Here is a 57671-nt window from a genome sequence, read left to right as displayed (position 1 = left end):
ACGTTGAATAAAGGTATTGAAAGACAAGTTGAATTGGTAACCGCCACCACAGATGCATTTTGTCAGGTGAAATCGAGAAATGATCCTAATGAGCTGTATCGCTACCCAAGCTTGATTGACCATATTATCATCAGCAAACCGGGGCGCGCCTCGCAAGGTAAACAGGTATTGTTTAGCCGAGAAGAAGCGCTATATCATCATTTAAGTGATCACTGCCCTGTTGCGAGCACGGTCGATATCCGTCAAATCGATTAGATACGGCACAGTATGTTGACTAATCATCTCGATTGACACCACCAATATCGGCTAATGCGGTTGGGTAATGCCTTTGCTGTGCTAATTGGAATGCTTTGCTTAATACTTGGCGAAGCTCTAATCGTGCGGACACGGGATCACGCGCAATTGAATCTGAAGCACTCAAATAGCCTTTATTATATAACTCTGCTTCAACTTGTTTCGCCGCTTCAATCGCCGATGACGCTTTTACTATCTCTAAACGTGCATAGTTATCTCCCACAAACGACACACTTGCCGCGCGTAAGGAAATATCACTTCCCGGAACTTGTTGTGCGCCAAATAGTGGTTTTCCGCCGACAGTGGCGCTCGCAAAGCTTGGAATAAACTGCGCCATGTGAGCTATGGCTTTATTGGTACGCTCAATTTGTTGGCTCTCATCCCAACCACGGATCATTTTATTGATCAAATAGGCCGGTAGTTTAGGTTGAGAACTTTCTGCGGTCGATTTAGCCACCCCATCACTAAACAAGGTGATGTCTTCCGTCATCCCGTGCAGTTGAAAATAGCCGTCGGGATACGGTGTTAATTGCGCCATACCTTGCGGGGTTCCACGCTCACCATGAAAAATCACCTCTGGCCACATGCCATCATGCTCTAACCAACGAGACACATAGGCCGCTTTAAATTCAACTAAGCGTGAACGTGGTGCTTTGATCCAATCATCGACCGTGCCAGTTTGATAGCCGGAAGCATTAATCAAATAATCAACTTCAACACTGCGGCTGTGATCCCCCATCCCACTGGTTGGTGAAACGGACGGTTGAAAATGGATATTCCACTTGGTTTTATTGTCTGCATTCCCTTTACCGTCTACATTCGCTTTAACGTCTGCATCGGTTTTAATGTCTGAATTGGTTTTACCATCTGAATAGCAGGATTCATTAACCCCAGTGACGGTGGTATCGGTGTAAACATGACAATTGGGCAGTTGTTGCAGCGAAATGTTCACCGTGGCAGATAAACGAAACACACTTAAGCCATATTCTTGCACCAGCACTACCGGAAACTTCAGGGTATTTAAATCCACTTGTTTGGCAAACGGGATCATCCATTCATCTAAACTTGCTTCACTGATATCATCAGGTTTTGGCACCGCTTGTTTCGCTAACCTTTCAAGATCGTGTTTGGAATATAATTGATAGTAATGATCAGGGTCTCCCAACACTTGATTAGACCGATCGCTCGCCACTAATTGATGGTAAGCCTGTTTGATCACTTCTAAACGCGGCAGTAAATCTTCTGGTTGGCCTTTATCTTGTTTAGGCACGGCAATTACGGTCGGACGTACATTTAAGGTATGACGATATAACTTGACCGTTTCAATTGATTCTTGCAGTAATTGGACACACTGCTGTTGGGAGATCTCTCGATATAAGTTGCCACCCGCATGCAAGTGACAAATCGGTGGACCATCAACCAAGCTTGGTCCACGCTCAAAAATAGAAACGTCTAATCCCAATTCAGCAAAATGCAAGGCGGCGGTTGCCCCTGCAATTCCACCACCAATAATACCAATATGAGGTGCTGACATAGTGTGTTTGATAATCCTAAAGTCATACCTATTTAACTAGGTATATAATCCATAACGAGGACGAGATATTGGTTAAAAGCATAATGGCTGGGATGTCAGCCTAAAAGATTTTTTAGCAAAACGAATAAACAAAAATATCATGCTATTTTTAAGCTAGAAACCACGATTTTTTGCAAAAACCGCCCTTAAAACAACCAGCATAATGCAATATTACAGCAGGTTGTAAACTCCTGTGATTACCCTATCATTTTGGTCAGTTTTTTCGAGGAAAATTTGAAAACTTGTCTACTTTTTTTATGAAAAATAACGCAAATATAGCTTGACTCAATCTATTCACTTTTTTGATTTTTAATAAATGTGTATAACCAAATTTCTCTAACAATGACAGCACGTGGCTTTCAAGCCGACCCCCTCAAAAGTACCTGTGAGTTATCCCAATATTTATCCACCGTTTTTGTGGATAACTCACAAACTATTCCACAAAGCAGTTAATCGTTTACTTTATTCATAGGCACCAACAATTGGCTGATCAGTGTTTTCAGCACCAAAGCTAAAGTAACAAAAGCCAATGCTGGCAGACTGAACCACAACCCCCAATGCCAAGTAGGTTCTAACTCAAATCCCCATTTCATGATGCTGGCGACACTTGCTTCTGCCCCAACACAGGCCACTAAACCGGCAATCAATGCCATGATGCCGTATTCATACCACACAGTGCGGTTAATACGTTTACGACTGGCACCTAAAGTTCGATATAAGCGGATTTCTTGCTGACGTTGCGACAAGCTCAACCGCAACAAAGTAAAGATCAGCAACAATCCTGCGACTACCCCTAACCCCGCCAATACGGTGATCGACCAAACAATTTGAGTCAGTAGCACTTGGATTTTCCCCGCCATGGTTCGAATGTCCATCAAACTCACAGTTGGGTAATCGCGCGATAATGTATTTAAGAATAAATTGCCATCGAGCTGCTCAGTTTCAACCTCCATGTTTTTGCTTTGAGGCGCTTTAAAACTCACAAGCCAAGTACCAGCAATATCTTTTAAAACATCAGGGGTGAAAATAAAGTAAAAATTGGGCTTCATTTCACGCCAATGCACTTTTCGAATCGTATTCACCTTAGCGCTAACGGTTTGACTGCTGATCACAAATGACACGGTATCGCCAATTTTTAAGCCCAAGTCATCAGCAACACCGGACTCAACTGACACACTGCCTGATTCACCCCATGTGCCTTCGAGCAAATCATTACTTTGCGGCAATGAATCGGCCCAAGTAAAGTTTAACTCGCGGCGCAGAGAATCACTCTTATCTTCACCATGGGCATATTCTTTCGCGTCAACGCCATTGATCTGACTAATGCGGCCTCGAATGATCGGATAGGCTTGCGAGCGGATCAACTTCGCCTGATCTAACTGTTGTAGATAGGCGTCTTTTTCATGATCGGCAATATTAAGAGCAAACACATTCGGCGCATCGGGCGGCAGAGTTTGTTGCCAGTCACTGAGTAAATCATTGCGTACCAACCAAATCATAGCAATCAACATTAATGATAAGGCTAATGCCCCAAATTGAATGCCACTGGCAAGCGAGGAGCGATTAATCCGACTTAATGCCAACTTTAACGCCGGTGTGGCGGGTAATCGTTGTAATAAGCGAGCTACCCCAAGGCTAATGATCGCCAGCAATACAAACAGTACCATAATACTGGCAAGCACCATCCACACTAAAACATTACTGCCATACGCAAGAATTAATAACACGAATGGCAGTAATACTAAGCTCCATGCTTTTTTCGATATTTTGGCCGCTGAGTCTTGCATAACAGACGCGGCAGAGGTGTTAAGTAAACCTAATAACGGGATCCCTAATGCTGGAATACCAATGGCAAGACAAGTACCGATAGAGAAAACCAACGGCATCCAGCCATAGCTTGGTAGCGGATCTGGCAATACGTCGGTTAATGGAATGCGTAATAAAACTTCTAATATCACGCCAATCACCATACCAATCACAAACAAACTGCCAATTTGCAATGACAGCCAACGGATCAGCCACTGTTTTTGTGCACCTAAACTTTTTAACATCACAATGGTTTGACGACGACTGGCAACATAATGCTGACAGGTTAACACTAAGGTGATCGCCGCCATAACAATCACAATCGCCACCGTTAATGATAAATATTGTTTTGTCCGCTCAAAAACTTCCGAGGTACGGCTCTGTGAATCTTGATCGATCCAGCGATCGCTTGGGGTCAGTTCAATCTGCTTCTTAAGTGCGTCTATTTGGTTTTGTGAGGCGTTAATAAATAAGCGAAAGCTGACGCGACTCCCGACTTGCACCGCGCCCGTTTTGGCTACATCCGATTGATGAATATACACACTGGGCATTTGCTGGAACGGATTAAAGGCTAAACCAGGCTCTTGTAACACCTGCCCTGACACCTTGAAATCGGCATCGCCAATCGTGACATTGTCACCAATTTTAACTTGCAGTTGATCCATTACCCGAGGTTCAAGCCACAATTGATTGTTATTAACATGATTTGAAATCGAGTTATCGCCTTGTGAGACTGATTTTGGTTGTGATGCTTGTTTCTTTTGTGCTCTTTTTTTTCCTTGCAATAACATTTCACCACGTAATGGATAAGCCGAATCCACCGCTTTCACCGTCACTAATTGCATACTGTTGTCGCTAAATGCCATGGTGGCAAAACGGGTTAAAGTCGCGGTTTGAACCGATTTTTTCGCAACATCATCTAGTAACGTTTGCGGCAAAGGATTGGATGAACGAAAAACAGTGTCAGCAGTTAAAGCATTTTTACCTTGGTTCATCACCACTTGATCGAGCCTATCGGCTAAGGCTGCAAGTCCAAACACACAAGCAATGATCAAAGTAAGCGCCATCGCCACTGGCCATAATTGACCATGCTTGATTTCGCGCCAACTCCACTTTAATAAGGCCTTATTAGGCAGAGACCCCGTGTTCGCGGAGTGATGAGAATTACCCATTATTCGCCTCCAGTGGTTTTTTCTTCTAAATATCCCGCTTGCATCTGGAAAATACGATCGCAACGTTGCGCCAGTTCATTATCATGCGTCACCAACACTAATGTGGTGCCATGCGCCTGATTCAATTCAAATAGTTGCTCAATAATTTTAGTGGCAGTGATCTGATCTAAATTACCGGTCGGTTCATCGGCAAACAAAATTTGAGGTTTGATCATAAATGCACGAGCCAATGCAACCCGTTGCTGCTCACCACCCGATAATTGGCTTGGAGTATGATGTATACGAGCCTCAGCCCGACTTCAGTTAACAATGCAGTCGCACGTTGAATGTCTTCTTTCTCACCTTTTAACAAACAAGGAAGCGTGACATTTTCTAATGCCGATAATGTGGGAATAAGCAAAAAACTTTGAAACACAAAACCAATTGCATCACTTCGAAGCGCCGCTCTGGCTTCATCATCTAAACTCGATAACGGTTTCCCCAGTAAACTGATCTCGCCGCTGGTGGCGGTATCTAGCCCTGCCAGCAAGGTCATTAAGGTCGATTTTCCTGCGCCAGAAGTCCCCACTAATGCCACACTTTCCCCTGCATTAATGCTCAGCGTTACATGGTGTAAAATCGTGAGTTGCTCTTGTTTGGTGCTGACAACTTTTGCAACGTTTTGCGCCGTGATCACCGCTACCTTTTTAGGATCTGACGCGGTAGACTCAGAGTTAAGAGTCGATGTTGTTGCAGATGAATGAACGATAGGTGATTGAGACATGATGAGAATATTCTCCTTAATGATAATGCTGTGTGTAACATCCTTAACACAGATAAATATGGCGCAAGCAAGCCAACAAAATCCAACGATTTTAATCTTGGGCGATAGCTTAAGTGCTGGCTATCAAATGGCAATCGAGCAAAGTTGGCCGTCATTATTACCGAAAGAATTAAAAACCAAAGGCATTAACGCCACGGTGATAAATGGCAGTATCTCTGGTGATACATCGGGTAACGGATTAGCTCGCCTGCCGGCATTATTATCACAACATAACCCAGATTGGGTGGTGATCGAATTAGGCGCTAATGATGGGTTAAGAGGCTTTCCCCCCGCGACCATCAGCCAAAACCTCACTCAAATAATCAAATTAAGCCAAGGTTCCGGTAGCCAAGTAGCATTAATGCAAATTATGGTTCCGCCGAACTATGGTAAACGTTATACCCAAGCTTTCTCTAATTTATACCCTGAATTGGCCAAACAACAAAACATCCCTTTGTTACTATTTTTCTTACAAGATGTGATCGTCAAACCTGAGTTAATGAAAAAAGATGGACTGCACCCAAAAGCCGAAGCACAACCGTGGATCGCCCAGTTTATGGCGACTCAGCTGCAACCTATTCTATAAGTTCAGGTTAAAATGATCCAAGTTCACACAAATTTATAACAGTTATGCAAATCGTGACTTACGCCATATCAATGTGATATGGCGTTTCTTATTCATGATCTGAAACAATTTAATCACATTTATTCAAAAAAAATGCCCTTTATACCTGTTTGGCGCAATAAATTTATCGCTAAACCCTCCTATTCTAAATTTAGAACTTTTCTCATTACTTTTTCAAAGGTAACCAAATCGATTGAATTTACTGTTATTGAGCCGATCTCAATGATTTCACAAGCCGTAATTTCAATTCAAGATGGTTACACCAATTAGATAAATAGGATTCAACATGATCATTGAGCCCATCATTAAAGGCGTTGTTGCCCGTTCAGCTCATCCTTATGGTTGCGAAGCGGCAGTAAAACAACAAATCGAATTCGTAAAGCAAGCTGCTGCTATTAAAAATGGTCCTAAGCGTGTCTTGATTTTAGGCGCTTCATCGGGCTTTGGTTTGGCTTCTCGTATTGCCCTTGCGTTTGGTGGCAGTCAAGCCGATACCATTGGGGTGTCTTTTGAGCGTGGCCCATCAGAAAAAGGAGTCGGCACCGCAGGTTGGTACAATAATATCTTTTTCAAAAAAGAAGCCGAAAAAGAAGGTCGCATTGCGATTAATATCGTCGGCGATGCATTTGCCAAACAAACACGCGCCCAAGTGGTTGAAGCGATTGAAACTTACTTTGAAGGTGAAGTTGATCTGGTCATTTATAGTTTAGCGACTGGAATGCGCCCAGATCATAAAACCGGAGAGAAATGGGTCTCCAGCATCAAACCAATCGGTGACAGCGTCACTGGTGCAAGCGTGTTATTAGAAGATGACTCATGGCATGAGAGCACGGTTGAAGCGGCAAGCGATGCTGAAATTGAGTCAACCCTCAAAGTCATGGGCGGCTCCGATTGGGAAAGTTGGATTGACGATTTAATTAACAGTGAATCTTTGGCTGAAGGCTGTAAAACCGTGGCATTTTCCTACATTGGCAGTGAGATCACCGCCCCTATTTATCGCGATGGCACGCTAGGTTGGGCCAAAGTCGATTTACATCAAGCCAGTCATTCTTTGAACTTAAAAATGAGCAACTTTAATGGTTCTGCGCACGCCAGTGTGTGTAAGGCATTAGTGACTAAAGCCAGTGTCTTTATCCCTACTTTAACGCCTTATTTGATTGCGCTGTATAAAGTGATGAAAGAAAACGGTACTCATGAAGGTTGTATTGAACAAATGCAGCGCTTGTTTACCACCAAACTTTATAATCATGCGCTAGATGGAGATGTCCAACATGATATTCCGGTTGATGCCGAACGCTTGATCCGCATCGATGATTGGGAACTAGATGACGCCACTCAAGCGCAAGTTAAAGCCATCGTAGACAATATGACTGCGGATAACTTTAAACAAATTGGCGACTATCAAGGCCTTAAAAAAGAATTTATGCAAATCAATGGTTTTGATTTTGATAATGTCGATTACAACCAAGATATTAGTATTGATGAATTACAAGCATTGGTGGACTAAGTTTTACATAATTTTTCTGACAAGGCATAAGTACGCTCGAGAAAGAGTCGAACAAGTTCCAGTTCGACTCTGAGCGACACTTGCCTGAGGATACTATCCTCTGATCAAAAATTTGGATTTTTCATGTTAGGCGCATAACACTTTCCAAGATGAAAGAGATGACCAGAAAGATTGATTAACTCGGGTATTGAAAATTAACACTACATTAAGTGGTTAACGGTGCGTGCAAAAATCAAGCAAAACTAGATCAGCACACTTTCGCGAAACCAACAGAACCTTTTTTGCTGCAAACTCCGTGTTAAAAATCGTTTTCAGTTAATATCTGACGACAATTACGAATCGTCAATACACGGACTTCCACACCTACACTGTAAATAATACGATAATAACCAAACAGAATTTCACGATAATTTGTGTGTGGCATTTCTGGAACCATTCGTCCCATTTCAGGCATAGTTCCAAGTGAATTTGTTTTGTCGAATACTTCATTTACCCATTTTTTAGCCGTTGCAGGGCTATCTAAAGCAATAAATTCAGCAGCATCACCAAGCTTTTCAAGAGCCAATGGAGACCAAACGACTTTCATCATTTAATACGCCCTAATACTTGATCTCGAGCCTCTTCATTAGATACACCTAAGCCAGAAGCGAATTGAGCTTCTGCTGTTCGCAATTCTTCAAGTAACTCTATTTTTTCTTGCATTGCTTCATATTCAGCAACATCAAGTACAACAGCGACACCTTTACCGCGTTGAGTAATGACAAGAGGACGACGGGTTTCATTTATTTGCTTAATAAATGAGGTGACACCAGCACGAAATTCAGAAAGAGGCTGAATATCTTGATCGAAATGTATACGGCTCATATCAAACTCCAGAAGGTACAAAATAACGTACAAATAATAGTTCAATTGCATTTTTTGAGCAAGAATTCAATTTAGGTGCACTAACGCGTAACAAAAAAAGAATCCAATACCTACCCCTAATATCGACCAATTCACAATGATCTTGCCGTGTACACCGATGGGCTTTATATACTTAAGCTCTTCGCCTAAATCCCAATTCAGGTTATACTGAGCGGCTAAATTTTGCCTCATTATAAAAGTGAAACTGATAATCTATGGAAACCCTGATCTTCGCGCTGAAAAACATCGAAAAACAAAACTATCGTGCCTATCAACAAATCAAGGGACAATACGATTTTACTGACTTCGATCTTTTTATCGATACGGTTCAAGGCGACCCGCATGCCACCGCTTCTCGATTGCGAGCTAAACGAGCTTGGTCATTAACCGATCTCAAATGGTTACTAGAAGAATCAGAAGATTATCAACGTTCTGCGCGTGATTTCATTGCTCGCTATTTTTCCAAATTAGCGCAACCTGAAGCGACAGTTGATATTGCATTTAATGGCCAAACGATTTTAGATCACACCGCGGTATTATTCACTGAACAAGGAATTGAGCTGCGTTTTCGCGTCAATTTACCTGCCGATGGTCGTCAGATCTTAGGTAAAAAAGCGATTAACATTTTGACCTTCCACCTGCCAAAATTCATTCGCCGCGCCACTCTTGCGCGCGAAATTGATATCGAGGCATTAAAACGTCATTGCGAAATTGCCGAAGACCAAGCCGCGCTACGCAGTCAACTGGCCGCCAATAACTTAGTGGCATTTGTGGCCGATAACAGCGTTTTACCTCGCGTATCTGGCGATTGCGATTTACCGATGAAAGATGCCATCACTTTTAGCGCGCCAGATTCTTTAGCGGTCACCTTGCATACTCCGCATCGTGGTCATATCCGTGGTTTAGGTATTCCCAAAGGGATCACTTTGATTGTTGGTGGTGGTTATCATGGTAAATCGACCCTACTGACCGCGATTGAGCGCTCTATTTACGATCATATTCCTAGCGATGGACGTGAATATATTGTTACCGATCCACAAGCGATGAAGATCCGCGCCGAAGATGGTCGCAGTGTGCACAACTTAAATTTATCCAACTACATTAATCATCTGCCAATGGGCAAAGACACCAGTGATTTCTCGACTCAAGATGCTTCCGGTTCGACCTCACAAGCGGCGTGGTTACAAGAGTCCCTTGAAGCCGGCGCGACTACGATTTTGATTGATGAAGATACTTCCGCCACCAACTTTATGATCCGTGATGAACGTATGCAGGCATTAGTGGCAAAAGGCGATGAGCCTATTACCCCACTGGTGGATCGCATTGGTCAACTGCGCGATCAACAAGGCGTTTCATCGATCATCGTGATGGGCGGCTCGGGCGATTATTTTGATGTGGCCGACACCGTGATCCAAATGCACGACTACCAAGTACTAGATGTAACCACCAAAGCAAAGCAAGTTATTGAACAACACCCAAGCCAACGTAGCCATGAAGTTGAAGGCGAATTGGTGGTTCATCCTTCGCGTTCATTACAAAATGGCTGCTTACAAAAGATCTTAGCCGAAGGTAAATTCCGTATTCAAGGCAAAGGCACTCACACCCTTCGCTTTGGTAAAGAGCACGTTAATCTTTCAGCGCTTGAGCAAATTGAATCGATTTGTGAATTAAACACCATAGGTTGGTTGTGGTTCTTGTTATCGCAGCAACAGGGTTGGAGTGAAAACCCTGCCCAAGCGTTCGAACAGTATCTAGCCGGTGACTGGCATCAAGCGTTACCAAATAATGGCGATTTAGCAAAACCAAGAACGCTCGATGTGATGGCGGCTCTTAACCGTTTACGCAAAGCACAATTTAAAGCTTCCGTTTAGATAAGCACATCGAATTGGCGTTGCTACTGTTAATACCTATTTCATTTAATATTTGATCAATTTGAATACGCAAAAAAGACGCTGATCCGTCCTTGGTCGCTTGAGAAAAGGCCATCCATGGCCTTTGACACTTTTCTCTGTATTCAATTTTGAGCGATCATTAAATTGATGGAATGGGTATAATATGGCAATTAGCAATTAGCAATTAGCAATTAGCAATTAGCAACGTCAATCATCGACCAGATAAAAAGAACAGCCAATGAAAAACAATCCCTCGCTTAAATACCTACAAGGCTATCCGCAGCAAGTCTTAACTCAAGTCGACCAGCTGATCGCCAATGGTAAACTCGAATCGTGGGTGCAAACTAAATACCCTAAAATGCATGCTCTCAAAACAGAAAAAGCCCTGTATGAGTACACCATGCAAATTAAAAATCGTTACTTAAAAAAATCCTCGCCACTTTCTAAAGTCATTTACGATCCTAAAATTCATGTGGTTAATCATGCACTAGGTTTGCACACTTTTGTCTCGCGTAATCACGGCGGCAAACTAAAAGCTAAAAACGAGATCCGCATTGCGTCGATTTTTAAAGATGCGCCCGAACCACTACTCAGAATGTTAGTGGTGCATGAACTGGCACACATCAAAGAAAAAGATCACAACAAAGCCTTCTATGCACTTTGTTGTCATATTGAGCCGGATTATCATCAACTCGAATTTGATGCTCGTCTATTTTTGACTTATAAAGAAATGGCCTAGCTCATCACCACTCTTTCTTACACTTCAACCAACATTGCTTAGCAAAGTGAATAAAAGACGCGAACCCACGGCAGGTAAGCAATGCGGGGACGGCTTTTGAATCCATAAAGGTAACAAACAGTTCGTATAAGCCCATTGCTTCTTCGTAATCTTCTTTTTTAATCGCAAACAAGAAAATCACCTGTGCAATATTGCCATTGCCCCAGTCAATGCCTTTTGGCGCAAAGACAGTATAAACTTTAGTTTGATTGGCAATTAAGCCAACGGTATGAGGTATTGCAATCCCATCGCCCAACATGGTTGAGGTGATTTTTTCTCGCTCCATCACCGCCTCTGCAAATCCTTCTGGTACCACACCATCGTGCGCCAATTCTTGACTCAATAATTGGATCAAATCCGCTTGAGACATCTTTTTATCCAGCACTTTAAAATAACGAGCATCAAAAAAGCTATCTAAAATGTAAGGCGGAGTTCGATAGGTCAGAATATGTTTACTGATTTGGTCAATTTGAAAGGGGGTAGGAACCGGCGAGACCGTTAATACTGGTTTATTTTTATTGGCTAATCGCTCGGTGGTGATCACCACATCAGCCGAAATTTGATCCAAACTTTCATATTCACGAGTCGAGATTGATTGGCTGATCTCCAATTGAGGTAAGGCTCGTTTTAATTGCGATCCGACTAAACGCTGCAACGACATACTGAGGTTACACACTAAAATTGCACTCGGCACATACTGCGCATCTTGGGCGTAATTTCGCTCGAGCCCGACCCCAATATGCATAACTAAATACCCTAATTCGGCGGCGGGAATGGTATACATGCCCCACTGCGTCATCGCGGCGACGGTAATATCATGTGCTAATGGGTAGTAACGCTTAATATGATCCACCAGCGGATTATGCAAAGTGATCTGGAATTTGACTCGAAGCAACATTGTAGTGACATGCGACAACAAATCTTGTTTGAGTTTGTCATCATTTCTTAGATCATAAGAATAGTGCTGATTGATATAATTAAGAAGATAATCAATTAGTTGAAACGGCTCACTTCGCTTATCAAGATAGGAAGTATTAGCACCAATCACACGTCTGGCAGCAATTTGCAGGCACAAATAATCAAGCTCACTTTTGCTCAGTTCTTGTTCTAATAAGCGACTTACCAGATGCGCTAATGCTTTGCCAGTCAGATGCGCTTCTTGACTGATCACCGGCGCACAAAACTCATCAATTAAGTGATGCTGCGAAATTCGATGCAGCGCAATACTGCAATATAAAACTAAATGGTGGATCCCTTCATCGGTTAAATGGATATCATGTTGGATAATTAATGTCAGGATATGCTCACGTAATTGTTGCGCATCCGAATTGGGAAAATATTGTTGATAGACTTCGGATAATGCTTGGTCATCGTGCTGAAATTCAAACAAGACGTGGGCAATACAGGCGCGGATCGCCTGCTCTTTCCCCACCACAGCCAAGCCATGATACGCTTTACTCTCAATGATTAAATCATATTGATTGAGGATCTCTCGCACTTCGACCATATCAGCTTGCAGCGAAGTGCGGCTTACAAACCAAGTGTTGGCTAAGTCGTCTAGCTTACATTCATCTTGTTGCAGCAATAAGCGCATAGTCAGATGCACTATCCGTTCTTTAGGGCTATGTGGCACTTTTTTGCCGCTTTTATCTTGCTTATCTAACTGTGCGAAACGGGCTTGATCGTTAATTTCAAATTGGTAGCCTTTTCCCTTGTAATGAACGATCTCAGCGCCATAACTGGCTAACGTATCATTAAGCGCTGACACATCCGTGCGGATAGTTCGAGTCGATACTTGGCAACGGTGCGCCAATTCTTGTTGCGGTAATATCTGCTCACGCAAGGCTTCAAAAATAATATTTAATCTAGGGTATGCAAGTTGGATCATGGTTTCGCCATACAGAAAGAAGAGAAAAACACCCGATATGACTCAAATCATTTGAGTACACCATAAATAACAAAAGCCCAATTGAGCCATCATTGCTGATAGATCAATTGAGCGATACCCTTACCTATTTGTGGATTCCATTACGCATCAATAAGGATATAACTGAAACGATTTAATTTCATTCATCGTTTGTCTAATAATCTAGAGTCTTAGAACTCGATTGTAGTCTTTATGCCAGTAAACGCTTCACGATATTAAGTAGTGTTTCGACATCTTCCGGACGTGTGTTTCCAGTTGATTTATCAATAATAGAGCTATAGATATGAGGAATAATCTTGGTGACTCCAGCATCTAATGCAATTTGCATAATTTCTTCGAAGTTGTCTAAATCGATGCCGCCCGTAGGTTCAAGCCAAAAATCTTGCTCGGCACATACTTTAGCAATATGAGCAAATTCTTCACGAGAACTCAAGCCGCCCATAGGGAAAAACTTAACTGAACTGCCGCCCATATCTTTTAGCATCGCCACTGCGGTTTCTGCCGGAATAATGCCATCTGGTTTTTGTGAACTCAGTGGTCCGGTTGAGACCTTAACCATACCAACTTTACCGGTTGGTGAAATTAAGCCATTAATAATACTGTGATCTTGACCGCATAATGCTCGGCTCGTGGCAACGCCGGTGAACACTTGGTTTATATGCTGTGGTTGTACCTGACCGGAGATTTGCGACACCATCATAGATTGATTGGGATCGCCCGCGCCTAGTCCAACAGAAATCGCGTTATCAATCCGTTTTGCATACGCTTGCATGGCGTTAACCGCGGTTTCAACATCGGGGTAGTTTTTAGACAACACCCCCACTAATACATGCCCTTCTGCCGCGTCGTAAATGTCTTTAGCGTTATCTTCTGATCCTGCCAATACATTTAGGCATACACGGTTTTTATAAAAATTAGCGTTCAAGTTCATTACATTCTCTCTTATGATTTTTGTTGCTGCCCAACCTTATGAGTAGCATCGAAACAGCATCAATTACTCAATAATAGTGCGCAGTTTTTGGCACACAGTGACCAGTTGTTGCTTTGACACACTGCGTACATCAATTTCAATTTTGCCTTCATTGGCTTTGTAACCACGGCAATACACCGCAGGACTGCCCAGTTTTAACGCTTCAACAATTTGCGGTGTGGTTTTGCCTAATGCCGCTTCATCGAAACTAATTTGCGTGCGGGCGATATCTCGTCCTGCGCTGTCCCAAGTCACGCTTGCTTCAATGCCATTTAGGCGATTAAGCTCAGTCAAAAAATCACCCATCTTGGCGATCATTTCTTCGCCGCTTTCATGATGGCGAGTGTAATAGTCACTAATCGCTTGGGTTAACCCTAAAATGCCTTCTTTGCCAACTTTCATGGCGCGGCCAATTCCGTGTGATTGTAAACGCACCCAGTCTACATATTGTTTGCGCCCGACCACCAAACCACTGGTCGGCCCTTCAATCGCTTTCGCGCCCGAGTACAACACTAAGTCAGCGCCCATGTTGTAGTAGGCTTTTAAATCCCCTTCGGCCGCTGCATCGACAATTAATGGCAAGTTATGCGCTTTGGCCACCGCTGCTGCTTGCCCCACACTCAAGATGCTTTTTTGTACGCAGTGGTGCGATTTGACATAAAATATCGCCGCCGTATTTGGTGTAATCGCCGCGGCTAAATGTTCGGGGGTACACTCATTGGCATAACCGGCCTCTTTTAAGGTGCCGCCACCGAGTGTGACCATAGTGCCGATCGGCGCGCCGAAATTAACGTTATGCCCCTTTGGCAATACAATCTCAGTCGGAACATCATGCGAGTGGGCATGCAAATTTTCTAAACGATATTGATCATCTTTTACGATCACTGCGGCAATAGATTGCGCAATCCCCGCCGAGGCGCAAGACACCACCACCGCGGCTTCTGCTTCAAGCAAATCGGCGATGTATTCACCGGTTTTAATTACTAAATCTTTGATTTCAAAATATTGACTTAAGCCTAGATTGACCGCTTGGGTGACACTGTCACTCGGAGTCGACACGCCTAATATCGTCATGCGACCAGAACCATTAATTACTTCATTTAATTGATATTTGTTATGAATTGAAGACATTTAACTGCACCCCATAATCGGTAATTGTTAACTCTCCAGCCACCATCGCGGCCACTGGCATAAATTGTTGTGTTGCTTGACGTGTTTGTTGCTCGCAATCTTCTAAACTGATTTGCTGTGATTCAATATTGAAAAACGTTAAGTCGGCATCAAATCCTTCCGCTAACTGGCCTTTGAATGTAAAGCGGACCATCTGAGCGGCATTAATCGTCACACAATCAATGATTTGCTCAACACTTAAACCAATATTTAGAAACTTGGTCATGATATGGGCCAAGCTGCGAACTGGCCCTAATTCACGATTTTTACAATAGATATCAGAACTAATAGTGTCGGGATAGATACCTTGTGCGATGGCTTTTTCTGCCACATCGAAGCTAAAACTGGCCCCACCATGCCCAACATCGAGTTTCATGCCTCTCTCCATCGCGGCCTGAACTGAGGATTTAAGCTGGCCTTGCGGGGTAAATATCTTGTTTGGTTTGCCGTTATAGCAATGGGTGACCACATCATTTTCGCCCAGTAGATCCACCACATCATCGAGTTTGGGCGGCGTATTGCCAATGTGTACCATTAACGGCAAACCCCCATTATTGGCTTGCATACGTTTGGCAACTTTAAGCGGTTCAATACCGTTATTTTCAACCACACTGCCACTCATGCGCGCTTTTAACCCCACAACAAAATTGCCATGACGTTGCAATGTGGCGCTGACTAGTCCTTCATCGAGATCATTTAGATCCGCCAATTCATTTTGACGCAGCAAGCCAATTTTGGAGATATTCAACAAGCTATAAACATTGGTTTTCTGTAACTGACTTAATTGGTAGAAATCATCGACATCATTCGCGCCCACACTGCCCGCATCCACCACCGTAGTCACGCCAGTGCTTACCCCAACCCGATCAGGTGTATCGTGGTAAATTGGCGAGTTGGCATAGCAATGGGTATGCAAATCTATCCATCCTGCGCTGACATAGCTTTGTCCTTTAACATCAATGACCTGTTTGGCGTCTAATGTCAGTTGCGTCCCTATCTTGTCTATTTTTCCAGCGATAATCGCGATATCAATTTGCTCACCATTGAGCGTTTTTGCATTTTTGATCAGAACATCACACATAACCCGTACCCGACTATTAATTAAGAAGATTGACTATTTTAATCACGTCTTAATCGTTAGCTGACTAATGGGAACATTGCGCCCAATGCCATTGCGCCTAATACTGCGCCACCGGTAATCGGCTTATTCCAAACATAGAAGATCAACGCGCCGGCAATCGAACCTAAACCAATCGGGATTGAAGCTTGGATAGCTGCCATCACAATCAAAGGACCTAAGAAGCGACCAGAAGAATTACCCGCGCCCATCATCACATCCGCGCCATAAGTTGAGTCACTTTGCCCGACAGTAAACTTCCTCGCCAAGATAATAATTCCGCCAATCACAGCCCCACAAGCAAAGCCTGTAGCAAGTGACAGCGTGAAGTTTTCTAGCGGAGCAACGATACCAAAGCTCAATAATAGCGCCGGAATGCCTAAGCCAACCCCTGTTTGGATCGCGCCGCCAATATCTAAAATACCAACAAGCGAGCCTTCAATAATTCGCGCAAACAAGAAGCTGGCACCAAAAGCGGCTACCGCGCCGTAAGCACCGTTATCCATTGCCGAACCCAACAAGGACACAAACGCCACTTCATTAAATGCACCAATGCGGTACACGTAGTACATGTGAGTACCAGCAAAAATACCGGCCGACAACAGCCCGACAAAAAATGGGAACGACCACTCGGCATACCAAAAATTATTCTTTAGTTTCTCATCCATCATATTTCCCCTTTATTGACCGCTAATAACGTTATGACTGTGTTGTAACCAAGTCGGAATACTGATGTGGAACGAATGCAACATTTCCATATCAAAGCCACGGAAGTAACCACTCATCACAAACAACACAATCACGGCTGTTAACATGGTTTTCGTCACTTTATTCCAACCGCCATCTTCTACGCCTTTACCGATCAATATGCCTAACACCAAACCAGGTACCGCATTTCCCATGATCATTTGTGCTAAACCGCCAAATATGGTGGCCCAAAAGCCCGATTTTTTGCCCGCTTCGATGGCTGCTAACCAAAAGATCACCGGCATTGCCAAGTTCACTAAGTTATTTGCCGCCGGTACCAATACATTGACCGCCGTATCTTTTAAAGAATCAGGCACAGCCGAAGCGGTACTGTTTAAAAAAGCCACCACAATCATGCCGATAATGCCGCACGCAATACCCATTTTTTTAGGGTCGTAGAGGGTTTCAGTAATATTGCGGTTTTTCACCAGTAATGCTGCTACGCCCCAATGCGGGATAATGCGATGGTCAACATCTTGAGTAAATGCACCCGCTGCCACAGAAGATGCCCAAGCATTAAAGAAGAAACCTAAACCAAATGAGAAGTGAGAGACAGGTTCGCCTTCACAAGAGTTCAACTCTCCCAAAGTACGGAATGCTCCCATACCTTGAACTGTAGGCGCATGGAACATACGCGCGGCACCAACACCGATGGCAACGCCCACTAAACCACCAATAATTAACGATTGGATTAAAATTGTAAAAAACATACTTCGATACCTTAATATTTAGGTTTCAGTATTTATTCAAGACTCAGCTGTCAGCTGGTCTTGCTTGATTTTAAATCTGTTTAAAATCGATACTATCTAGTTCAAATAATGTCACATCAACCATAACGTCTAATGTTATAAAATAGGTTTCAACCACTCGTGGTAAAAATAAAAATAAGAACCGTTCTTTTTTTATTTTTACTTCGGATTTAATAACATCAACATTAACCGGCTCAATACGAAGAATAATATTTTCATTATCTTTTAATATTTCAGACTGTACTTTGCCAATTGCATTGATAAATGCTTCTTTTGCATTTTTACCTTGCCCTTGTAATGTGATACTTATTTGACTAGATTTTTTCATAATATGAACTCTGCGTTATTAACTGCAATGTTTGGCGATATACGCTTCGACTAGTTTCTGGCCTAATTCTTCAACATCGTTAAAACCAAAACCCAATACATTGTAACCACTGTTAATTGCCGCTACGCCTTCTTGAATAGAACGCATACCGTATTTTGCTTTGTAACCATGCTTCGTTTGCGCAGTAATCGCACCTGCGCCGCCACTGCCACAAAAAGAGATACCTAAGTCAGCGCCTTCTGCTTTCATTACATCACCCAACTTCATATCTGCAGCCATGCCAGCAATTACAGTCACATTTGCACCAGCCGCTTCTGCGCCTGCACCCACTTTTTGGCCTTTACCTAGACGATCGCCAATGACTAATTTAATCTCAGACATTTTATTCTCCAATTTCACTTGTTAATTCGTTCTCTTTCGCTACTTCGAAATGAACAGATAATAAATAGGTTTCTTCAAAGGCAATGTTTTTTACCGTTGAAACAATTTGTTTTGCTAATTCATGTGACAATTCAGAAATTTCTTCAAACATTTCAACTTCAATTTCTGGAATTGATTCACCAGTATGAGAACGAACTACCATAGCTTTAAGATGAACAAAAAGCATTTGTTGTTGGATCTCATCTGGAAAAATTTTATTTTCTTTTAACAATAAGACCGAGCGATTGAATAATTCATCAAACTCCGGTTTTAATTGTTCTTCATTTATTTCGATAACTGTATTAGTCACGGACCTCTCCAAATACGACATGATTTTTGAAAGCAAAGCCATCGTATATTTTTGCAAAAAAACGAGTAGAGAGACTTTTTCCAGTTGCAAGTGGAAATGCAACTGGAAATAAAACGACGAGAGTGTGGAAGTGAAAAAAATCACTATCTTCACATTGACCAATAGCAAATAATTACCTGGTAAGCAATTGTTTTTTAACTGTAATTTTTAAGGTACAACAACCTAAGAGGAAACGCTAAATTTAGGGGGAATTAAAAGAATTGAAGTGGAAATACTCAATTTCACTCAACAAACGACGTATTCTCCCTTTATCAATTCTGTGACTTGGCTCTAATATTAATATTCGACTCCCCCCTTTGCGAGCGGCAAATAAAGCACAGCCTCACCACAATCAAGTAGTAAGGCTGATAAAGAGGACAGTCGAAGGCGTGAAGAAAGAGAGTAAGTCTTAAAAACTTAAAACCCCGTACAGACATTAAAATAAAACGCGCTGTCATCATCACTAAAAGCAATATCAACTCCGGTTCTTAACCCGAAGCGGCGAGCAATGAGATAACGGAAACAAACCCCATAAGCCCATTCTGATTCATGGTAGAGATCATCAAAGTTATCACCCGCTGAGCCTACTCCAACAAAGCCTTGCACCGTCCAGCGTGATGCAACTTGCCACATAAGTTGAGATTGTACCGTACTGATGTAGTCACCTTGATAACGATAGCGCGCAGTGCCACGCAATTCGATATACGGCCTTGCTAATGGAGGTAAGGTATCATCTTCCCCTGTGAGAGACTGGTAGTTAGTGGCCAGTCCTAGGGTCTATTTTGTCGCCAGAGGAATAAAAAATTGACCGTTAATTTCGGACGTGTCGTAATCGTAATCACTGCCAAAGGCATCGCAGTAAAATTGATATTCACCGGTTACCTGCATGCCGCTGGTTGGGAAAAATAAGTTATTACGAGTATCGAATTCTGCTACCACGCCTAGAGCGGATGAGGTGCTGTCTTCACCCAGTAAACCTTTGATGATTTTATCGGCGGTTTTTTCTTTCGCGCCCAGTTCACTGTGAAACCACATTTGTGATATGCCAACATAAAGTGGTGTCTCGGCCACTCTAATTTGTAGCTTTTGCTTATCACCAAAGCCTTTGGTCTGGCTTTCAAAGCTCACGCCTTTTTTAACACCAAAAGCATTGAAGCCTTTATAAATATCCATATTAACATGGGCATACCGCCAAAATAGCGAATACGATCATCTAACCAAGTATGCCTATGCCCTATTCCAGCAAACCAAGTACCGTTTTGAGTGCCGGCAGCACCAGCAATGGTAAAATTAGGCGGCAATAGTTTCGCACCACCATCAGGGGATTCTAACGCCATTTTTTTACGCTTGGTTCTTGCCTCTTTGGATTCATTTAAAAATAGTCCACATAATCTGGCGCCATAACCAATTGCAGGCTCAGTTAAAATAACCGGAATAGGCATAAAAGCATAAGGGTTCTCGGCGATAACTTCCCCCATATCAAATGCCCCATCCATTGGATCAGTAAAGGACGCAGCTTGAACGGTAGGTTCAATCACTAAAGCGGAAACGAACAGAGAAGAAAGTAATAAAGGTTTCATTGGTGGCGACACTTAGGGTCCTTGGATTAAAAGCTGAATAACAGGATGGTTAAACTACAAATCATAATAACAAAATTTACAATTTTAAAACGAAAAAAAGCCTCATCAAATCAATGATGAGGCTTAATAATAGAACGGTTTATCAATTAACCAAGATAAGGCGCTAAGAAATGCGTCATTGGACCTAAGTATGCTTCAAAGAAAATCAATGATGCTAAGCCACTCACGACTACCCAAATCAAACCAAAACGTAAGCTAACCAAAGTACAAACAATCGCGGCCCATACTTTGGGGTTATGTAAGTTAAACTCTAAGTGTGCACCGGTTCCTAAGATCTCAACCGCAATGATTGCAGGTAAAACGGTCACCGGCACAAAACGTAATGTTTTCTTAAAGCGTTCTGACATATTAAATTTGCCAGCCATACCAATAACAGAAAAACGAACTGCAAAAGTCGCAACTGCCATCGCAAATGATAATAAGATAACGTAATGGCTAGTTAATAGTGATGATGTATGCATGTTGATATCCTCTATTCGGTTACAGTTTTAGTGAAACAAGTCGCATCTTCTGACTCAACAGTATTACGCTCTAACGCTTCTTGTTGTAATTCAAGTTTGGCTTGTGCTTTTGCCTCTTCTTGCATTGCTTCTGTTGATAAATCCATACGGTAACCCGCATACACACCCACAACTGCAGCAACTACAAGACCTAACGAGTAAGGAAGGCCCGATAGTAAAATACCCGTTACCGTTGCAACCACAGCAGCAACGATACATTCGCGATTTTTCACTTGAGGAATAACAATCGCAATAAAAGCGGCAACCATGGCGAAATCTAAACCATAGCTAGCTATTTGAGGGAACGATGAACCCACCATTGCACCAAGGAAATCCGCCACAACCCAGTTGATCCAGAAACCCAACATGACCGCTAAGTAATACCAATGACGATTTGGTTTTTCTTCTTTCATCTCTTGAATAGAAGAAGCATACACTTCATCAGTTAAGCCGTAGGCCATAAACATGCGCATCGGCAGCGAATATTCTTTTACATGATCAGAAAGCGAAGCACTGTAAAGCACATGACGAAGGTTGATGACAAAGGTCGTTAACATAATCACTAGCATTTCACTAGATGATTGGACTAAGCCTAGTGCGACCATCTGGGCAGAACCGGCAAACACAGTCATTGACCACATTGTACTTTGGAAAACGGTCATACCCGCATTGATACTGACCGCACCGACAATAAAAGAAAACGGAAAGGCGCCAACGCATAATGGGAATATCGATTTAAGACCCGCTTGTATTAGTTGCTTTTTCATACTGCTCACTTAATAGCTTAAAGTTAAAATTTATTTGCAATTTATTATTAAAAAAGAAAAAGGTCCGTCTATCTTCTGGTGTTTATAATAGCCGAAAATTATCTTTTGCACATTGATTTGAAAAAATAAAATATACCACCCGTCACAAAATCACTAAAACGTGACGAATAACAACAACTTATGGTGATAGATCATTTACAAAAACATTGTTTTCACCAAACTAAAAGCAAAATAATTTGCAAATCATTCAAATAAAAAACTAAACTACAGTTGAACCTAAACTGACAGGATAAAAAATCATGACTAAAGTAATTACTTCTCAATCAGCTCCAGAAGCTATCGGTCCATATTCACACGGCAACCTTTACGGCGACCTTATCTTTACTTCTGGTCAATTACCGGTATCTAAAGCCACTGGCGCAGTAGCAGAAGGCGGTATCAGCGAGCAATCTCGTCAGTCTTTAGAAAACCTAAAATCGGTTATCGAAGCAGGTGGCGGTAACTTAGACACTGTATTAAAAACAACATGCTACCTATCAGACATTTCTGATTTCGCTGCATTTAACGCAGTTTATGCAGAATTTTTCAAAACAGATTGCCCAGCGCGCAGCTGCTTTGCAGTAAAAGATTTACCAATGGGTGTGAAAGTGGAAATTGAAGCTATCGCTCACCGCGCTTAATACATCGTACTGACAAAAAATATAACGATAAACGATATAAGAGGTCTCCCCTATGAATACCCAATGGAATCAATACAAAGCAATCATCAATTCAGTCGTTAAACCAGCCCTTGGTTGTACTGAACCAATTTCAGCCGCTTACGCTTCTGCTGTTGCCGCTGATCTTCTTGGTGAAAAACCAGAGCGTTTGCACGTAATGGTGTCTGACAACCTTTACAAAAACTCAATGGGTGTTTTTGTACCGGGTACTGGTCAAATTGGTTTACCGATTGCGGCCGCTGTTGGGGCGATTGGGGGAAATCCAGAAGCGCTTTTAGAAGTATTAGCACAAATCACATCAGACGATGTGACTCAAGCGGTTAGCTTTATTGAAGCGGGTAACGTAACAGTTTGTCGCGCTGACGTTGAAGAATTCATCTACTGTAAAGTAGAAGCATTTGCTGGCGACAAAAAAGCATTTGTTGAAATCAGCGGTGGCCACACTCAAATCGTGACTAAATCTTTAAACGATGAAATCACTTTCCAACAATCAGCTGAAACCGCGCAATCTACCGGCTCTATCTGTGATGGTGTGGACATTAGCGTAGAAAAAATCTACCAGTATGCCACTCAAGCGGATTTCAATGACATCAAATTTATTCTAGAAGCGGCGACATTAAACTCTAAGCTTTCAGAAGAAGGCCTCAAAAATCCATACGGCTTAGAAGTGGGTCGTACCATTGAAAAAAGCATTCAAAGCAAACTGCTTGGTGACGGCCTTGCCAATAACATCATCATGTTAACGGCTGCGGCATCGGATGCTCGTATGGGCGGCGCAACATTACCGGCTATGAGTAATTTCGGCAGTGGTAACCAAGGTATCGCGGCGACTATCCCTGTGGTAGAGGTGGCGAAACACTACAACTCAAGCGAAGAACAACTTGCTCGCGCATTGATCATGAGCCATTTAGGTGCGATTTACATTAAATCTTACTACCCACCACTGTCTGCATTCTGTGGTAACACCGTCACCAGTGCGGCTGCTTCTATGGCATTGGTTTACCTTGCGGGCGGAACTTTTGAGCAATCTTGTCACGCGATCCAAAACGTACTAAGTGATTGTTCTGGTATGGTTTGTGACGGCGCAAAATCAACCTGCGCAATGAAAGTTAAGACCTCAACCAGCGCAGCGGTAACTGGCTTTATCATGGCGCTAAACAGCCAGCAAGCTCAAAGCCAAGGCATCGTGGCACAAGATGTTGAGAAAAGTATCCGTAACGTAGGCCGCATGGTCACTATGGGTATGACAGACACCGATGCAACTATCATCGATATCATGTCGGCTTAATATGGTTTGCAATCGCGGTCACTATTGTCAATGATGTTCTGACTGTTGATTAAACACCAATATGACTTAAAGCCGCCGTTAAATGGCGGCTTTATTGATCTTGCACTTTTTTGTATCAATACTTTATTGCTACTATATACCCAAAGTAATTGAAGTTGCAGTGAGGCGGCAAGTAAACGAAGCCCCATGAGCTTAGCTTGCCTAAGTGATTGGGGTGAGTTAGCGCAGCCAATAAAGCTGCAGCTTCAAGTAAGACGGGTATAAAAACAATAGATAACGAATGGAGTCCCTATGTATAAGCTAACCCCAACCGACCGCGAAATTTTACATGCGATGGAAACTATGGTCGATGCCATAGCCACCATGTTTGGGGAGCATACTGAAGTGCTGCTACATGCGTTAGATGAAGATGATCCTTGCGTAACCAAAATCGCCAATGGTCACATCACCGGGCGAGAAGTCGGCGCGCCAATCACTAACATTGCGCTGCTAAAACTGGAAGAAGGCTACGATGTTTCCTCGCCTTACATCACCAAAAGTAGCGACGGCAAAACCTTACGTTCTTACACCACCATTATTCGTAATTCATCCCAACAAGCAATTGGCCTTATTTGTGTCAATTCAAACCTTGATGCCCCTTTTCAGTCGGTCATGCAAGCACTGCTGCCGGGTATTCCTCACTATCATGAAGGCAATATCACCCCTGAAGTGTTCGCGAAAAGTAACAGTGATGCCATGCTTGATACCATCCATTCGGTGCGTGATAACGTACTAGCCAACACCAACATTGCCCCATCGAAGAAAAACCGTGAAATAGTGACCGAACTCTTTGAGCTTGGTGTATTTGATATTAAAGACAGTGCCCAAATCGCCGCCACCGAACTCGATACTTCGGTGCATACTATTTACCGCTACTTGCGCCAATTGCGTGATGAAGAAGTAGTCGTGTGATATTTCTCGGCTAATTATTGCTTAGTAACGTATTGATCATTTCATTCTGCCCTTGTACATAACTGCCCAAATGAGCGCTGTAATGTTGTGAATTGGCAAGTTCCACTACTTGAGTGAGGTCGGTTGGAAACGTGCGTTTACATTTAAGATCGTCAATTGAAATCCATTCAATTGCTTGAATAAATCACTTAAAACGCATTAATCGCGATTTTATCCGCATAAGTCGTTAAGATTTTGATATGCGAGTGCTCTTCTGTAATGATTTCATCAAGCTTTTCTGAGCCTTTCACTTCTGGCACAAACTCTTTGATGCGTGAGTAGAACAAAATTGCATCTTTCTCTTTATTGATGGCAAATTTCAAGATACTAAGCATATCGTTAAAGTCGGCATCGCCATCAAACAATGACTGCATTTGAGCAAACGAGCGGCAATAAGCACTGGCTTCGTTATTGGGATCAAACACCGGCGCTTCTTTTTCATTACAGCCTAATTCTGCGCGTAATTCTTTGAAAAATGATTTATGGGTAAGTTCAAACGATGCCAGTTTGAGTAAGAAGTCACGATTTTCTTGGCTTTCAACTTGCTCTGCCGCTTTCACGTAGAAATCATAGCTTTGTTTTTCGATCTCTTCAGCCATGATCAGCACTTCATTAGCATTAGCATTAAAATTAATAATCATAATATTATCCTTTTATCCCCTATCGCCTCTTAAATTCACATTGAAGTGGATAACCTCAGACGTAGGGGATATTTCTGGTTTAAATTGTGCGTTTAGTGCGTACCTTTTACGTGCATATCGGCTACATACTCGTCTTCAGCCCAGTAAATACGTTCGGCAACCATGGCTTCTGGGTTGAGTTCCACCCCACGCAATACGCGCTCTTTAAATTTCATGTAACCTGCACGGTCAATTAAATGCCCCATGTGTAAATACACAGGTTCACCTTTTAGCATTTCTTCTTCAAACGCTAAGATATTTTTGATCACGCCTTGGATCACATCTTCTGTTACCCATTTAAGGAAAGTTTTACCTACGCGTGGGGTTTTCTTAGAAGTACGACCGCCTAATTTCACCATATACAGTTGTTTAGCATCGCGTTGCCAAGCCATCGTTGGGCATGCCAACACACATTCGCCACAACCAATACAACGCGAAGCATCAAAGGTCATTTTAGCAATACCAATAATACCGACATCGGTCATGTGAGCTTTAGCACAATCATTTGGGCAACCTACTGACACGATTTTTAAGTGATAAGGCTGACCATAAATCAATTTTTCAGCACGTTGCGCCACCGCGGTTGCATCGGTATTGGCCTTTTGACAAATACGACTGCCCTGACACGCCACCACGTTAAGGCCGGCAATGCTTTGGTAACCCGCTTTGGTGTCTTCAACATCGACATCACACATATCAATGCTGATATCTTTAATAAACGGTTCCAGTGCTTTGTTAACCGCATCAATATCTTGATAACGAATACCCGGCATCGCTAATTTTTGACGAGTGGTAAGGTGAATAACGCCATTACCCCAAGTTTCAGCAATGTTTTGCGCCACAGACAATAAATGCGCCGGCATGATCCCACCCGGAACCCGCACACTGATCATGCACTCTCCACGAACTTTAGACAGACGAAAATCACCTTTAGCACGCGTTTTAATAATATCTACATCTAAACCCATAATGTGTTCCTCACCTAGTCAATCATGTCTTCTGCTTGATCAAAACGGAACACAGGTCCGTCGACGCAAACGTATTTATCACCAATGCGGCAATGACCACATTTACCGACTGCACACGCCATACGACGTTCGTAATCAACCCAGATTTGCTCTTTGGTTAATCCTTTGGCCAGCCGCCCTTGCACAGTAAATTTGATCATGATTGGTGGACCGACCACGATGGCTTGAATTGCATCGATATCAGAAAAATCTAAGCTATCTAGGTGTTGAGTCACAAGGCCTTGATGATAAAAAGCGTCATCATCAGCTTCATCTAACGTGGCGATCAAGTTTTGCACTTTATCCCACTGATGTAATTCTTCTTTATATAACGCGGCTTGCTTGTTTTTAAAGCCGAGGATCATATCCATTTTTTTGGTTTCATTCGGATTTTGGCAAAATGATTCATTAAGCCTTTCACCGGAGCAACCCCAGTACCACCGGCCACCACGATCATGTGTTTGCCTTGATATTCTTGCATCGGGTAACCATTACCATCCACGCCACGCATCCAAACACTGTCGCCAATGTTTAAATGGAACAGTTTATCTGTCACTTTACCGACGTTACGGATCATCAAATCAACATACCCTTCGCCGTGATCAGACACTGAAATTGGCGCTTCGCCCACCATCGGCAGCGAGACTTCAACAAATTGACCGAAGTGGGTATCAAAGTCTTTTTCAACTCGGAAGTTCCACTCGTTGTCCGTGTGTTTGATGATGTCGATAATACGATATGCTTTGGGCAAGAGTTTGTTTTCTTCGTGATCATGATCGTGACAATCACAGTCTGGGCATTTATTTTCGCAAGTCATTATTTCTCTCCTTCGGCAGCAAGTTCTGCTGTGACGGTATCGGTCATGTTGTTGATAAGGTTGCTAAATGAAATATATTGTGGGCAGCGATCATCGCAACGACCACAACCCACACACATGTTGTTTTCACCTTGGCGCGCTTTGTAATCATTGACTTTATGCAATGCGCGGTAACGTAGACGCTCGCCATGTTTGTTGCGGAAATTATGACCACCCGCCATGTCAGAGAAACCATCCACCATGCAGCTCGACAATTGACGACGACGTTCACCGAATTTTTCATTTTCTTCATACGCCACATCGAACACGCTGTAGCATGAACAGGTTGGGCACGAAGTGGTACAACGACCACAGGCGATGCAACGCTTATCAAATTCATCCCACATTTCATGATTAGTAAAAATTTTTCGGATCACTTTTGGAGAGTCACACACGGAATCGGGCGTGCACACCACTTCTTTATTTTCTTGCACAAAGCTAGCTGCAAACTCAATATCGCAACCAATCTCATCAAAATAACTGACGAGATCTTGATCTTTAATTTCAATCGATACGCCTTGGTCATCAAAACGGACTGAAGCGGCGTAATCTTGGGTTTTATTGGTACCCATTGAGACACAAAAACAGCTATCAAAACTGCTCTTGCATTCAAGTAAGACAATTTTTAGTTTGGTGCGTAGACGTTTGTAGTAAAAATCTTCATTACCACCATTTTTTAAGTACATGTTATCCAGACGCTTTAAACCATGAATATCACAAGCGCGAGCAAACACGATGGTGGGTCTTGGATCGATGGTCGATTGCTTTAATTCAGAGCCATTAAAATGAAATAACGTCTCGGTCACAGGGGTAACCACTTCATTGGGTGAGAAGTGGGATTTCTCTTGCCAAACAATATCGTCAGTCTGAGTGATATCGCCATAAACAATATTATCGGTGTGAGCAAAACGGCCACCAAATACTTCTCTGACTGGCGCTTTAATTTGGTAATTAGGCATTAACTGCTTAATCACCTTATCAAACTCAGTATTGGTTAAATATTTAGACATATAAATTCTCTCTATAAAAGATTATTAATTGGTATATTCGAATTCGGTTAATACTTTTTCACGCCAGGCTAAGAATTTGTGGCGAAACCAGATTATTAAACACCACTACATCCGCTTTTTGCAAGATGCCATAGGCTTTTAAGGTCAATAAATTAGGACCACCAGGGCCGGCACCCACTAATGAGACATTATATTTTGCGCGATCATGTGTTTCATTAAATAGGGTTGATTTTATATCGATGTTTATACTTGTATTATTAATGAGACTACAATCAGAGTGACGCGTTAATACATTAATAACATTGCCTTAAATTTGACTTAGCTACAATATACGCCTCAGATTGGGTTAAACACCTTGAATAAAGGTGTGTATTGATTGAAATAAATTTATTACGTTTTCAATTTTATACTCGATGTTAATTAATACTTAACGATTTTAAATTTAAGACTTGCATCACATTTATTCTTTTCATCTTTCTATTAATATAAAAAAACCGCCGTGATTTTGAACTTGAATTCAAAAATCACGACGGTCTATTTTTTATTTCCAGCTTGAGGAGCTTTAACGTTGATTTTCAACGAACAAGCTAGTACAACAAGTTTACATCCAAGCCTCTCGATTCAAATCAAACTGAGCAATCCATTTATCATCGGCTCGAGCGGCAAGATACAATTGCAAACCATTAAACAACTGAAATGCTTGAACTCCGCCTAAATGCGCAAATGCATCAAAGAATTCATCTTCTGCTTGTTCGAGTTGCTCTAAGGTTTCAATATCATTATCTAGTGCCCACTCAATCGCTTGTGGCTCTGCTACCGCTTCTCCCATGTCAATTGCAACCAGTTGATATTGATTTTCTTTTACGCTGTTATCCGCATGAATTTGTTGCGTGTCGAGCTCTTGCTGTTCGATCTCATCAATGATTTTTATGATCTCATAATGACGTGCTTTACGATTAATTTGGCTAATTTTCAGTGCATAACTAAAGCGTTGATAACCGACAACGTTCAACACGCCTTCAAACAGCGTGGTATTTAACCCTTGCGCAGCGCAATAATAATTCATACACGCTTCTTGACTGGCAAAGCGCACGCCATCGAATTCAAAACCAGCGCTATCATCATAGCCAATTGCAGAGCCCGCAACGGTTAAATCCCAGCCAGCATAACGCACTCGTTCATTGGCGATTTGATACATGGCCCATGCGCTGCGGCTAAAACCCTCAAAAATTGAGCCTTCAAAGCTGGCTTCTTCCAATTCTTGTTTAGTCCAATTTAACCCAATACCTAAATGCTTGGCGTACACCTTCATTAAACGCTGCTTAATATAATCACGATGCTGCCAAATCGAATTGCAATGCTGCTGCACCGGAAAAGTTTGGCATTCAGCGCAAATCGGCACAGAGATCGGCTGATGAGTGCAAAGTTTCACATTTCTCATCGCCAGTGGAATATCGAGCATATCCGCTGCAGGTTCACCACAAAACCAGCAGGTATGACGATAATTAAAAGGAATGTCGATAGGTTCAAAGTTCATAAGCGCTCTGGTTTGAATTAATAGGGTGCGGTGCTTTTCAAGATAGGTGTCATCTTACTTGAAACTGACTTTTTGAAAAGACTAATCATTGAGTACATAACGCGTACTTCTGCCGCTGGCACTGGTTTTTTGTAAACCTGATTAGATTACATCTATTAATCAAATCATAAGATGATGCGAATAGAGAGTTTATTCGCATCATTGGCCGTTTAGCCTTACTTTTTACAATCATATGCTCATAAAAACGTCTCATTTATAACTATACCAAAATGAAATCATGAATAAATTCTTGTGATTATGATCACCACTACAGTCTGCCATCGAAACGTTTCGATGATCTATTTCACAAAACGTATATGACACTAATGCTTTTTGATAATCAGCCACTACACTTCATCGAAACGTTTCGCTCACATTGCAACAGACTTTATAATTAGGTTTATCCATATGAAAAAAAGCGTCCTACTACAATCAGAATTTTCTCACTTAATTGCCACACTTGGTCATACCGACGAAGTGACTATTTGTGATGCTGGATTACCCATTCCTTCTAACGTGAAAAGAATTGATTTAGCTCTCACCCATGGTGTGCCAAGCTTTGCTCAAACCGTTGATGTTTTCTTAAAAGAATCTCAAATCGAAGGTGTCATCTTAGCAAACGAGTTCAGGCAAGTTAGCCCTAATGCCCATGCTGATATCTTAAGTAGAATTAAACAAGAAGAAGAAATTTCAGGAAAACAGATTCGAGTCACTTATCTATCACATGAAGATCTAAAAATTAAAACTAACGACAGTAAGGGTATTGTAAGAACAGGTGAATGTACCCCTTATGCAAACGTAATATTTCAGTCTGGTGTAACTTTTTAAAGCGAGGAATGGTTATGAATCAAACCATCTTAGAACTCAATAAAATAGAGAAATCTTTTCCTGGAGTAAAAGCCCTAGACGAAGCCAGCTTAAATGTTTATCCCGGCCGAGTAATGGCTTTAATGGGAGAAAATGGTGCTGGGAAATCTACGTTAATGAAAGTGTTAACTGGTATCTATTCTTTAGACTCCGGCAATATTCAATATCAAAACAAACCAGTGACATTCAAAGGTCCTCGAGATTCTCAACACGCAGGCATTAGTATTATTCATCAAGAATTAAATCTCATTCCTGAAATCAGTATCGCCGAAAACATCTATTTAGGGCGGGAGATCACTAATAGCTTTGGTCGTATTTTATGGAAAGAAATGTACGATAATGCAGATAAATTATTGGCTCGATTAAACGTAAAGAGAAGCGCTAAAACATTATTGGGTGAGTTGAGCCTTGGCGAGCAACAAATGGTAGAAATAGCTAAGGCACTTTCTTTCGAGTCTAAAGTCATCATTATGGATGAACCTACTGATGCATTAACTGATAAAGAAACCGAATTTCTATTCAAGGTTATCAATGAGTTACGCGATCAAGGTTGTGGCATCGTCTATATTTCTCATCGTTTAAAAGAAATATTTGAAATTTGTGATGATATTACGGTATTACGCGACGGTAAATTTATTGGTGAATGCACGGTAAAAAGCACTAATGAAGATGCACTTATTGAAATGATGGTTGGTCGTAAGTTGGATGAGCAATATCCGCGTATATCAGTGCAATCAGGTGATACTCGTTTAGAGGTAAAAAACTTAAACGGTAAAGGAATACATGACATCAGCTTCTTACTGAAAAAAGGAGAAATACTCGGTATATCTGGACTCATGGGGGCAGGCCGCACTGAATTGATGAAAATGATTTATGGTGCACTTCCCTATCAATCAGGTGAAGTATTACTTGAAGGCAAATCAGTCCATGCCAAGTCACCACAAGAAGGACTTTCTAATGGTATTGCCTATATCTCAGAAGACCGTAAAGGTGACGGGTTAGTTTTATGTTTATCTGTTAAAGAAAATATGACGCTCTCTGGTTTGCAGCATTTCAGTAAAAACATACAACTGCAACATAAAAGCGAAATGATGGCTGTCGATGATTTTATCGAGCTTTTCAATATAAAAACGCCAACTCGAAATCAAATAATTGGCAATTTATCGGGTGGTAATCAACAAAAAGTAGCCATCGCTAAAGGCTTAATGACTCGACCTAATATTTTAATTTTAGATGAACCCACTCGTGGTGTAGATGTTGGAGCTAAAAAAGAAATTTACCAATTGATTAATAAATTTAAAGCAGAAGGAATGAGCATCATTTTAGTTTCATCAGAAATGCCGGAGGTACTTGGAATGAGTGACCGAATATTAGTCATGCATGAAGGGAAGATCAGTGGCGAATTTGATGCAAAACAAGCAAATCAAGAATTACTACTGGCTTGTGCAGTCGGTAGAAACATTAATAAGGACGTCCATGAGCAGTAATAGCGTAAAATCAAAAGAACCAGATGCCATAAAAAAACCATTAATCAGTAAGGAATGGTTAGTCGAACAAAAATCTCTAATCGCACTTATTTTTTTGATTGTTGTAGTGTCATTTTTGAGCCCAAACTTCTTCACTGTTGACAATATCTTAAATATCCTGCGACAAACATCGGTAAGCGCGATTATTGCCGTTGGTATGACACTCGTTATTTTGACTGCTGGCATTGATTTAAGTGTTGGTTCGGTTCTTGCTCTATGTGGTGCATTTGCAGCAAGTTTAGTTGCAATGGAAGTGCCCGTTTTGATTGCGGTGCCCGTTGCTTTGATTGCAGGCGCAGGTTTGGGTGCCATTAGTGGTTTTATTATCGCGAAAGGCAAAGTACAAGCCTTTATCGCGACGCTAGTCACTATGACATTACTCCGTGGCGTCACTATGGTTTATACCGATGGTCGCCCAATTTCTACCGGATTTACTGAGGTATCTGATAGTTTCGCTTGGTTCGGTACAGGCTACGCCTTGGGTATCCCCGTACCTATTTGGATAATGGTAGTAGTGTTTGCTGCCGCTTGGTATTTACTTAACCACACACGTTTTGGACGTTATATCTATGCATTAGGTGGTAATGAGTCTGCAACTCGTTTATCGGGTATTAATGTTGATCGAGTAAAAATTGGTGTGTATGCAATCTGTGGCGTCTTATCTGCCCTCGCCGGTATTATTGTGACATCACGTTTGTCTTCCGCTCAACCGACTGCTGGCATGGGATATGAATTGGATGTGATTGCTGCAGTTGTCGTTGGTGGAACGAGCCTCGTAGGTGGACGTGGTCGGATTATGGGAACCCTAATCGGTGCTTTCATCATTGGATTCTTAAATAACGCATTAAATTTATTAGATGTATCGTCTTACTACCAAATGATAGCCAAAGCTTTGGTGATTTTATTAGCGGTAATGGTCGATAACAAAAACAAATAATTTTATTAACCGTAAACATAATAATAGAGTCAATTGATAGACTCCCCTACAAAAGGAATAACAAAATGAAAAAGCTTACTACTTTACTTTCTGCTGCTGTGTTAGCCAGTACGATGTCTGTTTCTGCTCACGCCCAAGATACATTAGCAATTGTTGTATCAACTTTAAATAACCCTTTCTTCGTTAGTATGAAAGATGGCGCTGAGTCTAAAGCCAAAGAATTAGGTTATAAACTAATCGTACTTGATTCACAAAATGATCCAAGCAAAGAACTATCAAACATAGAGGATTTATCAGTCCGTGGCGTAAAAGCGATTTTAATTAACCCTACTGATTCTGATGCAGTTTCAAATGCAATTAGAATTGCCAACCGAGCCAACATTCCTGTATTGACTTTAGATCGTGGTGCAAGCCGTGGTGATGTAGTAAGTCATATAGCCTCTGACAACGTCGCCGGTGGTGAAATGGCTGGTAAATACATTATGGAAAAAGTTGGAGAAAAAGCCAAAGTGATCCAACTTGAAGGTATTGCAGGAACTTCTGCAGCTCGTGAACGTGGTGAAGGCTTTATGAATGTAGTGAAAAATTCAGAACTTGATCTACTCGCTAGTCAACCAGCTGACTTTGATCGTAGTAAAGGTTTGAACGTAATGGAAAACCTTTTAGCTGCTAATGGTGATGTCCAAGCAGTCTTTGCACAAAATGATGAAATGGCATTAGGAGCATTACGTGCAGTTCAAGCATCTGGTAAAAATATTCTAATTGTTGGATTTGATGGTACTGATGACGGAATTGCAGCGGTAAAGCGCGGAATTCTAGGCGCAACTATTGCTCAACAACCAGCACTTATTGGCGCATTAGGTGTTGAAACTGCAGATAAAGTACTTAAAGGAGAAACCGTAGAGACACACATTCCAGTTCCTTTAAAAATCATCACAAAATAACCTCAACTAGTGAGGGTGAAACCACCCTCACTTTTTCTATGGAAAGATCTTCTGAACGCCTCAAATGACTTATTGTTGTGTAAATAAATTTCACTTTGTTTCTAGAGCAATAACCTCATAACAACCCTGATCTGATCAACTTAAGGATGAAATTAATGAATAAACTGATGGTTTTAGGTAGTGTTAATGCTGATCATGTTCTTCAAGTGCCGTCTTTTCCTCGCCCAGGGGAAACATTAACTGGCCGAAATTATCAAGTCATCGCGGGTGGCAAAGGAGCAAATCAAGCTGTTGCCGCTGCTAGGTTAGGTGCAGACATTGGTTTTATTGCTAGCGTCGGCTCTGATGATTTTGGTCGAAATATAATTAACGAATTTAAGACTGATGGGATAAATACTAACTGTATCCACATTGCGCCCTCAACACCAACCGGGATTGCGATGATCCAGGTCTCTGATAATGGTGAAAACTCAATTTGTCTTTCCCCAGAAGCAAACGACTTACTAACCACAAGTATTATCGAAAGCCATATTCAAGCTATCCAGTGTTGTGATTATCTATTATTACAACTTGAAACACCTCTCGAGGGAATTCAAACAGCAGTGAATTATGCCAAAACAGCCTCTGATCATACCGTAACTGTTATTTTAAACCCAGCACCGGCTAGAAAATTACCCGATACACTTTTAGCTCAAGTGAACGTGATCACTCCGAATGAAACTGAAGCAGAAATTTTAACAGGAATAAAAGTATTCGATGATGAATCATCCCAAAATGCCGCTAATATTTTGCATGATAAAGGTATCGATACTGTTATGATCACGCTGGGTTCAAAAGGTGTCTGGTTAAGTAAAAATAGAAACGGAAAACTAATTCAGGGCTTTAAGGTTACCGCTGTAGACACGACAGCCGCTGGCGATACATTCAACGGTGCGTTTGTAACAGGCTTATTAGAAAATAAGAATATTGAAGACTCTATTATGTTTGCACATGCGGCGGCGGCACTTTCTGTTACACGTTTTGGCGCACAAACATCAATACCACACAGGCAAGAAACTGATTCATTTTTACTACAACAAAACGCTCTACTTAATTAAATAGGACAACAAAACATGGCAACAATGAAAGATGTCGCAAGAATTGCTCAAGTTTCTACATCAACTGTGAGCCATGTTTTTAATCAAACTCGATTTGTAAGCGAAGATATTGCAAAACGTGTCAATAATGCAGCACAAGAGCTAAATTATGCCCCCTCAGCTTTAGCGCGTAGTTTAAAGATGAAATGCACAAAAACACTTGGAATGTTAGTTACAACATCCACTAATCCATTTTTTGGTGAGGTCTTAAAGGGAGTTGAGCGACGTTGCTATGAGAAAGGTTATAACTTAATTTTGTGTAATACAGAAGGGGATAGCGAACGTATGAAAGCCTCGATTAATACCCTTCTACAAAAACGTGTCGACGGTTTAATGCTCATGTGTTCGACTTTGGAGGGTGAAGAAATTGAAATATTTTCTCGTTACCCTGAACTGCCAATCGTGGTGATGGATTGGGGGCCAATGGCATATGCGAGTGATAAGATCCAAGATAACTCTTACAAAGGTGGGTATTTAGCGACACAATACTTAATTGATCGTGGCCATAAAGAAATTGGTTGTGTGACCGGTCCATTACATCGAAACCAAGCTATATCACGTTTTAATGGCTTCAAACAAGCTTTAACCGATAATCATATAACTATCAATCAAGACTGGATTGCCGAAGGGAATTTTGAATGTGATGGTGGTTTCAATGCTTATCAAACATTTAAAAGACGTTCTTTAGCGCAAGGAAGTTCTTTACCAACCGCTTTATTTGCATGTAACGATATGATGGCGATGGGGTTAATCAATGCAGCATCTCAAGATGGTCTTCATATCCCTAATGATATCTCTGTTATCGGTTATGATGATATCCAACTCGCTAAATATATCACCCCTTCCCTTACCACTATCCATCAACCGAAACACCAATTAGGAAAAACAGCCGTAGATACTTTACTTGCACGACTTAACGAACCAAAATCACCTCAACAAATTGTCCAACTTGAACCAACCTTAGTTGCCCGTCACAGTGTAAAGGTTATCTAAAAACCAGCTCACCGTGAGCTGGTTTGTGTTGATAAATTCAAATTGGTTTACATCTAAGTGAATACGCTACTAGATTTTAGCTTCAACCAACTCAGCTTGTTCTTTAATACCACTGTTTTTATCATCAATGTCATTGGCCTTATTGAGCATCACTTTAATGATATAAGACGAAACAAAGGCAATCGCCACAGAAAATAGGCTTACTGCAAAGTTTTCAATTGCTTTGGGAGCTACTGACAAAATAAACGCCACCACCAAGCTACCAACAATCACTTCTGATAATGCTTGGAAGAAATGTACTAAGAAGAACACTTCAGGGCGTATTTGCGCATTCGATCCCACATTCATTACCGCAAAGGTCAAAATACCAAACGCAATCGCAGTCGAGATAAACGAGAATCCAATTTTGGTTGCGGTAGTAAAGGTGATCCCTTTTGCTTCTAATTTAACAAATAAAACGGCAATAAATGGCCCAGCAATGATGCACCAGAATGGGTTCATTGCCATCGATGCTTCTGGCGCAATTGGCACGATATTAAACAAATCACCACGCATAGTGTTAATAGCCACCATGGTCATCGAAGTCATCATTTGTCCGTAGTATAAGTAAAAACATGTGGTTAAGAACATAATGATTAAGATTGTGCCCATTTTTAATGAGGTCGCTTTATCCGCTTTTACCATTAAAGAAATGAAGTATAAAATCGCCGCGTCGCCAATGGCGTATACGATATTTTGCCCCACATCCATATTCGAAAACATGAAGAACACGAGAGCGACCATAGCAATCGATAAAGCAAAAAATGACAGCCAGTTTTTCATGCTCACCGGTTGTCGCTCACTCTCATTACATACACTTAATAAGTTTTTACGGTTTAACAGTAAAATCAGCATCGCGGCAAACGCCATCACTACCGATAAAGCAAAGCTGCCGTTAAAACCAATCACCAATACCGCCAGTGGGAAGATGTATTTACCAATCAATGAACCAAAGTTATTGACGGAATAGTTGATTGGGTAGGCATTTTCAAAATCTTGCCCATTAGCAAAAGTGCGTTTATACACTATCGGATACGCCGGAGACATCAAACCACGCGCATAACTGGCCAGTGCAATACCGGTTAAGCTCAATGGAATATTAAGATCCGCTGCCCCAAGTACCAATAACGCATACCCTAAAGTGAAAGCTAAAAAAGAAATGGTTAACGATCGGTACGCACCGAGGAATTTATCGGCAATAAAACCGCCCGCGATAGCAAACAAAGGGCCTATTGATGAAAATGCGCCCACCACCATCATGGTTTCCACTTCATCGTAATTCAGTTCATGCATGAAAAATCGCGTTAATATGACCATTACGCCATAAAACGAAAATCCGAACATCATCTGACAGAACATCATGGATACATTTAGTTTATTTCACATGAAAACTCTCTTTAAAATTAGAAATAGTCAGATTTAAAAACTGGATGGATAGTAATTAGATAGAATTTTATATCAATAGATTTATTGTGTGAATATGACCTAAATCGTCTTTGTGGTTACAAGCGATTACTCTGTCGCTAATTACTGTATGGTTTAAAAACAAAAAATGCCGCAGACAGTGAAGGGTCACTTCAACATCTGCGGCATTCCATTGCATCGCTTATAGTTTATTTATTAAAAAGCATCAAATAATCGATACAATCTGTTCATTTCAACTTAATGATAACGGTCATAACCCAAAGTAATTGACGTTGCAGTTAGGCGACAAATGAACGAAACCCCATGAGCTTTCTTTTATAAATAGAAAGCTTGCCTAAGTGATTGGGGTGAGTTAACGCAGGCAACAAAGCTGCGGCTTCAAGTACGAAGGGTTTAGTCTTCTTCCGCTTCTTGCATGATACGTTTACGCTCTTGCGCTTCATCAAAGGCGGCTTGAATTTCATCTAATACCAGATTGACATCGGCATTGATCAAAATTTCTTCAAACTCCCCTGTCAATTTGGTATCTGGCTTTAATTCACCGACTTCGTATAACGCCCACATTTCTTTGCAATATTGACTATCGAGCAGTTGTGGCGCGTATTGACCATAATATTGAGTCATATTGGTAATATCGCGCTCTAACATCCATTGAGCATTATTGTTCGCTGCGGCATCGACGGCTTGAGGTAAGTCGATGATCACCGGACCTTCGCCATCGACCAATACGTTAAACTCGGACAAATCACCATGTACGATGCCAGCGCACAACATACGCTTAACGTAATCCATCACCACAGCGTGATCACGAATAGCCTCTTGTTCCGACATACTGACATCATTTAAACGAGGCGCAGTGTGTCCGGTAGCATCGGTGACTAATTCCATGATCAACACACCATCAAAGCAACCAAATGGCTGAGGAACGCGCACCCCAGCATCGGCTAAACGGTATAGCGCATCGACTTCAGCGGTTTGCCACACTTGTTCTTGTTGTTCACGACCAAATTTAGAGCCTTTGCCCATGGCGCGAGCACGACGGCTGTTTCGAACTTTACGACCTTCCTGATATTGCACTGCTTTTTTAAAGCTGCGTTTATCGGCTTCTTTGTATACTTTGGCGCAGCGGATCTCTTCGCCACACCGAATAACGTACACGGTCGCTTCTTTACCACTCATTAACTGAGCGATCACATCATCGATTAAACCTTCATCGATCAGGGGTTGTATTCTATTGGGTATTTTCATAGCGCCCTTATACAGGAGTTAGCGCTAAGATGGAAGAATGGTAGTGATCTCCCCTGAAAATAAGCTTAATTGATGTTAATTATTTCATTACCCGACGTTTGTTGTTGAGAAAAAGCTTTGATGTTCGCCAATGTAGTATCCGCTATATTTTGCAAGGCTTCATCGGTTAAATAAGCTTGATGTCCAGTAAAAATCACATTATGACAGGCGGATAAGCGACGGAAAGTATCATCAGTAATAATATCATTGGATTTATCTTGGAAAAATAGCTCTTTCTCATGATCATAAACATCCAAACCTAACGCCCCTATTTTACCCATTTTAAGCGCTTCAATCGCATCAGATGAGTTCAACAGTCCACCACGACTAGTATTGATGATCATTACGTTATCTTTCATCTTTTTAAAAGAGTCAGTATTGAGCATATCGCGATTTTCATCCATTAACGGACAGTGAAGTGTGATGACATCCGCTTGCTGATAGATGTCATCAAGTGTGGTATACGTGACACCAAGGTCAATGGTTTGCTGGTTTGGATATGGGTCGAAACACAAAATATTCATGCCTAAACCTTTAAGAATACGCATGGTTGCAAAGCCAATTTTCCCTGAGCCTACCACACCGACTGTTTTACCATAAAAATTAAAGCCGGTAAGACCTTCAAGCGAGAAGTTCGCATCACGAGTACGTTGATACGCTTTATGAAAACGACGATTCAAACACATCATCATACCAACCGCATGTTCGGCAATGGCTTCTGGTGAATAAGCAGGAACACGAACGACTTGCAGTCCTAAACGTTTAGCGGCCTCTAAATCAACTCTATCAAAACCTGCGCAACGCATAGCAATTAATTTGGTACCTTGCTTGGCCAACCTTTCAAGTACGGGCGCACTGAGATCATCATTCACAAAGGCGCACACCACTTCTGCATCTTCGGCAATTGCAGCGGTTTGTTTGGTTAACCTGAAATTAAAAAATTGACATTCAAAACTATATGATTGGTTCATTTTTTCAAAAGAAGAAACATCGTAGGATTTAGTACTGAACATTGCGATTTTCATAAAGCCACCTCAAACTAATTGCGATTAAGACACAATAGCGTTAACGGGCTTCGATTGCACGAAAATATAAGACCTAAAACTAGAAGGGAAAATAATAAAAATAGTGTTAATTATATACATACCATTAAAGCAACAAAAACTTCGCTAGTTGATTACTACTGCAGTATACTATCCTACCGGACAGTATATGACCGTAAAAATGAGGCTATCTGTGGATACAGGAACGGAAAAAAAACAAGGTCGGCGTAGCGCACAAGAAGCGAAACAGACCAAAAGACAAATCTTGTCGGTTGCTGGCTCATTGTTTGCAAAATTAGGCTATAAACGGGTATCACTGCGTTTGATCAGTGAGCAGGCTGGAGTTTCTCATAGCTTATTACGCTATCATTTTGGCAGCAAAGAGAAAATCTGGCAGCATATTAGTGATCACTTATCGCTGCATTTTAAGAATTATTTTCAACATATTATCGATTCACTGCCGCAGGATTTACCCGCCAATATCTTATTGTATAAGTTAATGAATCGAGTGTTAGCTTGTAGCTTGCATGATCCGCGTGCGATTCGTTTTTTAGCCGACGCAGTACGACAAGACAAAAAAATGGTCAATTATTTACTCGACCCAAGTATTCACGTCAATGAAGTGATTGAAAACTTAATGATCCAATTTAAGCAACAGTACCCAGACTCGTTGCTCACGGGCAAAACATTACGCTGGCAGGTGACATTGTACTCTCACTCCGCCAGTACGTTACGCCCTTTACTTCCGCATGTATTTGAGCAACCAAGCGACGACGATGCCCTCTTTGCGCATTGGCAACAGTTTAATCTCAATATCAGCCAGCAGTTGCATATTAAGCCGCAAGATATCGAACGACCACGTTGCTTGGCGACCATGATAATCGCGCCGCCAGAAGAAATAGATTAACGTCGCTTACCGCGTTGGCTGTGGATCTTAAGTTTGGCTTTGAGTTTGCGCTTTTCAGCTGAACGACCACGTTTCATTTGTGGCTCTTCTGGATCGCTAAAGCTTGGCTCATACCCTTCTAGCCATTGTTGTGGCAAACGCTTATCTAATAAGGTTTCAATCGCATCGAGTAAATATTGCTCTTGTGGGCACATTAGCGAAAAAGCTTGTCCCGTTTCCCCTGCGCGACCGGTGCGACCTATGCGGTGAATATAATCTTCGGCTTGAAATGGCAGTTCGTAGTTTACCACTTGTGGCAATTGTTGGATGTCGAGTCCGCGCGCCGCAACATCGGTCGCAATTAATGCGCGAACTTTTCCTGATTTAAAATCATCGAGCGCTTTTTGGCGTGCGCCTTGGCTTTTATCACCATTAATCGACGCTGCGTTTATACCATCCAATTTCAATTCTTTGGCCAGCATGTCGGAAGTTTGTTTAGTTTTAGTAAACACCAACACTTGTCGCCAGTTTCTTGAACCAATCAAATACGCCAGCAGTTCACGTTTGCGCGATTTATCGACGGGATACACCATTTGCTCAACACTTTCAGCGGTACTGTTTTGCGCCGCAATTTGCACTTCTTTCGGCGATTTTAGCATTTTGTAAGCGACTTCTCGGATCCGTTTAGTAAAGGTGGCTGAAAAGAATAAGGTTTGGCGGTCACTATTCATGCGGCGTAAAATACGTTGTAGATCAGGCATAAAGCCCATATCCAGCATTCTGTCGGCTTCATCTAACACCAAACTTTGGGTGTCTTTTAAATGAATATTGCCGACAAACAAATGGTCCAATAAACGCCCAGGTGTGGCAACGACAATATCTGCCCCTTTGGCTAATTCTTTGGTTTGCACACTCATACTGGTGCCACCGTACACCACCACAATATTCAAACCTTGATTGTATGAGACTAAACTGTCAAAAACTTGCTGCGCCAATTCTCGGGTTGGGGTCAGCACTAAACCACTTACCGAACGATTGACTTTGCGCGGTGTGACTGGATGATCTTTATCCGTATCAAGCAAAGTCTTAGTGCTTGTTTCAACCTCTATCTTTGCTTCAAGTGTATCTTGCTTTTGCTGCATGATTTTTTGGATTAAAGGCAGTCCAAACGCGGCGGTTTTACCGGTGCCCGTTTGTGCGCAAGCTAACACATCATCACCTTGTAGCAATAACGGGATCGCTTGTTCTTGAATAGGTGTGGGTGAAATGAAGCCTAACTGCTTAACGCAATCGACCAAGCGGGGATCTAAACCTAGAGTTTGAAACGACATGAGAACCTAATGTTGAAGACACAAATAATTGGCTGAAGTTTAACAAATTTCGCTGTGGCTGTATTGAGGTTTTACACATACTAATAACATCGGAAAGACCAGCTGGACAGGCGATTGAATAATGTCAGCGTTTGGTTAAAACAAGATACACATCTCATAAGTTCATGCGATTATAAACTAATCAATTAAATTTATGAGACAATAATTTTTGATATGTAACCGACACAAGCCTTAGTTACATAGGAATGTAAACAGACTCGCTATATTGCTTTTTTATCGAGTTAACTATGTACAGAATCACTATCGCATACACATAATGAATAAGAACGACAGAAGGCATACATTATGAATATAAAAAAAGTAACAAGAAAGCCTGCTTTGGACGTTGATTTGGATATTTGCTGCTGCCCATTATGTTCGAGCGAAGAGTTTTTATTATCTGAGTATGGAGAAGAGTTGATTTGTATCGACTGTGGTCCTGTCTCTTTAAATACCGATGCAAGGTTATTTGCCTCTTCAACGCCATTAGAGTTTCATAACCCAATTTTGCTTCATTGATGATTAAGTGACCACGAGGTAAATCTTACGATCAGATTTTGTAAACTCCACCACCAATTTTTCAACAAAAAAGCCACAGCTTATTTTAAGCTGTGGCTTTTGCCGTTTTAACTTTTGCTTGCATTAGGCCATTAAAGCCACTGACTCTTGAGCAATAACGAATTCTTCATTGGTTGGGATAACCATCGCCACTGGAGAATCAGCGATAGTAATGATCCCTTCTGCGCCAAATCGAGCATCGGCATCCGCAGCTTCATTCTCTTTGTAGCCAAAGATTTTAAGGTACTTTAAAATTTCGCGACGAATTGGCAATGCATTTTCACCAATACCACCGGTGAAGATAATGCCGTCTAGGTTATCAAGTGCCACCATGTAAGAGCCAATGTATTTTGCCACGCGGTAAGTAAACACTTGGAATGCTAATGTTGCGCCTTCATGGCCTTCTTCCATTGCTTCTAAAATGCCGCGAGCATCGCTGGTTAAACCCGACACGCCTAAGAAACCTGATTTTTTATTCAATGTTTCAAATACTTTCTCAGCCGACCAGCCTTTGTTGATCAAAAACTCAATGATGCCTGGATCCAAATCACCACAACGAGTGCCCATCATAAGGCCTGCAAGCGGTGTAAAGCCCATGCTAGTATCAACACTCTCACCATTTTTAATTGCACAAACTGATGCGCCGTTACCAAGGTGAACAGAGATAAAGCTGCTTTCTTCCACTGGCTTATTAATCATCTTAGCGGCTTCACGACTCACGAAGTAATGGCTAGTACCGTGGAAACCGTAACGACGAATTGCGTATTGATCGTAAAGCGTCTTATCAATTGCGCCGGTAAAGGCTTTAGCTGGCATTGTTTGGTGGAATGCAGTATCAAACACGGCAAACTGTGGCAACGTTGGGAAAGCGGCTAAAGCAGCTTTAATACCAATAACGTTGGCAGGTGCGTGTAAAGGTGCAAGTTCTTTTACTGCTTCGATATCTTTTAATACTTGCTCATCAATTTGTACTGTTTTTGTGAATTTCTCACCACCATGAACGATACGGTGGCCAACAGCGATGATGGCATCAGTTAAGTCGTATTCCGCAACAATGCCAACTAATTTACCGATAGCAAGTTGGTGATGATTTTCTTCACCAACAATTGAAACTTCTTGTTTGTTACCTTGATACTTCCAGCTCATACGAGAATCTTCTAGGCCAAAACATTCGCCTAGACCCGTTAATACTGCATCACCAGATACTGAATTGATAACGGCAAACTTAAGTGAAGAACTACCAGAGTTGATAACGAGGACATATTTATTTGACATGAGGTTTCTCTTATATGCTATTGAGTAAAACAGAGGGGTCTATACCCTTGTGACTTAGGGTAGTAATACCGCAACTCGTTTGTTTGTGAACATGGGTACCATTATTCAATAATTTTTTAAACTTTCAACTTTTCTTTGTGAAAAGAGCTTAAAGAGTCTGGCTTAAGTTGATCTAGCGCATACTTTGAATTAATTTCTGCTGTGAAAGATATAACTTTATTTGAACAAAAAGCATGAATCCTCCCTAGCCCTCCCAAAACAACCTAACAAGTCCACACTCGATAACGTGTGAAAGTGTAGTCATGATCAGCAAGAAACGTGTATTTAAATACGTCCGATCCTAAACTAAAGTTCAAAATACCCAAACCCAAGACAAAAAAACCGAGATAGCACAGAGCTTATCTCGGTTTCATCATCTTATACTCGTCTGAGACTGAGTATTAAATGTTAATCTTATGCGTCGCGGTTAGTGCGAGGAGCCGCAGGCTTGCCACTTGTGCGGTTACGGTCAAAACGACGTTCGCCATCACGACCACCAGCAGAAGCACCACCATCACGACGACCACGATGACCTTCGCCACCACGTCCGCCACGGAAGTTTCCGCCGTCACGACGAGGAGCACCAGAACCAGCACCACCACGAGGACCACGTGATTCACGGAAATCATCAAAGTCACACACAATCGCGCCAACTTCTTTTTGACGAATGCGTAATTTCTTAAGCTTACCCGCAACTTCAGAAGTCATTGCTTTTGGTAACTGAACAAAAGTATGACCTTGAGCCAGTTTAATCGCACCGATTGAATGCTTAGTTAAGCCAAGCTCGTTTGCCAATGCGCCAACGATATCTTTAACTTGAACGCCACTGTCACGACCAACTTGTAATTGGTAAGTATCCCAATCTTGCTTAGTGCCACCGAACGAACGACCACCATCACGGCCGCCATCACGTGGATTATCACGACGTTCTGCGCGACGTTTGCTATCACGAGCAATAGCATCAATCATAGGATCTGGACCTTGGTAGAACAAAGGACGTTTACCTTGTTGACGCTTAAGCAAGATAGCGGCAAGAGTTGCAGCATCTACTTCTAAAGAAACTTTTAGTTTTTCAATCAGTTCAGCAAAGCTTGCAAGTGCAGAGCTACCTTTTTCTGATTCTAACTCAGCACCTAATTTAATCAGACGAGCTTCTGCTACTTTATCGCGGTTTGGAAGTTGAATTTCTTCCATGCTTGATTTAGTAACACGCTCAATAGTGCGAAGCATACGAATTTGGTTAGTACGAACCAATAATACTGCTTTACCAGTACGTCCAGCACGACCAGTACGGCCAATACGGTGAATGTATGATTCAGTATCGAATGGGATATCGTAGTTAAATACGTGCGTGATACGTGGAACATCAAGACCACGAGCAACCACGTCAGTCGCAACAAGAATATCGATCACGCCACGTTTGATGTTATCAACCGTACGTTCACGTTGTGCTTGAGGAATATCACCATGAAGCGCAGCAGATTTAAAGCCACGAGCCGATAACCAATCAGACAGACGCTCAGTATCTTGACGAGTACGAACGAATACGATTGAAGCATCGATTTCTTCAGTTTCAAGCAGACGGCTCATTGCTTCGTCTTTTTCTACGCCTTTTACTACCCAATATTGTTGCTCTACTTTCGCTACTGTGCGGTTTTCACCAGCAACATCGACGCGAGCAGGGTTACGTAGGAAGCGGTCTACAATAGTCTTAACCATTGGAGGCATAGTGGCTGAGAACAATACGCGTTGCGCAGATTCTGGAGCTTGTTCCATGATCCATGTTACATCATCAACAAAACCCATTTTTAGCATTTCATCGGCTTCATCAAGTACGAATGTTTTTACTTCGTCTAATTGAAGAGAGCGACGGTTAATTAAGTCTTTAACACGACCAGGAGTACCAACAACAATGTGAGAACCATTTTTCAGGCCACGCATTTGATCAACGATTGATGCACCACCGTAAATTTCAATTACTTTCAAGCCTTTAATGTTTTGGCCAAGTACTTTGATTTCTGCTGCAACTTGAATAGCAAGTTCGCGAGTCGGTGCCATAACGATGGCTTGTGGTTTATGTTGCTTAAGATCGATTTTATTTAGAACGGGTAAAGAGAACGCAGCTGTTTTACCAGTACCGGTTTGTGCTTTACCTAGCGCATCTTTACCTTCTAGAAGAAAAGGAATAGAAGCGGCTTGAATTGGAGTTGGGGTTTCAAAGCCCATTGAATTTAGTGCAGATAAAAGATTTTCGTTAAGATCAAGATCGACGAATTTAGTTTGATTTTCTGACATGGGGTTCCTACTTATTTAAGGAAAATTTCGGTCCCATTAAGCTCTACTACCTCTCATACCTACCCTAACTTCGTGTTCCATAAAAATCATGGATTAGGTAGAAAACGCCTTAAGCTGTTTCGGGACATCATTAAGGGAGGCGAATTCTGCCCTATAAACACAAAAAAAGCTAGGAAAAATTGAATTTCATCACAATTTTGTTCTATTTAGCCTAAAATATGTAAAATTATTCACCAATACCTGATTATTTAACATTATAGAGAGCGCTGCTTATCAATTACAGCCCTCGTCTTTCTCAATATTTGAGGTTAACCCACTGAACCGCTAATAAAGTGGCAATCTCTTTATGCAATGATTATAGTGTGCCTCATAGAATTCGACTCACTAATTTAGAAAGAAGCCCATGTTTTCTGATAATCCGCTCCTCGCTCAACTCAAACAACAAATGAAACAAACTTTGCCTAAAAAAGAAGGCACCGTGAAAGCCACCGATAAAAGCTTTGGTTTTCTAGAAGTAGACAGCAAGAAGAGCTACTTCATCCCACCCGCTTTTATGAAAAAATGCATTCATGGCGACAAAGTCGTGGCCATCATTCGCAGTGAGAACGACAAAGAAAGCGCAGAACCGGACGAACTTATTGAGCCGTCTTTAACCCGTTTTATTGCCCGAGTGAAGAAATTCAAAGGCCGTTTGAATGTGCTACCCGATCACCCGCAACTGCGTAAATTGTCTCTTAAAGCCAAAGCACGTAAAGGCGTAAACCCAGAAACCTTAAATGAAGGCGACTGGGTAGTGGCGCATCTGATTGAGCATCCTCTCAATTCAGACACTTCCCATGAGCAATTCTTAGTTGAAATTTCTGCCAAGATCACTGATGCCGACGATAAAATTGCCCCTTGGTGGGTGACATTAGCGCAAAATGATTTACCCAACTGCGAGCCTGCGGGTTTGGAAGAAGGCCAACAATGGCAGTTGATGGATGATGAGGCATTAGAACGCATTGATATGACGGCAACACCGTTTGTCACTATTGATGGTGAATCGACCAAAGATATGGATGATGCACTATACGCAGAGACCACGCCTGAAGGCGATTTTAAACTGACCATCGCCATTGCCGATCCAACCGCGTATATCATTCCAGATTCAGAGATGGATAAAGTGGCGCGTAAACGTGGCTTCACTATCTATTTACCTGGTCGCAATATTCCAATGCTGCCGCGCGATCTCGCCGATGACTTATGTTCACTCAAACAAGATGAACTGCGCCCTGCTTTATGTTGTTCGGTGACGGTCTCTAAAGATGGCGTGATCGGCGATGATATTCATTTCTTTGCTGCAAATATGAAATCTCATGCCCGTCTTGCTTATGATAATGTTTCGGATTGGCTTGAAAATAAAGATAACGCTTGGCAACCACAAGACAATATCGCTCCGGTTGTGGCAACATTGCATCAATTAGCTCAAGCTCGCGCTACTTGGCGTTTAAACAATGCGGTGGTATTCCCAGATCGCCCAGATTACCGCTTTGAATTAAGCCCAGACAACGATGTGGTCGCGATCCACGCCGATTTACGTCGCACCGCCAATAAGTTGGTAGAAGAAGCCATGATCACCGCCAATATTTGTGCCGGCAGTGCGCTGAAGCAAAAATTCCAATCCGGTATCTTTAATACTCACGCTGGCTTTAAAGAAGATAAGCTAAAAGATATTATTGAGTTAGTTGATCCTGAAGGTGAGCAAGGTTTTACTGCTGAATCTATCGTGACTTTAGAAGGCTTTAGCGCCTTACGCCGTTGGTTAGGCAAGCAAGACACTTCTTACTTAGATAACCGCATTCGTAAGTGTCAGGCTTACAGTGAGATTAATCACATGCCAGCCGAGCATTACGCGATGGGGCTGGATATCTACGCCACTTGGACTTCACCAATCCGTAAATACGGCGATATGATCAACCACCGTATGTTAAAAGCGTTAATTCTTGATAAAGCACCGGTCCAAGTGCCCGATGAAACCATTGGCGAAGAGTTATCATTATGTCGTCGCTATCATGGCATGGCCGAACGTAATGTCGGTGATTGGTTGTACGCGCGCACTTTGATTAATGAGCCTAAAAATGGCACTAAATTTGCAGCCGAGATCTTTGATGTTAATCGCGCCGGTATGCGAGCTCGACTATTGGCTAATGGCGCAGCGGTCTTTATTCCTTGCTCACAAATTATTGATAACAAAGAACGCATTGTAGGCTCGCGTGAATTGGGCACGATCGAAATCGATAAAAATGTTGAGTTTAAGTTGGGTGATGTCATTGAGGTAACGCTGCTGAATGTCAGCACCGATACGCGTAACATTACCGCCAAACCGACGCAAACTTTTGCCCCGTTGCAGGACTCTTCAGACGTTACCACCGATGTAGCAAGCATTGATGAAAAAAAGTAAGTAAATAAACAACGCTTAACGGCACATATAACGTCTGTATTTATGACACATAAAGCATCTTCGCTTACGGAGGTGCTTTTTTATTGGTTTATGGTTTATTGGTTTTATGGGCTTATGGGTAATCACATCACTGTTATACCCATTGCATAAATTTAATGATCGTTCAAAATTGAGTACAGAGAAAAGTGTCAAAGACCATGGATAGCCTTTTCTCACTTGAAAGAGGCTAACTACGGGTACAAAAAATAGAGGTGCCTGATAATCGCCGCTCTAGCCCCAAATATATTCGTCTTGATCTCTTTCAATCACACTCAATAAAGATAAAGCATCCACATGCATTGGGTGAGTAATATGCGCTTGCCATTCCACGTCACGGTTAATGTCATTATCATTGCTACGAATAAATAAGTGCCACTGTTTGCCTGTTGGCTCATAATGCAGCTTCGCTACTTCAATATCTCGTTGGCAATGGATAGAATCAACCGCAAATGCCGTTTTATAGAAAACGAATTGTTGCGCTTGAATATCAAAGCAAGCCTTACCAAGTTCTGCCGATACATTCTCATTGCGCCAATGACAGAGTTGCTCTGCCCTACGCTTTATTCTTTGAATTTCAATTTCAGTTGGCATAAAACCTCCCAATCCATAAATAATGAACTTGATTTAGTATAGCCCCAATCACTTCTTTGGTTTTGTTATCTAACGCATAGACTGACAAACATAAACACCTCTCCTCTGGTAAGGATCGCACTCCGATTCACATAACTGTCATATAACAAACATATAATTATTGAAAATTATACCTAAGTAACTCATCACCTTTGGAGACCTACATGTTACGAGTGTTACTAACCGGATTGTTATCCTCACTTATTTTTATTTCAAACGCTTACGCCAAAGATATTGTGGTATCAGGCTCAAGCTCTGTCACTCGAGTGATGGATGTGCTGGCAGAAAGCTACAACAAAACCCACCCAGAATCTTATATTGCGGTTCAAGGGGTAGATTCGACAGCCGGTATCATTCTTGCCACTAAGGGCGTGGCCGACTTAGGGATGAGTTCACGTTATTTAACCGAAGCCGAGTTAAGAAAAGATCTGACCATCACCACCATTGCTCATGATGGACTGGCCATTGCTACCAATATTGCCAATCCAGTCAGTAATTTAACTCGTGAGCAATTAGCTAAAATCTATCAAGGTGAGATCACTAACTGGAAACAAGTTGGCGGCGAAGATAAAGGTATTGCGGTTGTCACTCGCGAAGCCTCTTCAGGTTCACGTTACAGTTTTGAAAGCTTGTTAGGCTTGACCAGAGTAGTCAATAACCAACTGGTATCGAACATCAGTCCAAAAATTTTAGTGGTCAACAGCAATGGTATGATGAAGACATTAATCAACAATAACCCTCAAGCGATTGGTTTCGTTTCGATGGGTTCACTGGATAAATCAATTAAAGCAGTGGATTTTAACGGTGTCGATCCAACTTCTGCCAATATTGCCAACGGTGACTACAAACTCAGCCGACCATTTTTAGTGGTACAAAAGAAAGATCATAAAGATCCGTCTATCGAGTCTTTCTTAGGCTTTATAACGTCTAACGATGGGCAAAAAATCATCACCGATTATGGTTACACCCCAGCGAAAAAATAATCGTTTATTCGCTATCTGAAAAATCCAACTCAAATTTCAGACACAAAAATGGGTACCACTTTATAACCAGTGGTTCCCATTTTTATATTTTAAAACCGCTTATCTAATGGATACCCATTCCATAAATTTAATGTCCGTTCAAAATTGAATACAGAGAAAAGTATCAAAGGACATGGATGGCCTTTTCTCAAGCGACCAAGGAAGGGTCAGCGTCTTTTCGGCGTATTCAAATTAATCAAATATTAAATGGAATCAGTATTAGTTAAGCGCAACTTCTAGATCAGAATGGACTTGGCAAGAACACGCCAATACGAAACCTTGCTCGATTTCATCTACGGTAAGCGTTTCGGTACTGGTGCGAGTAAATTCGCCTTTGGTCACTTTGCACTTACAAGAGCCACAAATACCACTACGACACGCGGCAATTACCGGTACTTTTGCCGCTTCTAATGCATCGATTAATGCACTGCCGATCTTGGCTTCTACTTGAGCGCCAAACGTTGGCACAAATATAGTGGCATTGGCTAATGCTTCAACTTTATCAGCATTATTGAGTTCAACATCTGGTTGAGTTGACTCCGCTGGGGTAAAACTTTCTTGATAGAAGTTATCCATGTCCATGCCTAACGCTTGTAGGTTTTCTTGCATTGCGCCCATAAAACCAACAGGGCCACATAAGAAAGTGGTGCGCTCAGCAATATCGGCACAATAGTTAGCTAGCGCGGCTTGAGTTAAGCGCCCTTCTAAGTAATCACTGCCCTTGGCATATTCAAGCATGATGCTGACATGAAAACGCGCATGTTGCTCAGCCATAGCTAATAATTCTTGATGATAGATGATTTGATCGATTTGAGTGGCAGCATGGATAAAATGAATATCGGTGCTGTCATCTTTATTAGCCAATAGCGTTTTTGCCATAGACATAACTGGCGTAATACCACAACCGGCGCTTAATAATACAATGCGATTGCCGTGCGCTTGATCTTGAGATCGGCGCTCAATGTGAAACTCACCTGCAGGTTTTAATACCGATACCGCTTGCCCTTCTTGTAGGCTATCAACGATATAGTTTGAAACTTTACCACCCGCTACACGCTTGATGGTTAATTGTAATTCGGTTTGATTTGGCATTGAGCTTAATGAATAAGCGCGATATTCCATTTTACCGTCGATTTCGATCCCTAAAGTAATAAATTGGCCAGGGATAAAGTTGAATGCGATGTCCTGATCATTAATAGATTCAGGTGCTAACGTAAAACTCACGCTGTTTGAAGTCTCTGCCCATTTACGTTTACATACTAAAGTTGCAGGACCATTCGAAGGCCATTGGAATTGCGTCATATTCTTCTCTCGTTGCTCTATTTTTAGCGAAATATACATCATTATTTAAAATACATAGCTCGTTCCTTTATATCAAGAAACGAGCTACAAATTTAAAGACGGATATTATTAAGCGACTTTTTCACCTAGGATAGTCTTCATATCTTCTTCAACCGTTGAGATCATTCGTAAGTCGAATTTCTCTTGAATAACGGCCATTAGGTTGTCAGTTAAGAACGCAGGTTTGGTTGGACCGGTGTAAATACCTTTAATGCCTAATGCAAGAAGAGTAAGCAGAACCACAATCGCTTTTTGCTCGAACCAAGAAAGAACCAGTGTTAGCGGTAGATCGTTCACGCCACAATCAAACTCGTTTGCAAGAGCAAGTGCAAGCTGAATAGCAGAGTAAGAATCGTTACATTGGCCAACATCTAATAGACGAGGAATGCCGTTGATTTCACCATGTTGCTCTTTGTTGAAGCGGAATTTACCACACGCAAGCGTCAAGATAACGCTGTCATCTGGCGTTTGTTTTGTGAATTCGTTGAAGTAGTTACGCTCAACTTTGTCACCGTCACAACCGCCAACTAGGAAGAAGTGGCTGATGTTACCCTGTTTGATTTGATCGATAACAGCAGGCGCGGCTTCCATCAATGCGTTACGACCGAATCCAACTGTGATCATTTGTTCGATTTCATCATGTTGGAAACCGTCTTGCGCTAATGCACAATCAATCACTGCGCTAAAGTCGTCACCTTCAAGATGAGCAACACCAGGCCAACCTACGATGCTACGAGTAAATAGACGATCAGCGTATAGACCTACTTCTGGGTTAAGCAAGCAGTTTGATGTCATTACGATTGCGCCAGGGAAGTTAGCGAATTCTTTTTGTTGGTTCTGCCAAGCACTACCGTAGTTACCCGCTAGATGTGGGTACTTGTTAAGCTCTGGGTAGCCGTGTGCAGGAAGCATTTCACCGTTAGTGTAAACGTTAATGCCTTTGCCTTCAGTTTGTTGCAAGATTTTCTCAAGATCATGTAAATCGTGACCAGAAACCAGAATACATTTGCCGCTTTTGGTTTTGACGTTAACTTGAGTGGGTGCTGGGTGACCGAAAGTTAGGGTCTCACCACGGTCAAGGGTTTCCATGATTTTGTAGTTCATCATGCCGATTTGCATAGAGCAATCTAGCAAGGCTTGAAGATCTTGTGGCTCAGTACCTAACCATGCCATGATCTGATGGTATTCAGTGAAGATCTCAACGCTTGTTTGAGAAAGAATGCGAGCATGTTCCATGTAGGCTGCCGCGCCTTTTAAGCCGTAAAGACAAAGAAGACGTAGGCCCATAACATCAGGATCAACACTTTCATGGCCACGGTTAACGGCAGCTAATGGTGCAAATTTAAGTAGAGATTCACGGTCAGTTGGAAGCTCGAAAATTGCTGCTGGAGAAAGTTCTGGTAACGCTTTGTCTGCTAATAGAGCGGCAGCGCGTACTTTTTCTTCTAAGCGAACTTTGAATTGGTAAGCTGTGTTTGAAAACTCAATGATGCGGTCTTCATCGAAGTTAACGTTGGTTAAAGTAGAGAAGAATGCTTTTGGTGCCCACTCATCAATTTCAGAATCGATGATGCCATATTCACGACCAAGCTCAGCCCAGAAAGACACACCTTGTAGTACGTATACTAGGATGTCTTGCAGATCAGAAACATCGCTTGTTTTACCACACATACCTTGAGAATAAGAACAGCCGCTTGATACAGGGGTACGGATAGTTTGTTCACATTGAATACAGAACATAGTTTGAAGCTCCAGTAATTAATTTATTATGTGGCCTTAAACACTAAGACCATTTTATAGATTCACTACCGTACAGCAGGATGCATGCCAACTTTTAATTTATTGATTTATGACGATTTAACAAGTCATTAACCATGATAGGCGTTGTAAATACAACATCGCATTGATGTTATATTTACAACAAAAATTATCCCCTCATTATTTATACCCAAAGTAATTGAAGTTGTAGTGAGGCGGCAAGTAAACGAAGCTCCATGAGCTTAGCTTGCCTAAGTGATTGGGGGTGAGTTAGCGCAGCCAACAAAGCTGCAGCTTCAAGTAAGACGGGTATATATGCCTTGTTTTTGTATCAGCCTGGTTATTACTCGTAAAATCGGTCTATTTAACATAAAAATCTCATGCTTACTCATATTTACAAGCCTAATTTTTTACCCATTTTATATAAGTTGCCGCGATCCATTTGTAAAAATTCCGCCGCTTTAGCCCACACCCCACCACTTTGTTGCAGTGCGTGTTCAATAAGTTGTTTCTGATAGGCTTCAACGGCGCTGCGCATTGGGGTGGATTCTAGCGGTAATAACGCCGAAGCTTGACTATTTTCAGCTTGGCTTGCTTTAACAGCATTAGACTCTAATATTAAATCGCTGGTGAAATGATGTAGTTCAATTTGATTTCCCTGCTCTTGCATCGCTCTTAACCCTGCGCGCATAAGGGTATGTTCCAGCTCGCGCACATTACCTAGCCAAGATTGACGCTCTAATTGTTGTAGAGCTTGCGGGTGGATATGTAAGGTTTTAAGCTGAAATTGAGTGCGAATAGTATCGAGAACATGACCAATGAGCACTGGAATATCCCCTTCTCGATCACGCAATGGCGCAACCTGTATCGGGAAAACGTTTAAGCGATGGAAGAGATCGGAACGAAAACGCCCTTCACTCACTTCTTTATTCAGATCTCGGTTAGTGGCAGCAATGATGCGTACATCGATTAAATTGTTTTTATCCGCCCCCACCCGCTGCACTTCGCCTTGCTGAATAACCCGTAATAATTTAGCTTGTAGCAGTAATGGCAACTCGCCTATTTCATCTAAAAATATAGTGCCACCATCGGCCAGTTCAAACTTACCCGCACGGTGAGAATTTGCGCCGGTAAACGCCCCTTTTACATGGCCAAACAGTTCACTCTCTGCAATAGATTCTGGCAATGCGGCGCAGTTTACATACACCATAGGTTTATCGTATCGCAAACTCTGGGCATGCACTCTATGCGCTACCAGCTCTTTACCTGTACCGGTCTCGCCGCTGATCAACACCGCATAATTCGATTTAGCCACCATCTTAATATTGGCTAACAGCTTTTTGATCTGCGGGCTGATCCCCACCAATTTACCGCCACGATTGCGCGCCTCATCAATTAACACTTTATTAATTGATTGTTGCTGGTGATTGGCTTTATTTAAGGCTTCAAACAAACTGATATTGCGCACAATCCCAGCCGCCAGAGTAGCAAAAGTTTCTACCGTGAAATCATCCACCGACTTAAACGCTCCGATGGCTTGCGCATCTAAAGTCAACGCGCCAACTAAGGTATCTTCCACATATAAGCTGCACCCCATACAGGCATGCACATCTATTTTATGGTGAGGATCATCACTTAATAAACCATCGAATGGATCGGGCAGATCGGAATTGGCCGCGAAACGCACCGGTTTACGACTGGCTAATATGGTTTTTAAACGAGGGTGGAGTTCTGGTAAAAAAGTACGGCCTAATACTTCATTCGATAATCCATACATTGCCACCGGCACAAGATGCTGCTGATGATCTAAAATGAATAATGCACTGGCATCGCAAGGTAAAACTTGCTGCAACGCATCGATCAATTTTTGATAATGTTGCGAAGTCGGGGTACGGGCATTTAAATTTAGCGCTATTTGCAATAAAACGCGCTCTACCGAATGCTTTGATGTGTTTTTTACCATAATTGCTACCAATAAGTTAATAATAAATAAGAAAATTGATCTCAAAAAATTTTATTGTTCACTATAATAAAAGTCAGTATAACCTCGCGATGTTTATTTTACATCACAAGATTTTCATAATGATAAATACACAATTAAATCAACAATATAAAAACTGGCATGATTTATGCTTTGTATCTAATTACGGTATCGCGGTATCAAAAGATCGCATATTGACTGTGAATCTAGACATTCAAAGTAACAAAAATACCGCGACGTTAATCACTCAAGTCACCTCTATTTTAAGTAACACCCAATTTTTAGGAGCCATCTTTAATGATGAACATAACCGACAAAAGTATCGAAGACAAAATTACCCCGCTATTGCGTCTCGGCTTTCGCCCTTTCTTTTTACTTGGCGGTATTTATGCCCCGCTGGCTATCGCAATTTGGGTGTATGCCTTCCAGCATGGCCAACCAGAGCAGTTACATGTTCCTGCGCTTTGGTGGCATGTACATGAAATGATCTTTGGCTTTGCGATGGCGATTGTAGCTGGCTTCTTATTAACCGCAGTACAAAACTGGACTGGGGTGAATGGCACCAAAGATAAAGCATTAGCCGCTGTGGTTTTATTATGGTTGTTGCCTCGCGTTTTATTTTGGACCACCACACCGCTTTGGGTTATCTCGGTGATTGAAGCCATATTTCTGGCGGTGGTGGCTTATGAAATCTCATTTAGAGTCATAAAAGCGAAAGGTTATCGTAACCTGATCTTCTTAGCTTTCTTTGTACTAGCCATTGTGGCCAACTTTGCCGCTTACGCCACCATTGATGGCAGCGCACCTTTCTCTGCCACTGCTGTATGGGAAGCCATGATTTGGTGGTTTGTGTTGCTGATTTCTATCATGGGGGGCCGCGTGATCCCATTCTTCACCGCTCGCCGTATGGAGTTTGACAAACCAAACCCAATATTGTGGTTAGAAGCCGGAGCCAATACACCGCTAGTGTGCTTGTTTGTTTTAAGCTTCTTCCCAAGCGTTGCCGAAGTTGCCAGCCCTGCCTTAATGATTTTTGCAGCCGTGATGCAACTGGTTCGTTTCCTACGTTGGAAACCTTGGACTACATTAAAAGAGCCGCTTGTTTGGTCTCTACATGCTTCGTATGCGTGTATTCCAGTTGGTTTATTATTGAAAGGTTTGGCTTTAGTTGGCGTGATCAGCAATGGTTATTTTGTTTCACACAACATGATCCACGTACTTGCGATTGGCGGTATTGCTGGTTTAATTTTAGCGATGATCGCGCGCGTTACTATGGGTCACACAGGGCGTAAAATTTATGAAGGCCCTGGCATGTGGCATGCTTTTTTAGCGGTGGTCATCGCAGGATTGACTCGTGGTATCGGCGTGGCATTTTGGCCTGAGCATATGATGCAACTGATTAATATCTCTGCCGCATTATGGATTTACGCTTTTGTACTATTTACCTTTAAATTTGGCCCTATGCTGTGTAAAGCAAGAGCCGATGGCCATCCAGGCTAATCGTTTAATACTCAAAATATCCTAATTTACATAGTAAAATGGCTTGCGTTATGAACTGACCCCCAATAGTTGGACACCAACATTGGGGGTTATTTTATGTCTAAGTACATCAGAGAATTAAAGCTGTACATTGCTCAGCGTTGCCTTGATGGCGAATCATCGACATCTCTTGCAAAAG

Annotated in this window: 52 protein-coding genes and 3 pseudogenes (1 of these 55 running past the window's edge); 19 read left to right on the top strand and 36 right to left on the bottom strand. The window is 41.9% G+C overall.

Annotation, left to right across the window (positions count from 1 at the left end; translation table 11 throughout):
• A protein-coding gene (locus HC723_RS08680) for an endonuclease/exonuclease/phosphatase family protein (RefSeq protein ID WP_190338787.1) crosses the window boundary here: on the top strand, window positions 1–255 show its final stretch. 672 nt of this gene lie to the left of the window's left edge; the window shows 255 of its 927 coding nt (coding positions 673–927); its start codon lies beyond the left edge, outside the window; the stop codon is at window positions 253–255.
• A gap of 19 nt (window positions 256–274) precedes the next feature.
• On the opposite strand, the gene HC723_RS08675 is transcribed toward HC723_RS08680, so the two are convergent.
• The 3 genes and pseudogenes from HC723_RS08675 to HC723_RS08665 all read right to left on the bottom strand — a co-directional run bounded on the left by HC723_RS08675 (window position 275) and on the right by HC723_RS08665 (window position 5521).
• Window positions 275–1828: an NAD(P)-binding protein gene (locus tag HC723_RS08675; RefSeq protein WP_190338786.1), complete on the bottom strand. Its 1554-nt coding sequence runs from the start codon at window positions 1826–1828 to the stop codon at window positions 275–277.
• A gap of 488 nt (window positions 1829–2316) precedes the next feature.
• A complete protein-coding gene (locus HC723_RS08670; protein ID WP_190338785.1) occupies window positions 2317–4845 on the bottom strand; it encodes an ABC transporter permease in 2529 nt (842 codons plus the stop codon).
• Window positions 4845–5521 (bottom strand): annotated as a pseudogene (locus HC723_RS08665) (ABC transporter ATP-binding protein). Before HC723_RS08665 ends, HC723_RS08670 begins: the two are co-directional and overlap by 1 nt.
• 112 nt (window positions 5522–5633) lie before the next feature.
• Here HC723_RS08665 and HC723_RS08660 point away from each other — a divergent pair.
• The gene (locus HC723_RS08660; RefSeq protein ID WP_446751398.1) at window positions 5634–6233 is read left to right on the top strand and encodes an arylesterase; all 600 of its coding nucleotides are present in this window, start codon (window positions 5634–5636) and stop codon (window positions 6231–6233) included.
• 325 nt (window positions 6234–6558) lie between these two features.
• On the top strand, window positions 6559–7779 hold the full coding sequence (fabV, locus tag HC723_RS08655) for an enoyl-ACP reductase FabV (protein ID WP_190338783.1): 1221 nt from the start codon (window positions 6559–6561) through the stop codon (window positions 7777–7779).
• A gap of 298 nt (window positions 7780–8077) precedes the next feature.
• Here the strand turns inward: fabV and HC723_RS08650 are convergent, their stop codons facing one another.
• Window positions 8078–8365: a type II toxin-antitoxin system RelE/ParE family toxin gene (locus HC723_RS08650; RefSeq protein WP_190338798.1), complete on the bottom strand. Its 288-nt coding sequence runs from the start codon at window positions 8363–8365 to the stop codon at window positions 8078–8080.
• Window positions 8365–8643 (bottom strand): type II toxin-antitoxin system Phd/YefM family antitoxin, encoded by a 279-nt coding sequence (locus HC723_RS08645; protein WP_178306520.1) that lies wholly within the window; start codon window positions 8641–8643, stop codon window positions 8365–8367. The genes HC723_RS08650 and HC723_RS08645 overlap by 1 nt, the downstream gene beginning before the upstream one ends.
• A 254-nt stretch (window positions 8644–8897) precedes the next feature.
• Here HC723_RS08645 and HC723_RS08640 point away from each other — a divergent pair, with 254 nt between their 5' ends.
• Entirely contained in the window at window positions 8898–10553 is a 1656-nt protein-coding gene (locus HC723_RS08640; RefSeq protein WP_190338782.1) for an ABC-ATPase domain-containing protein, read from the top strand.
• A 259-nt stretch (window positions 10554–10812) separates the two neighbouring features.
• Window positions 10813–11313 carry a YgjP-like metallopeptidase domain-containing protein gene (locus HC723_RS08635; RefSeq protein WP_153448630.1) on the top strand — a complete coding sequence of 167 codons (501 nt, stop codon included), beginning with the start codon at window positions 10813–10815 and terminating at the stop codon, window positions 11311–11313.
• Between the two features lie 4 nt (window positions 11314–11317).
• On the opposite strand, the gene HC723_RS08630 is transcribed toward HC723_RS08635, so the two are convergent.
• The 14 genes from HC723_RS08630 to HC723_RS08575 all read right to left on the bottom strand — a co-directional run bounded on the left by HC723_RS08630 (window position 11318) and on the right by HC723_RS08575 (window position 22036).
• Window positions 11318–13240: a BglG family transcription antiterminator gene (locus HC723_RS08630; RefSeq protein ID WP_190338781.1), complete on the bottom strand. Its 1923-nt coding sequence runs from the start codon at window positions 13238–13240 to the stop codon at window positions 11318–11320.
• A 229-nt stretch (window positions 13241–13469) separates the two neighbouring features.
• Window positions 13470–14210, bottom strand: a complete 741-nt coding sequence (dagF, locus tag HC723_RS08625) for a 2-dehydro-3-deoxy-phosphogluconate aldolase (protein WP_190338780.1) — start codon at window positions 14208–14210, stop codon at window positions 13470–13472.
• Window positions 14211–14273: 63 nt separating this feature from the next.
• Window positions 14274–15380 (bottom strand): DgaE family pyridoxal phosphate-dependent ammonia lyase, encoded by a 1107-nt coding sequence (locus HC723_RS08620; protein ID WP_190338779.1) that lies wholly within the window; start codon window positions 15378–15380, stop codon window positions 14274–14276.
• Window positions 15364–16500: an amidohydrolase/deacetylase family metallohydrolase gene (locus tag HC723_RS08615; RefSeq protein ID WP_190338778.1), complete on the bottom strand. Its 1137-nt coding sequence runs from the start codon at window positions 16498–16500 to the stop codon at window positions 15364–15366. The genes HC723_RS08620 and HC723_RS08615 overlap by 17 nt, the downstream gene beginning before the upstream one ends.
• Window positions 16501–16556: 56 nt before the next feature.
• Entirely contained in the window at window positions 16557–17204 is a 648-nt protein-coding gene (locus HC723_RS08610) for a DUF4310 family protein (protein WP_190338797.1), read from the bottom strand.
• Window positions 17205–17216: 12 nt separating this feature from the next.
• Window positions 17217–17993, bottom strand: coding sequence for a DUF4311 domain-containing protein (locus tag HC723_RS08605; RefSeq protein ID WP_190338777.1), 777 nt, complete (start codon window positions 17991–17993; stop codon window positions 17217–17219).
• Between the two features lie 70 nt (window positions 17994–18063).
• Window positions 18064–18360, bottom strand: a complete 297-nt coding sequence (locus HC723_RS08600; RefSeq protein ID WP_190338776.1) for a DUF4312 family protein — start codon at window positions 18358–18360, stop codon at window positions 18064–18066.
• A gap of 18 nt (window positions 18361–18378) precedes the next feature.
• Entirely contained in the window at window positions 18379–18741 is a 363-nt protein-coding gene (locus tag HC723_RS08595; RefSeq protein ID WP_190338775.1) for an SFCGS family glycine-rich protein, read from the bottom strand.
• A gap of 1 nt (window position 18742) precedes the next feature.
• Complete coding sequence (locus HC723_RS08590; protein WP_342365698.1) at window positions 18743–19090, bottom strand: PRD domain-containing protein; 348 nt, start codon at window positions 19088–19090, stop codon at window positions 18743–18745.
• A 456-nt stretch (window positions 19091–19546) separates the two neighbouring features.
• Window positions 19547–19825, bottom strand: a complete 279-nt coding sequence (locus HC723_RS17330) for a hypothetical protein (RefSeq protein ID WP_203218760.1) — start codon at window positions 19823–19825, stop codon at window positions 19547–19549.
• Between the two features lie 81 nt (window positions 19826–19906).
• Window positions 19907–20257 (bottom strand): BamA/TamA family outer membrane protein, encoded by a 351-nt coding sequence (locus tag HC723_RS17325; protein ID WP_203218759.1) that lies wholly within the window; start codon window positions 20255–20257, stop codon window positions 19907–19909.
• Entirely contained in the window at window positions 20254–20709 is a 456-nt protein-coding gene (locus HC723_RS17320) for a hypothetical protein (protein WP_203218758.1), read from the bottom strand. The genes HC723_RS17325 and HC723_RS17320 overlap by 4 nt, the downstream gene beginning before the upstream one ends.
• A gap of 146 nt (window positions 20710–20855) precedes the next feature.
• A complete protein-coding gene (locus HC723_RS08580) occupies window positions 20856–21230 on the bottom strand; it encodes an AzlD domain-containing protein (RefSeq protein ID WP_153448633.1) in 375 nt (124 codons plus the stop codon).
• A gap of 11 nt (window positions 21231–21241) precedes the next feature.
• Window positions 21242–22036, bottom strand: a complete 795-nt coding sequence (locus tag HC723_RS08575; protein WP_153448634.1) for an AzlC family ABC transporter permease — start codon at window positions 22034–22036, stop codon at window positions 21242–21244.
• 299 nt (window positions 22037–22335) lie between these two features.
• Here HC723_RS08575 and HC723_RS08570 point away from each other — a divergent pair, with 299 nt between their 5' ends.
• The 3 genes from HC723_RS08570 (at window position 22336) to HC723_RS08560 (ending at window position 24994) form a co-directional block, all read left to right on the top strand.
• Window positions 22336–22716 carry a Rid family detoxifying hydrolase gene (locus HC723_RS08570; RefSeq protein ID WP_153448635.1) on the top strand — a complete coding sequence of 127 codons (381 nt, stop codon included), beginning with the start codon at window positions 22336–22338 and terminating at the stop codon, window positions 22714–22716.
• Between the two features lie 52 nt (window positions 22717–22768).
• A complete protein-coding gene (locus tag HC723_RS08565; protein ID WP_190338774.1) occupies window positions 22769–24043 on the top strand; it encodes an L-cysteine desulfidase family protein in 1275 nt (424 codons plus the stop codon).
• 291 nt (window positions 24044–24334) lie between these two features.
• Complete coding sequence (locus tag HC723_RS08560; RefSeq protein ID WP_190338773.1) at window positions 24335–24994, top strand: helix-turn-helix transcriptional regulator; 660 nt, start codon at window positions 24335–24337, stop codon at window positions 24992–24994.
• A 188-nt stretch (window positions 24995–25182) separates the two neighbouring features.
• Here HC723_RS08560 and HC723_RS08555 read toward each other — a convergent pair whose 3' ends face one another.
• The 7 genes and pseudogenes from HC723_RS08555 to HC723_RS08530 all read right to left on the bottom strand — a co-directional run bounded on the left by HC723_RS08555 (window position 25183) and on the right by HC723_RS08530 (window position 30123).
• Entirely contained in the window at window positions 25183–25674 is a 492-nt protein-coding gene (locus tag HC723_RS08555) for a ferritin family protein (RefSeq protein WP_190338772.1), read from the bottom strand.
• A gap of 92 nt (window positions 25675–25766) precedes the next feature.
• Window positions 25767–26681: a 4Fe-4S binding protein gene (locus HC723_RS08550; protein ID WP_190338771.1), complete on the bottom strand. Its 915-nt coding sequence runs from the start codon at window positions 26679–26681 to the stop codon at window positions 25767–25769.
• Between the two features lie 14 nt (window positions 26682–26695).
• The gene (locus tag HC723_RS17435) at window positions 26696–27091 is read right to left on the bottom strand and encodes an iron-sulfur cluster-binding protein (protein ID WP_238925432.1); all 396 of its coding nucleotides are present in this window, start codon (window positions 27089–27091) and stop codon (window positions 26696–26698) included.
• Window positions 27082–27537 carry an FAD-binding oxidoreductase gene (locus tag HC723_RS17430; RefSeq protein WP_238925431.1) on the bottom strand — a complete coding sequence of 152 codons (456 nt, stop codon included), beginning with the start codon at window positions 27535–27537 and terminating at the stop codon, window positions 27082–27084. The genes HC723_RS17435 and HC723_RS17430 overlap by 10 nt, the downstream gene beginning before the upstream one ends.
• Window positions 27537–28586 (bottom strand): anaerobic sulfite reductase subunit AsrA, encoded by a 1050-nt coding sequence (asrA, locus tag HC723_RS08540; RefSeq protein WP_190338770.1) that lies wholly within the window; start codon window positions 28584–28586, stop codon window positions 27537–27539. Before asrA ends, HC723_RS17430 begins: the two co-directional genes overlap by 1 nt.
• 61 nt (window positions 28587–28647) lie before the next feature.
• Window positions 28648–28821, bottom strand: a pseudogene (locus tag HC723_RS17300) (SAM-dependent methyltransferase); the annotation flags it as partial.
• A 366-nt stretch (window positions 28822–29187) separates the two neighbouring features.
• On the bottom strand, window positions 29188–30123 hold the full coding sequence (locus tag HC723_RS08530; RefSeq protein WP_190338769.1) for a hypothetical protein: 936 nt from the start codon (window positions 30121–30123) through the stop codon (window positions 29188–29190).
• Window positions 30124–30570: 447 nt separating this feature from the next.
• Between HC723_RS08530 and rbsD the strand changes: the two genes are divergently transcribed.
• The 6 genes from rbsD to HC723_RS08500 all read left to right on the top strand — a co-directional run bounded on the left by rbsD (window position 30571) and on the right by HC723_RS08500 (window position 36565).
• Window positions 30571–30990 carry a D-ribose pyranase gene (gene rbsD, locus HC723_RS08525; RefSeq protein ID WP_190338768.1) on the top strand — a complete coding sequence of 140 codons (420 nt, stop codon included), beginning with the start codon at window positions 30571–30573 and terminating at the stop codon, window positions 30988–30990.
• 14 nt (window positions 30991–31004) lie between these two features.
• Window positions 31005–32516 carry a ribose ABC transporter ATP-binding protein RbsA gene (gene rbsA, locus HC723_RS08520; protein WP_190338767.1) on the top strand — a complete coding sequence of 504 codons (1512 nt, stop codon included), beginning with the start codon at window positions 31005–31007 and terminating at the stop codon, window positions 32514–32516.
• Window positions 32506–33492 carry a ribose ABC transporter permease gene (gene rbsC / locus HC723_RS08515; protein ID WP_190338766.1) on the top strand — a complete coding sequence of 329 codons (987 nt, stop codon included), beginning with the start codon at window positions 32506–32508 and terminating at the stop codon, window positions 33490–33492. The genes rbsA and rbsC overlap by 11 nt, the downstream gene beginning before the upstream one ends.
• Before the next feature lie 65 nt (window positions 33493–33557).
• Complete coding sequence (gene rbsB, locus HC723_RS08510; protein WP_190338765.1) at window positions 33558–34436, top strand: ribose ABC transporter substrate-binding protein RbsB; 879 nt, start codon at window positions 33558–33560, stop codon at window positions 34434–34436.
• A 155-nt stretch (window positions 34437–34591) separates the two neighbouring features.
• Window positions 34592–35533, top strand: a complete 942-nt coding sequence (gene rbsK / locus HC723_RS08505; protein ID WP_190338764.1) for a ribokinase — start codon at window positions 34592–34594, stop codon at window positions 35531–35533.
• Between the two features lie 15 nt (window positions 35534–35548).
• On the top strand, window positions 35549–36565 hold the full coding sequence (locus tag HC723_RS08500; protein WP_190338763.1) for a substrate-binding domain-containing protein: 1017 nt from the start codon (window positions 35549–35551) through the stop codon (window positions 36563–36565).
• A 177-nt stretch (window positions 36566–36742) separates the two neighbouring features.
• Here HC723_RS08500 and HC723_RS08495 read toward each other — a convergent pair.
• From HC723_RS08495 to HC723_RS08485, 3 genes and pseudogenes are all read right to left on the bottom strand, one after another.
• Window positions 36743–37966 (bottom strand): annotated as a pseudogene (locus HC723_RS08495) (MFS transporter); the annotation flags it as partial.
• A gap of 456 nt (window positions 37967–38422) precedes the next feature.
• On the bottom strand, window positions 38423–39277 hold the full coding sequence (locus HC723_RS08490; RefSeq protein WP_153448649.1) for a PA4780 family RIO1-like protein kinase: 855 nt from the start codon (window positions 39275–39277) through the stop codon (window positions 38423–38425).
• A 65-nt stretch (window positions 39278–39342) separates the two neighbouring features.
• The gene (locus HC723_RS08485) at window positions 39343–40341 is read right to left on the bottom strand and encodes a 2-hydroxyacid dehydrogenase (RefSeq protein WP_153448650.1); all 999 of its coding nucleotides are present in this window, start codon (window positions 40339–40341) and stop codon (window positions 39343–39345) included.
• Window positions 40342–40552: 211 nt separating this feature from the next.
• On the opposite strand from HC723_RS08485, the gene HC723_RS08480 reads away from it, so the two are divergent.
• A complete protein-coding gene (locus HC723_RS08480) occupies window positions 40553–41266 on the top strand; it encodes a TetR/AcrR family transcriptional regulator (protein ID WP_178306521.1) in 714 nt (237 codons plus the stop codon).
• Here HC723_RS08480 and HC723_RS08475 read toward each other — a convergent pair.
• Window positions 41263–42576: a DEAD/DEAH box helicase gene (locus HC723_RS08475; protein ID WP_153448652.1), complete on the bottom strand. Its 1314-nt coding sequence runs from the start codon at window positions 42574–42576 to the stop codon at window positions 41263–41265. The genes HC723_RS08480 and HC723_RS08475 overlap by 4 nt on opposite strands.
• Window positions 42577–42921: 345 nt before the next feature.
• On the opposite strand from HC723_RS08475, the gene HC723_RS08470 reads away from it, so the two are divergent.
• Window positions 42922–43134, top strand: a complete 213-nt coding sequence (locus tag HC723_RS08470; RefSeq protein ID WP_153448653.1) for a hypothetical protein — start codon at window positions 42922–42924, stop codon at window positions 43132–43134.
• Between the two features lie 123 nt (window positions 43135–43257).
• On the opposite strand, the gene HC723_RS08465 is transcribed toward HC723_RS08470, so the two are convergent.
• Window positions 43258–44448, bottom strand: coding sequence for an acetate/propionate family kinase (locus tag HC723_RS08465; RefSeq protein ID WP_190338762.1), 1191 nt, complete (start codon window positions 44446–44448; stop codon window positions 43258–43260).
• 453 nt (window positions 44449–44901) lie between these two features.
• Entirely contained in the window at window positions 44902–46782 is a 1881-nt protein-coding gene (locus HC723_RS08460) for a DEAD/DEAH box helicase (protein ID WP_190338761.1), read from the bottom strand.
• Between the two features lie 403 nt (window positions 46783–47185).
• Between HC723_RS08460 and rnb the strand changes: the two genes are divergently transcribed.
• Window positions 47186–49222: an exoribonuclease II gene (rnb, locus tag HC723_RS08455; protein ID WP_190338760.1), complete on the top strand. Its 2037-nt coding sequence runs from the start codon at window positions 47186–47188 to the stop codon at window positions 49220–49222.
• A 270-nt stretch (window positions 49223–49492) separates the two neighbouring features.
• Here the strand turns inward: rnb and HC723_RS08450 are convergent, their stop codons facing one another.
• Window positions 49493–49852: a DUF3024 domain-containing protein gene (locus HC723_RS08450; RefSeq protein WP_190338759.1), complete on the bottom strand. Its 360-nt coding sequence runs from the start codon at window positions 49850–49852 to the stop codon at window positions 49493–49495.
• Window positions 49853–50055: 203 nt separating this feature from the next.
• Between HC723_RS08450 and HC723_RS08445 the strand changes: the two genes are divergently transcribed.
• Window positions 50056–50874 carry a phosphate ABC transporter substrate-binding protein gene (locus HC723_RS08445; RefSeq protein ID WP_153448658.1) on the top strand — a complete coding sequence of 273 codons (819 nt, stop codon included), beginning with the start codon at window positions 50056–50058 and terminating at the stop codon, window positions 50872–50874.
• Window positions 50875–51132: 258 nt separating this feature from the next.
• Here HC723_RS08445 and HC723_RS08440 read toward each other — a convergent pair whose 3' ends face one another.
• The 3 genes from HC723_RS08440 to norR all read right to left on the bottom strand — a co-directional run bounded on the left by HC723_RS08440 (window position 51133) and on the right by norR (window position 55975).
• A complete protein-coding gene (locus HC723_RS08440) occupies window positions 51133–52215 on the bottom strand; it encodes a hybrid-cluster NAD(P)-dependent oxidoreductase (RefSeq protein ID WP_190338758.1) in 1083 nt (360 codons plus the stop codon).
• A gap of 108 nt (window positions 52216–52323) precedes the next feature.
• Complete coding sequence (gene hcp / locus HC723_RS08435; protein WP_190338757.1) at window positions 52324–53994, bottom strand: hydroxylamine reductase; 1671 nt, start codon at window positions 53992–53994, stop codon at window positions 52324–52326.
• A gap of 412 nt (window positions 53995–54406) precedes the next feature.
• On the bottom strand, window positions 54407–55975 hold the full coding sequence (norR, locus tag HC723_RS08430; RefSeq protein ID WP_153448661.1) for a nitric oxide reductase transcriptional regulator NorR: 1569 nt from the start codon (window positions 55973–55975) through the stop codon (window positions 54407–54409).
• A gap of 315 nt (window positions 55976–56290) precedes the next feature.
• Here norR and HC723_RS08425 point away from each other — a divergent pair, with 315 nt between their 5' ends.
• The gene (locus HC723_RS08425) at window positions 56291–57493 is read left to right on the top strand and encodes an NnrS family protein (protein WP_190338756.1); all 1203 of its coding nucleotides are present in this window, start codon (window positions 56291–56293) and stop codon (window positions 57491–57493) included.
• Window positions 57494–57671: the final 178 nt, after the last annotated feature.

This window comes from Vibrio sp. S11_S32, from assembly GCF_014694465.1.
Taxonomy (GTDB): domain Bacteria; phylum Pseudomonadota; class Gammaproteobacteria; order Enterobacterales; family Vibrionaceae; genus Vibrio; species Vibrio algicola.
Note: the sequence above shows the minus strand (reverse complement) of the source record. Positions and strands in the feature narration are given on the sequence as shown.

What these genes read in the sequence shown, in the direction of transcription:
- HC723_RS08675 (WP_190338786.1), bottom strand. Translation starts at nt 1,828, where the DNA reads ATGTCAGCACCTCATATTGGTATTATTGGTGGTGGAATTGCAGGGGCA.
- HC723_RS08670 (WP_190338785.1), bottom strand. Translation starts at nt 4,845, where the DNA reads ATGGGTAATTCTCATCACTCCGCGAACACGGGGTCTCTGCCTAATAAG.
- HC723_RS08660 (WP_446751398.1), top strand. Translation starts at nt 5,634, where the DNA reads ATGCTGTGTGTAACATCCTTAACACAGATAAATATGGCGCAAGCAAGC.
- fabV (WP_190338783.1), top strand. Translation starts at nt 6,559, where the DNA reads ATGATCATTGAGCCCATCATTAAAGGCGTTGTTGCCCGTTCAGCTCAT.
- HC723_RS08650 (WP_190338798.1), bottom strand. Translation starts at nt 8,365, where the DNA reads ATGAAAGTCGTTTGGTCTCCATTGGCTCTTGAAAAGCTTGGTGATGCT.
- HC723_RS08645 (WP_178306520.1), bottom strand. Translation starts at nt 8,643, where the DNA reads ATGAGCCGTATACATTTCGATCAAGATATTCAGCCTCTTTCTGAATTT.
- HC723_RS08640 (WP_190338782.1), top strand. Translation starts at nt 8,898, where the DNA reads ATGGAAACCCTGATCTTCGCGCTGAAAAACATCGAAAAACAAAACTAT.
- HC723_RS08635 (WP_153448630.1), top strand. Translation starts at nt 10,813, where the DNA reads ATGAAAAACAATCCCTCGCTTAAATACCTACAAGGCTATCCGCAGCAA.
- HC723_RS08630 (WP_190338781.1), bottom strand. Translation starts at nt 13,240, where the DNA reads ATGATCCAACTTGCATACCCTAGATTAAATATTATTTTTGAAGCCTTG.
- dagF (WP_190338780.1), bottom strand. Translation starts at nt 14,210, where the DNA reads ATGAACTTGAACGCTAATTTTTATAAAAACCGTGTATGCCTAAATGTA.
- HC723_RS08620 (WP_190338779.1), bottom strand. Translation starts at nt 15,380, where the DNA reads ATGTCTTCAATTCATAACAAATATCAATTAAATGAAGTAATTAATGGT.
- HC723_RS08615 (WP_190338778.1), bottom strand. Translation starts at nt 16,500, where the DNA reads ATGTGTGATGTTCTGATCAAAAATGCAAAAACGCTCAATGGTGAGCAA.
- HC723_RS08610 (WP_190338797.1), bottom strand. Translation starts at nt 17,204, where the DNA reads ATGGATGAGAAACTAAAGAATAATTTTTGGTATGCCGAGTGGTCGTTC.
- HC723_RS08605 (WP_190338777.1), bottom strand. Translation starts at nt 17,993, where the DNA reads ATGTTTTTTACAATTTTAATCCAATCGTTAATTATTGGTGGTTTAGTG.
- HC723_RS08600 (WP_190338776.1), bottom strand. Translation starts at nt 18,360, where the DNA reads ATGAAAAAATCTAGTCAAATAAGTATCACATTACAAGGGCAAGGTAAA.
- HC723_RS08595 (WP_190338775.1), bottom strand. Translation starts at nt 18,741, where the DNA reads ATGTCTGAGATTAAATTAGTCATTGGCGATCGTCTAGGTAAAGGCCAA.
- HC723_RS17320 (WP_203218758.1), bottom strand. Translation starts at nt 20,709, where the DNA reads ATGAAACCTTTATTACTTTCTTCTCTGTTCGTTTCCGCTTTAGTGATT.
- HC723_RS08580 (WP_153448633.1), bottom strand. Translation starts at nt 21,230, where the DNA reads ATGCATACATCATCACTATTAACTAGCCATTACGTTATCTTATTATCA.
- HC723_RS08575 (WP_153448634.1), bottom strand. Translation starts at nt 22,036, where the DNA reads ATGAAAAAGCAACTAATACAAGCGGGTCTTAAATCGATATTCCCATTA.
- HC723_RS08570 (WP_153448635.1), top strand. Translation starts at nt 22,336, where the DNA reads ATGACTAAAGTAATTACTTCTCAATCAGCTCCAGAAGCTATCGGTCCA.
- HC723_RS08565 (WP_190338774.1), top strand. Translation starts at nt 22,769, where the DNA reads ATGAATACCCAATGGAATCAATACAAAGCAATCATCAATTCAGTCGTT.
- HC723_RS08560 (WP_190338773.1), top strand. Translation starts at nt 24,335, where the DNA reads ATGTATAAGCTAACCCCAACCGACCGCGAAATTTTACATGCGATGGAA.
- HC723_RS08555 (WP_190338772.1), bottom strand. Translation starts at nt 25,674, where the DNA reads ATGATTATTAATTTTAATGCTAATGCTAATGAAGTGCTGATCATGGCT.
- HC723_RS08550 (WP_190338771.1), bottom strand. Translation starts at nt 26,681, where the DNA reads ATGGGTTTAGATGTAGATATTATTAAAACGCGTGCTAAAGGTGATTTT.
- HC723_RS17435 (WP_238925432.1), bottom strand. Translation starts at nt 27,091, where the DNA reads ATGGATATGATCCTCGGCTTTAAAAACAAGCAAGCCGCGTTATATAAA.
- HC723_RS17430 (WP_238925431.1), bottom strand. Translation starts at nt 27,537, where the DNA reads ATGACTTGCGAAAATAAATGCCCAGACTGTGATTGTCACGATCATGAT.
- asrA (WP_190338770.1), bottom strand. Translation starts at nt 28,586, where the DNA reads ATGTCTAAATATTTAACCAATACTGAGTTTGATAAGGTGATTAAGCAG.
- HC723_RS08530 (WP_190338769.1), bottom strand. Translation starts at nt 30,123, where the DNA reads ATGAACTTTGAACCTATCGACATTCCTTTTAATTATCGTCATACCTGC.
- rbsD (WP_190338768.1), top strand. Translation starts at nt 30,571, where the DNA reads ATGAAAAAAAGCGTCCTACTACAATCAGAATTTTCTCACTTAATTGCC.
- rbsA (WP_190338767.1), top strand. Translation starts at nt 31,005, where the DNA reads ATGAATCAAACCATCTTAGAACTCAATAAAATAGAGAAATCTTTTCCT.
- rbsC (WP_190338766.1), top strand. Translation starts at nt 32,506, where the DNA reads ATGAGCAGTAATAGCGTAAAATCAAAAGAACCAGATGCCATAAAAAAA.
- rbsB (WP_190338765.1), top strand. Translation starts at nt 33,558, where the DNA reads ATGAAAAAGCTTACTACTTTACTTTCTGCTGCTGTGTTAGCCAGTACG.
- rbsK (WP_190338764.1), top strand. Translation starts at nt 34,592, where the DNA reads ATGAATAAACTGATGGTTTTAGGTAGTGTTAATGCTGATCATGTTCTT.
- HC723_RS08500 (WP_190338763.1), top strand. Translation starts at nt 35,549, where the DNA reads ATGGCAACAATGAAAGATGTCGCAAGAATTGCTCAAGTTTCTACATCA.
- HC723_RS08490 (WP_153448649.1), bottom strand. Translation starts at nt 39,277, where the DNA reads ATGAAAATACCCAATAGAATACAACCCCTGATCGATGAAGGTTTAATC.
- HC723_RS08485 (WP_153448650.1), bottom strand. Translation starts at nt 40,341, where the DNA reads ATGAAAATCGCAATGTTCAGTACTAAATCCTACGATGTTTCTTCTTTT.
- HC723_RS08475 (WP_153448652.1), bottom strand. Translation starts at nt 42,576, where the DNA reads ATGTCGTTTCAAACTCTAGGTTTAGATCCCCGCTTGGTCGATTGCGTT.
- HC723_RS08470 (WP_153448653.1), top strand. Translation starts at nt 42,922, where the DNA reads ATGAATATAAAAAAAGTAACAAGAAAGCCTGCTTTGGACGTTGATTTG.
- HC723_RS08465 (WP_190338762.1), bottom strand. Translation starts at nt 44,448, where the DNA reads ATGTCAAATAAATATGTCCTCGTTATCAACTCTGGTAGTTCTTCACTT.
- HC723_RS08460 (WP_190338761.1), bottom strand. Translation starts at nt 46,782, where the DNA reads ATGTCAGAAAATCAAACTAAATTCGTCGATCTTGATCTTAACGAAAAT.
- rnb (WP_190338760.1), top strand. Translation starts at nt 47,186, where the DNA reads ATGTTTTCTGATAATCCGCTCCTCGCTCAACTCAAACAACAAATGAAA.
- HC723_RS08450 (WP_190338759.1), bottom strand. Translation starts at nt 49,852, where the DNA reads ATGCCAACTGAAATTGAAATTCAAAGAATAAAGCGTAGGGCAGAGCAA.
- HC723_RS08445 (WP_153448658.1), top strand. Translation starts at nt 50,056, where the DNA reads ATGTTACGAGTGTTACTAACCGGATTGTTATCCTCACTTATTTTTATT.
- HC723_RS08440 (WP_190338758.1), bottom strand. Translation starts at nt 52,215, where the DNA reads ATGACGCAATTCCAATGGCCTTCGAATGGTCCTGCAACTTTAGTATGT.
- hcp (WP_190338757.1), bottom strand. Translation starts at nt 53,994, where the DNA reads ATGTTCTGTATTCAATGTGAACAAACTATCCGTACCCCTGTATCAAGC.
- norR (WP_153448661.1), bottom strand. Translation starts at nt 55,975, where the DNA reads ATGGTAAAAAACACATCAAAGCATTCGGTAGAGCGCGTTTTATTGCAA.
- HC723_RS08425 (WP_190338756.1), top strand. Translation starts at nt 56,291, where the DNA reads ATGATGAACATAACCGACAAAAGTATCGAAGACAAAATTACCCCGCTA.